This is a genomic window from Bradyrhizobium stylosanthis (assembly GCF_001641335.1).
Classification (GTDB): Bacteria; Pseudomonadota; Alphaproteobacteria; order Rhizobiales; family Xanthobacteraceae; genus Bradyrhizobium; species Bradyrhizobium stylosanthis.
This window is the reverse complement of the sequence record NZ_LVEM01000004.1, coordinates 851,156-907,523: the sequence shown is the minus strand read 5'-3', so window position 1 is coordinate 907,523 and position 56,368 is coordinate 851,156. Positions and strand designations below refer to the sequence as shown.

Sequence of the window (56,368 nt, the reverse complement as noted above, 5' to 3'; positions counted from 1 at the left end):
CGATCTATTTATCTTGAGAATAGACCGGCCCATGATCTCCCGAACAAGCCGCGCGCCCGGACCGGGCGCCCCCAGGGAGAAACAACGCCGATGAATGCCCAGGCGCCAGCCTTAAGGGATCCCCGCCTCAACCGCCCCGAGCCGTTTACGCCGCCGCTCGGCGACGGCGGCTTCTTCCAGCGCGACCGCTCCATCCATCCGCCGGCGCACGCGCCCGGCTACAAATCCTCCGTGCTGCGCTCCCCGCGCCAGTCGCTGCTCTCGATCGAGAACTCGGTCTCGGAGATTACGGGGCCGGTGTTCGGCCACAACGATCTCGGGCCGCTCGACAACGACCTGATCCGCAACTACGCCAAGGACGGCGATCCCGTCGGCGAGCGCATCATCGTCCACGGCCGTGTACTCGACGAGACCGGCCGCGGCGTGCCGAACACGCTGGTCGAGTTCTGGCAAGCCAATGCCGGCGGCCGCTACCGGCACAAGAAGGACACGTATCTCGCGCCGATCGATCCGAATTTCGGCGGATGCGGCCGCGCGCTGACGGATGACACCGGCTATTATTACTTCCGCACCGTGAAGCCGGGTCCTTATCCTTGGCGTAACTTCGTCAACAGCTGGCGTCCCGCCCACATCCATTTCTCGGTGTTCGGCTCGGGCTTCGCCCAGCGCCTGATCACCCAGATGTATTTCGAGGGCGATCCGCTGATCCCGGTCTGCCCGATCCTGACGACGATTCCGGACAAGGATGCGCTCGACCGCCTGGTCGCGCCGCTCGATCTCAACGCCTCGACGCCGTTCGACTCGCTCGCCTATCGCTTCGACATCGTCCTGCGCGGCCAGCGCTCCACCTATTTTGAAAATCGCACCGCGGGGAACTGAATTCCATGCCGCAGCCGCTCAACTATCTCAAGGAAACCGCCTCGCAGACCGCGGGCCCCTACGTCCATATCGGCCTGATCCCGGCCATGGCGGGCTTCGACATCTTCGAGAAGAATTTCTCCAACGTGCTGGTGGCGCCGAACACAAAGGGCGAGCGCATCACGCTGGAAGGCAAGGTGCTCGACGGCAGCGGCTCGCCGCTGCGCGACGTGCTGCTCGAAATCTGGCAGGCCAATGCAGCCGGCCGCTACAACCATCCGGCCGACCGCTCGGCCGGCGCGCTGGAGCAGGAGTTTCGCGGCTGGGGCCGCGGCGGCTCCGATTTCGACACCGGCCTCGTGACCTTCGAGACCATCAAGCCGGGTGCGATCATTGACAAGGCGGGCCGCAAATGCGCACCGCATATCAACGTCTGGATCGTCGCGCGCGGCATCAATATCGGTCTCAACACCCGGCTCTATTTCTCGGACGAGGAGGCCGCCAACGCCGCCGATCCCGTGCTTAATCTGGTCGAGCCACCGGTGCGTCGCAAGACGCTGATTGCCACGCGCAGCGAGCGCGGCGGCAAGGCCGTGTATTCCTTCACCATCAATTTGCAGGGCGCAGAGGAGACGGTGTTCTTCGACGTGTGACCGTCCGGCGGTGGTGCCGCAGGGTCACTCCACCCGGTCGTCCCGTTTGATCGCTCCCCGCGTGAGGAATTGCGGCGGCTGCCGCACCTCGCGCGATCCCGGGCGGTCGACCGGATCACGCCCTATTTTTGGTTTCAGCTCTAACAGATCGATGAAGACGTCCGCCTGCCGGCGCAGGTCGTCGGCGATCATCGGGGGCTGAGTGGAAAGTGTGGACACGACCGTCACGCAGACACCGCGGCGTTGCAGCGCCTCCACCAGCGAACGAAAATCCCCGTCGCCCGAGAACAGCACGATCTGATCGACACGATCGGCAAGCTCCATCGCATTCACGGCGAGCTCGACATCCATGCTGCCCTTCACCTTGCGGCGGCCGGTGGTGGCGTCAACGAACTCCTTGGTGAGCTTGGTGACGACGGTGTATCCGTTATAGTCGAGCCAATCGATCAATGGACGGATTGACGAGAACTCCTGATCCTCGATGAGGGTCGTGTAGTAGAAGGCGCGCAACAACGTGCCCCGGCTTTGAAACTCGCCGAGCAGACGCCGGTAATCGATGTCGAAGCCAAGCGCCTTCGAGGTGGCATAGAAATTGGAGCCATCGATAAAGAGCGCGATCTTCCCAATTGAAGACATTCTGCACAAATCCCAAGTTCGGCACGAAGCCAGGTCCCCGCAAAGATACGGTGTGTCGGCGGCAAGACACCAGGGCGCGCGGCTTGCTTAAAAAGCGGCGCAGGCGACTGGAGGGGAAGCCGCCTTGCGCCCAGGTCAGGGAGGTTCCATGCCACCGGCGCTGGGCGCCGAATGCAGCCACGTTAAGGCGCGCGCACTTCCTGCTCAACTGTACGGAGGTAAACGACGTCTATCCAAAGGATAGCGCCCCATATACGAAGGTAAGTAGGGCGCGCCGGCAACGTCCGATGGTCAGCCTTCACCGTCATGCAGCTGCGCGCGAAAGGCGCGCGGCGACAGTCCCGTAGCCGCGGCATAGACGCGGCTGAAATAGGCGGGATCCTCGAAGCCGAGCGCATAGGCGATCGTCGAGACCGGCAGGTTGGTGTAGACGAGGTTGCGCCGCGCCTCGCGGATCAGGCGGTTGAGGATCAGGTGCGAAGCGGTGTCGCCGGTCGCCGCGCGCGTCACCCGGTTGAGATGGGGCGGCGTGATCGACAGCGCGCCTGCGTAGTCCGCGACACTCCAGCGTTCCAGATGATGCTGCTCGAGCAGCGCTTCGAAGCGGCGAAACAGGCTGCTTTCCGCGGTGCCGTTGCCGCCGCTCTCGCCGGTGAGCGCGCGGGCGACCAGCCCGATCATGGCCGCCGACAGGGCGCGCAGCACATGCGCGCGGCCGAAATCGCGGGCGGCGTGCTCGGCGAAGATCTGCTTCATGGTGGCGCGGATCTGCGGCGTGCCGCGCACGACGGCCGACCGCGACAAGGCTCCGCGCAAGCCTTCTGCGGCGAGCAGTGCCTCGTCCAGGATTTCGGCGGCGATGGTCAGCACCCAGCCCTGGGTATCGGGCACGAAACGGAATCCGTGAACGTGGCCGACCGGCACATTGACGATCTGCATCGGCTTCAGCGGCACCACGCGCCCGTCGAGCGTCGCCTCGCCGCCGCCGCGCTCGATCAGCAGCACCTGGTGCAGTCGGGCATGACGGTGCACGGCCAGCGTCCAGTCGTGCAGCACCGAGCGCGACGCGATCGTCTCGCAATGCACGACGTCGGGCAGATCGCCGGATTCGCCGAACAGATTGTAGACCCGGATCGCCGGGGCGGGGGCTGTGGTCCTCATGTTCGAATAGTACAAGACATTGGCAAAACCCTCCATCGGTGCGCAGCACGAAATCTGCAAAAAAGTGCCGACGGGAGGACGCAAAAATGAAAGTTCAGGTCTGCATCATCGGCGGTGGGCCGTCCGGGCTGCTGTTGTCCCAGCTCCTTCATCTGAAGGGGATCGACACGATCGTGCTGGAGAAATACAGCCGCGACCACGTGCTCGCCCGAATCCGCGCCGGCGTGCTCGAGCACGGCTTTGCGAAGCTGATGCGCGAGGCGCAATGCGGCGAGCGGATGGACCGCGAGGGCGAGATCCACCGGGGATTCGAGATCGCTCATGACGGCGTGCTGTCGCAGATCGACCTGCACAAGCACTCCGGCGGCAATTCGGTGCTGGTCTACGGCCAGACCGAGCTGACGCGCGATCTCTACGAGGCGCGCGACCGCCTCGGCGGCAAGGTCGTGCATAATGCGCAGGACGTGACGCCGCATGATCTGACCTCGGACCGGCCCTACGTCACCTATCGCTCGAACGACGAGATCATCCGCGTCGATTGCGATTACATCGTCGGCGCCGACGGCTTCCACGGCGTCAGCCGCAGATCGATCCCGAAGGACGTGCTGCGCGAATACGAGAAGGTCTATCCCTTCGGCTGGCTCGGAGTGCTGTCGCGCACTAAGCCGGTGTCGCCCGAGCTGATCTATGCCAGGCACGAGCGCGGCTTTGCGCTGTGCTCCCTGCGCTCGCAGGTGCTCAGCCGCTACTACATCCAGGTGCCGCTCACCGACAAGGTGGAGGACTGGAGCGACGATGCGTTCTGGGCCGAGCTGAAGCGCCGCCTGCCGGAGGAGGTCGCCGGCCGGCTGATCACGGGTCCGTCGATCGAGAAGAGCATCGCGCCGCTGCGCAGCTTCGTCGCCGAGCCGATGAGCTATGGCCGCCTGTTCCTCGCCGGCGACGCCGCCCACATCGTGCCGCCGACCGGCGCGCGCGGGTTGAACAGCGCGGCGTCCGACATCTACTATCTCTACCACGCCATGCTCGCGCATTATCAGCGCGCCGATGATTCCGGCCTCGCGGGCTATTCGGCCAAGGCGCTGGCGCGGATCTGGAAGGCGCAACGCTTCTCATGGTGGATGACGATGATGCTGCATCGTTTCCCCGACCGGATCGACTATGAGGATCGGCTGCAGCAGACGGAGCTGGACTATCTGCTGTCCTCGGAGACGGCGCAGCGGTTGCTTGCGGAGAATTATGTGGGCTTGCCGTTTTAGGAGTGGGGTCGTCCCTTCTCCCCTTGTGGGAGAAGGTGGCGCGAAGCGCCGGATGAGGGGTATCTATCCACACGGATAGATGCGTATACGTCGAGGGATACCCCTCACCCGTCTCGCCGCTCCGCGGCGAGCCACCCTCTCCGACAAGGGGAGAGGGGAAGCAGCCCCAGGCTGGCTACTCTACTTCCCTTCCAGCGTATTGACCGGCGTCCAATCCGGCGGTGGCGCATTTGCGCTGAGGGCCTTGGCGCGCTTCGCAAACAGCGCCGATGCCGGATCGCTCTCCGCCATTCGCCCGAACGCATCAGCCGCCTTCGCAAATTCTTTCGCGCGCCAGCAGGCCAGCCCTTCCGCATACGCCGCGGCGACCTTCACCTGCTCGCCGCTCTCCGCGCCTCTCTCCGCCAGCGGCTCGAACACCTTGATTGCCTCGCCGCGGCCCATCACCCTGATCGCGTCGAGCTCGCGCCAGGCGAACATGTCTCGGGTCTGTGCGACCGTCGCTTCCGACGCCATGATCGCGGTGCCGTAATATTTGTTGGCGCCTTCGAGCCGCGAGGCGACGTTCACGGTGTCGCTCATCACGGTGTAGTTGAAGCGGCGACGCGAGCCGATATTGCCGACCACGGCTTCGCCGCTGTTGAGGCCGATGCGGTGCGAAAGGCCGCGGCCGGCGAAGGCGGGATGGCTGGCATTGAGCTCCGCCAGCTTCGCGTGGCATTTCAGCGCGGCGCGGACGGCGTTGCCAGCATGGGCTGGGTCGTCGGCAGGCGCGCCGAACATGGCGACGATGGAATCGCCGATATATTTGTCGACATAGCCGCCATGGCTTTCGATGATGTCGGTCATGGCGGAGAGATATTCGTTCATCAGCGTGACCAGCTCGCCCGGTGTCATCGTCTCCGCGATCGAGGAGAAGCCGCTGAGGTCGGAGAAAAACATGGTGACGTTGCGCATCTCGCCGCCAAGCGCCGGCATCTTGCCGGAGGCGACCATCGTCTCGATCACCTCGGGCGCGAGATAATAGGCAAAGCTCTTGCGCAGGAAACGCTCGTCGCGGTCGGCCAGCACGAAGCGGTAGCCGATCATCATCGCGAGGGCAGCGAGGCTTGCGAGCGCGGGCTCGGCGAGCGGCAGCGCCAGCGCATGCACGAACGCGCCGACGGCGATCGCCGTGTAAACGGCGGTGAGGCCGACCCAGGCGATCAGCGCGCCGGCAGGTGCGAGCATGCAGGCCGCGCAGGCGATGATCGCTGCCAGCGCAATCGTGAGAATACTCCGCAAGGGAAAGCCGAGCTCGGTCACGGCGTCGTGCTCGATCAGGTTTCTCACCACGGCTGCGTGCACGAACACGCCTGCGATGTCGCTCCGCGCCTTCTGCGCCGCGCCGGCCGGGGCGGGCAGGGCGCATCGTGGTGCCGGCGAGCCGTCATGTCCGCCGGACAGCCGCATCGAGGTGAGCTTGCGATCCTCGAAATTGAGGATGGTGCCGAGCAAGACGACCTTGCCGTCGAAAGCGCGGCGGAAGAAATCGCGGTCGCCCTTCTCGGTGCAGGCGCGCAGGTCGGCGAATGAATAGGCCAGGACGTCGCGGCCAAGGCCGCGAAAATTCAGCGTGAGGGTGTTGGGCACCGCGCTCGGAACGGCATAGCCAGACAATTCCATCCCACCGGATGGCCCGATCTCGGGTTTGGTGCCGAGCGCCCGCGCGGCGAGCTCGACCGCCATTGCCGGAACGGGCTTGCCGTCAATGGAGAAGCTCAGCGGCATCCGGCGGATCACGTCGTCGGCATCGGTATGGACGTTGAGGGCGCGGATGTTGTTCTTCACCGCCAGCTGCTGCGCGCGATAGGGCCTGTCCGGATGATCGTTGCTCAGGATCTCGCCGAGCACGAGCTTGCCGCCGTCGGAGAGTTGCCGCAGCGCGATGAGGTAGTCGCGGTCAAAGCCTCTCATGCGCGTGCCGAGCGGTGCCTCGCCAAAGGGGATCTCGGACTGCTCGATCGAGCTTGGAAAGATGACGTCGAAGCCGATCACCTTGGCGCCGCCCTCGCTGACGCTGCCGAGCACCCGGCCGATCTCGCGCGTCCAGGTTTGTGTCGGCGAGCCCTTGAACGGCGGGGTGTCGTAGGTCTCGCCGTCGATCGCCACCACGACGACCGGCGATGAAGCGGGATCGCGGCGGTCGCTCACGATCTTGCCGCGCAGCGCGGTGAGGATGTCGAGGGAGAGACCCTGCAGGCTCTGGAGCGGCGGCGACGTGGAGACCGCGCCCGCAAGGAGCGCGATCAGGATAGCCGCAACGATGTCCCGCCCGCCGATCCGCCGCATCGCCCCGTCGCTGGATAGCCTATTCGAGCCGCAGCAGGCGGCCGACGATCGGCGTCGGCGACGACGTGGCGCCCGCATCGATCTGGAAGGCGTAGCGCTTGGCGCCGAGGATGGCGAGGTAGCTGCCGCCCGGGGTCAGCGACTTTCCAGCCTTGGCGAAGTCATAGAACTTGCCGCCGATCATGGTTTCGGTCTTCAGCGGCACGGTGATCGTGGGCTCCTTGCCGTCGGTGCGCTCGATCACCAGCGTGCTGCCGCTCTTGGCTTGCACCAGCGGGGCGGTGCCGTACAGCGTCGGCAGCTTGGCCGGCGCGCCCTTGGCGTCCGATCGCATCGTGCGGAAGGTCGTCGCGGCACTCTGGTTGGCCTCGCGCTCCGACAGCTTGGCCGCATTGGTGTCGCAGGGCACTTTCTCGCGCTTGATCTCGCCGAGCTGCACGGTGCTCTGCTCGGCGCCGACCAGCACGACGCCTTCGCTGATGGTCTCGCGCTGGCAGGATTTCAGGTAGCTGAGCGTGATGCTCGCCTTGGGCCCGAGCTTGATGATCTTGCCCGGCGCCACATAGTCCATGAACGCGATGCCGTCGACCTTGCCTTGCACATCCTCGACGATCGCAGCCGGGGTCTCCGCAAAAGCGGGGGTCGCAACACAGAGCGCGCCGACAGCGGCGCCGATCAGGCTTTTCATGGGAATTCTCATCCAATTCGACCGATGTTTGGCCGGTCCCTGTCCTGGTTCGATGCTTAGCAGCAGGGCGCCCAGGCAAGTGTGACCAGAATCACTCTTTATTCTTGGTGCCACTCTAGCAGGAACAGGTTCAACCCGGCGACCGGAGAAAACAGAGCTGCGCCAAGCTGTTGGCGGGATGGCTAATGTCAGGCGGGGACGTCTTCGGCCGGGCGGCTTTCTGCCGCACACTCTATATAAGGTGTGTGCGGGACCTCCGCCTTCAGGAACGGCGTCGCCTGCTGCCCGGCGGCGATCCCCACGACCTCGTCCCAGCGCGACAGAAAGGCTTCGACGCAGGCCGGGTCGAACTGGCGTCCCTTGTTCTCGACCAGGTAGTTGCGCGCGACCTCGAGCGGCATCGGCTCCTTGTAGGGCCGACGGGTCGTTAGCGCGTCGAAGACGTCGGCGACCGCGACCACGCGTGCGGCAACCGGGATCTCATCCGTCCTGAGGCCGTTCGGATAGCCCGCCCCGTCCCAGCGCTCGTGATGGCCGGCGGCAATTTGCGCGCCGAGCTGGATCAGCTCGCAGCTGGAGTCTGCCAGGATGCGCTCGCCGATCGTGGCATGGGTGCGGATCACCGCCATCTCGTCATCGGTCAGCTTGCCGGGCTTGAGCAGGATGTTGTCGGGAATGGCGACCTTGCCGACGTCGTGCAGGGGAGCGGCGAGATAGATGTCGCGGCAGAGCCGGGCCGGCAGGCCGAGCTGCTCGGCGATGATGCGGCTGTAGCGGGCGACCCGGAGCGTGTGCTCGCCGGTGTCGTTGTCGCGGTACTCGACCGCGAGCGCGAGCCGCAGGATGATCTCCTCCTCGCGCTCGCCGAGCTTTCGTGTCGCGGCTGCGACCTCGCTCGCAAGATGCGCGGCGCGGTCGTTGAGCTTGCGCACGGCTGCACCAAGCTGAATCAAATTCCGCAGGCGCACCGTCATCTCGACGCTCTGTGGCGCCTTGGGCAGGAAATCGGTTGCACCAGCCTGCAGCGCTTCCATCTTCACGTCGTCCGTCTGCCGCGACGTGATCATCGCGATCGGGATGTCGACGCAGCCGGGAAGGGTTCTGAGCGTGCGGATGAAGCTGATGCCGTCCATGTGCGGCATCTCGTAGTCGACCAGCACGAGATCGAAGACGCGCTCGCGCGCGCAAGCCAGCGCCTCCACGGGATCGAGAAAGGTGGTGGCTTCGACCAGGCCTTCGGCCTCGATATGACGTTTCAGGAAGTTGAGGACTGAACGGCTGTCATCAACCAGAAGCGCTTGGGTCAGCATCGGCGGCCGGGCTCGTTCGGATGGCGAGGCATGACCTCAACAACTAGCCTTTGCGATTTAACGCGAAGCAAACGTTTCACCGCCGGCAAGCTGCCTCATGACTGCGCGCAACGCATGAGATTTGAGCGCGCCATGCACGTCTGCATGCATACGCGAAGTTCTTCGATTTGTGACCCGTAGTTGTACGGGGGACTCCATTAGGGGTTTGCACACTCTCCATACCGAATAGTCGTCGCGTGGGATTCGCGCCATGCGTGCAGCGAATCCCTGGAATTTCTGGGGGACGAATGTCGTCTGATGTCACTGAGCCGAAGTGGTCCCTACGGCTGCCTGCAGATTGCAGCATCGCTGCGATCCGCAGTGTCTATGACCTGATCCGCGAAGCTTTCGGCCGGCAGGACCGGCTCGAGATCGATTGCTCCAGCGTCGACAAGGCCGACGTCACCTCGATCCAGCTTCTGCTGTCGACCGCCAAGACGGGCGAGGCCCAGGGCCGCCCGGTGGTGCTCACTTCATTTTCCCAATCTTTGCGCAACACCCTTCGCCGCGCCGGCTTCGCCAGCGATGCGATGATCGATCAGCATTTCCCGCAAAAGAAAGATGGCACCTAATGGCCACGATTCTCACGGTCGACGATTCCCCCAGCATCCGGCAGATGATCAAGGTCGTGCTCGAGCCGGCCGGTCACAACGTGATCGAGGCCGGCGACGGCGCGCAAGGCCTCGCCAAGGCGCAGGCCGGCAAGCTCGATCTCGTCATCACCGACCTTAATATGCCCGTCATGAACGGCCTGGAGCTGATCCGGGCCCTGCGCAAGCTGCCGAGCGCGGTCGGCATGCCCATCGTGTTCCTCACCACCGAATCCAACGACACGGTGAAGCAGGAAGCCAAGAGCGCCGGCGCCACCGGCTGGATCACCAAGCCGTTCAAGCCCGAGCAGTTGCTCGCCGTCGTCGGCAAGCTGGTGCGCGCATGAACGCGATGGACCCGACCGAGGTCTTTCGCCAGGAAGCCAACGAGCTGTTCGAGGTCCTGGAAGGGGCCCTGCTCGACCTCGGCCAGCGTCCCGACGACCGCGAGCTGGTCGATTCCGCGTTCCGCGCCCTGCATACGATCAAGGGCTCGGGCGCGATGTTCGGCTTCGACAAGGTCGCCTCCTTCACCCATGAATTCGAGACCGCCTTCGACCGCGTCCGCAAGGGCGAGATCAAGCCGACCCAGGAGCTGATCTCGGTCGCGCTCGCCGCCAAGGATTATATCCGCGCGCTGATCGAGGATCCGCAATCGACCGACGACATCATCGGCGAGGCCATTCTCGACGATCTCAGGCGCTTCGTGTCGTCGGACCAGCCCGCAGCTCCCCTCGAGGCGATCGCGGAGGTGCCGCCGCCGGCGCCGGCCGACAGCAAGCAGGCCGGCTGGCATCTCTATCTCGAATTCGAATCCCACATCCTGCGCAACGGCTCGAACCCGCTCGACCTGCTTGAGGATCTCTGCAAGCTCGGCCCCTGCTTCGTCGTGCCCGTCACCGACGGCATCCCGTTCCTCGACGAGATGGAGCCGGAAGACTGCTATCTGAAGTGGGACGTCAAGCTGCACGCGGCCTGCGGCAAGGACGCGATCGACGACGTCTTCATGTTCGTCTCGGACGAGATGAAGTTGACGCTCTCGCCGCTGGAGCAGGTCGAAGCGCCTGCGCCGATGCCGCTGTTCCAGCTCCTCGACGAGGAGCCGGCGCCGGAGACCGAGATTCCTGCACCGGTGCTGGAGGCTGTTGCCGCGCCAGTCGCCGCGCAGCCCGTCGCGAAGGCAGAGTCGAAATCCGAGTCGAAGCCGGAGCCCAAGCACGAAGCCAAGCCCGAGCCGAAGCCCGAGGCCAAGCGCGACGAGCGCGGCATCGCCACCGTTCGCGTGCAGGCCGAGCGCCTCGACGAACTGATGGACCGGGTCGGCGAGCTCGTCATTGCCCAGGCGCGGCTGAGCCAGCTCGCCGCCTCGGGCTCCGATCTTTCGATCAAGATCATTGCCGAGGAGATCGAGCGTCTCGCGTCCTCCCTGCGCGACACCACGATGGGCGCCCGCATGGTGCCGATCGGCTCGCTGTTCGGCCGCTTCCGCCGCCTGGTGCATGATCTGTCGCGCGACCTGTCGAAGCCGGTCGAATTCGTCACCTCGGGCGAGGACACCGAGCTCGACAAGACCATGATCGAGTGCCTGGCGGATCCGCTGGTGCACCTGATCCGCAACGCCATCGACCACGGCATCGAGGATACCGCAACCCGTGCTGCCAACGGCAAGACCGAGCAGGGCCGGATCGAGCTCGCTGCCGTTCATTCGGGCGCCCAGGTGCTCGTCACCGTGAAGGACAATGGCGGCGGCCTCAACACCGCGCGCATCCGCGCCAAGGCGGAAGAGCAGGGCCTGATTGCCGCCGGCGCGGTGCTGAGCGATCACGAGATCCACCAGTTCCTGTTCCACCCGGGCTTCTCGACTGCGCAGACCATCTCGGCGCTGTCGGGCCGCGGCGTCGGCATGGACGTGGTCAAGCGCACCATCGAGAACATGCGCGGCTCGATCGACCTGACGACCAGGCCGGGCCAGGGCACCACGGTGACGCTGCGCCTGCCGCTGACCCTCGCGATCATCGAAGGCCTGCTGATCCGCGTCGGCGAAGGCCGCTACATCATTCCGCTGTCGGCAGTGGAGGAATGCGTCGAGCTGACGGCCGAGGACGAGCGCTCGCGCGGCCGCAACTTCCTCAACGTGCGCGGCAACCTCGTTCCGTTCCTGCGCCTGCGCCAGCTCCTGACGGCGTCGGGTTCGCCGGACAAGCACCAGAAGACGATCATCATCTCGACCGGCGAGACCCGCGTCGGTCTCGTCGCCGACCAGATCATCGGCAACCACCAGACCGTGATCAAGTCGCTCTCCAAGCTGCATTCCGACGTCACGATCTTCTCCGGCGCAACTATTCTCGGTGACGGCACGGCGGCGCTGATCCTCGACGTCGCCCAGCTCGTCACGCTGGCGCAGTCGAAGGTCGAGAAGCAGCACATCAGCGAGGCGGCGTGATGAACGAAGGGTTGGCCGGCGAGCAACAGACCGGCGCGATGCAGGTCGTGATGATCGGGCTCGGCGAGGAGAAGTTCGCGCTCGATGCGGGCCTCGTGCGCGAGATCATCGATCCCGTCCCCGTCACCAAGGTGGCGGGCGCGCGGGCCTTCGTTCCCAGCGTGATCAACGTGCGCGGCAACGTCATTCCGCTCGCGGACCTGCGCATCCGTTTCGGCATGCCGCAGCTCGACAACTCGGAAGACACGCGCATCGTCGTCATCGAGCTCCAACTCGACGGCGAGCCCGTTCTGGTCGGCGTCACCGCGGACAAGGTCTACGAGGTCACGGAGATATCGCAGACCGACGTACAGCAGACGCCGCGCGTCGGCATGCACTGGAAGCCGGAGTTCATTCGCTTCATCGCCAAATGGCGTGAGGAATTCGTCATCGTTCCCAACATGGAACGCATCCTGAATTGAAATGAGGTCTCGGGCGAGACTGGGGTAGGGGCTGGAAATGAGATTTACGGTCAAGGCAAAACTTGCCAGCGCGTTCGGCGTGGTCCTGCTGCTCTCGATGGCGGCGGGCGGTCTCGCTTATGTGAAGCTGAGCGAGATGATCGACACCGCCGACAGCCTGGTGTCGCGTGCGGGCCGGATGGACCGTGCGGCGGAAATCGAGAAGGGCATCCTGATCCAGGTTCGCGCCGAGAAGAATCTCATCATGGCTCCCGAGGGCGACGCGGATCGTTTCCTCGCCGAGATCGCCAAGCAGCGCGAAACGCTTCTCAAGCTGAAGGAAGAGATCCACGCGGCGGCTTCGTCCGAAGGCAAGAAGCTGATCGAGAACTTCGGCGCCGCCTATACGCGGATGAATGCGGTTCAGGATGAAGCGCTGAAGACCGCCCGGACCGACAAGGCGAAAGCCGCCGAGCGCTCGATGACCGAGGTTCGCAAGGCCGTCGGCGAGGCCATGGAAGCCGCCGGCGCGTACGTCGCCAACGTCAAGAAGAACATGGCCGACCAGGCCGCCCAGGCGCACGAGGACGGCAATCGCTCCCACATGTTGCTGGTGTCGGCCGTCGTGGCATCGCTCGCGATCGGCCTGATCGCCGCGATCTGGATTTCGATCAGCATCGCCCGTGGTCTCGGCCGCGCGGTCGGTCTCGCCGGTGCAGTGGCAAGCGGCGATCTCAGCCAGACGATCGACGTCTCGAGCAATGACGAGATCGGCGATCTCGTCAAATCGCTGAACATGATGGTGGACAAGCTTCGGCAGGTCGTCGAGGAGGCGCTCACCGCGGCCAGCAACGTCTCCGCCGGCAGCCAGGAGCTGTCCGCGAGTGCCGAGCAGCTGTCGCAGGGCGCGACCGAGCAGGCTTCGTCCGCCGAGGAAGCCTCCTCCTCGATGGAGGAGATGGCCTCGAACGTGAAGCAGAACGCCGACAACGCCAACCAGACCGAGAAGATCGCAGCGCGATCGGCCCAGGATGCCGAAGCGAGCGGCGTCGCCGTGGGCCGCGCCGTCCAGGCCATGCAGACCATCGCCGAGAAGATCACCATCGTGCAGGAGATCGCACGCCAGACCGACCTGCTGGCGCTCAACGCGGCGGTCGAGGCCGCGCGCGCCGGCGAGCACGGCAAGGGCTTTGCCGTGGTTGCCTCCGAGGTGCGCAAGCTCGCCGAGCGCAGCCAGGCGGCGGCGGCCGACATCGGCACGCTGTCGACCGAGACCGTGAAGGTCGCGCAGGAAGCCGGCGACATGCTCTCCAAGCTGGTCCCCGACATCAAGAAGACGGCCGAGCTGGTCCAGGAGATCACCGCCGCCTGCCGCGAGCAGGACGTCGGCTCGGCGCAGATCAACCAGGCGATCCAGCAGCTCGACAAGGTCGGCCAGCAGAACGCCAGCGCCTCCGAACAGGTGTCCTCGACCTCGGAGGAGCTCGCCTCGCAGGCCGAGCAGTTGCAGTCGACCATCTCGTTCTTCCGCATCGAACATACCGGCCGGCAAGAGCGCGCCGCGCCTGCGCCGATCGATCGTGCCGTCACCCAGCTGCGCGCCAAGGCCGCGCACATGGCGGCGGCGGATCGCGGCGCGAAAAAGCCCATGCCCGTCCGCAAGCCGGCACGCGCGATGAAGGTTGCCGGCGGCGGCGGTTTCGCCTTCGACATGCATGACGGCGAAGACGACCGCGACGCCGAGTTTCAACGCTGATCAAACGGTCCGGCTCGCGCCGGACCGTCCTCGTTTCCTAACCCCGAGACCTCTGGACTGCATCATGGCCGCAACCTCGCAATATCTGACGCTCGGGCTCGCCGGCGAGACGTTCGGCATCAGCATCCGCAACGTCCGCGAAATCCTCGACATGCGGCCGATCTCGCGGCTGCCGCATGCACCGAACTTCCTGCTCGGCATGATCGACGTGCGCGGAGCCGGCTATCCGATCGTCGATCTCCGGACCAAGCTCGGCCTACCCAGCGTGGCGGCGACCGAGGCGACGCGCATCATCATCCTCGACGTGCCGATGAAGGACCGCCTGGTCGGCGTCGGCTTCGTCGCCGATTGCGTGTTCGAGGTCACCGACATCGACGAGCAGGCGATCGAGCCCATCCCCGAGGTCGGCGGCAAATGGCAGTCCGACTATGCCGCCGGCATCGGCCGCAAGGGCGAGAAATTCGTCGTGATCTTCGATCTCGCCAAGCTGATGGCGAATGACGAGATCCCTGAGGGACGTAATACGGCCGCGGATTCATCCCGCGCTGCCTGAGTTTGCCTGTGCGTGATCAAGCGTAGCACCCCAATTCGAACCAACGAGACTGACATGAGATTCACCGTCAAAGCCAAGCTTGCCAGCGCATTCGGCGTCGTCATCCTGCTGTCCATGATCGCCGGCGCGGTCGGCTATTTGAAGCTGGCCGACATGGTCGCCACCACCGAGCTGCTGGTCAGCCGCGCGGGCCGGATGGAAAAGGCCGCCGAGCTGAAAGAGGGCATCCTGTTCCTCGTCCGCTCGGAGAAGAATTCGATCCTGGCGTCGTCCGACGCCGAGTGGGAGCAGTTCCGGGCCGATCTGATCAAGAACCGCGAAGCGGTCGCCAAGTCCAAGGACGAGATCTACGCCGCGGCCAGCGAAAGCGGCAAGAAGCTGATGGACAGCTTCAACGCCGCGTTCGCCAGGCTGAACGCCTATCAGGACGAGACCGTCAGGCTTGCGAAGGCCGACAAGCCTCAGGCGCTGGATCGCTCCATGCACGACGGCCGCAAGGTCGTTGCGGACGCGATCGAGGCGGCCGACGGCTACATCAAGAACGTCAAGAAGAACATGGCCGAGCAGGCCGAGCAGGCCAAGCAGGACGGCGCCCGCGCCGAACTCATCCTGATGAGCCTGGTCATCGCCTCGCTCCTGATCGCCGCGATCGCGGCAACCTGGATCGCGCTCAACATCAGCCGGGCGCTGGCGCAGGCCGTCGGCCTTGCCGATGCGGTGGCGATCGGCGATCTCAGTCACAAGATCGGGTCCTCCAGCAACGACGAGATCGGCGATCTCATCAAGTCGCTGAATGGGATGACGGTGAACCTCAATGCGACGGCGGCGCTCGCCAATCAAATCGCGCAGGGCGATCTCACGGTCGAGGCCAAGCCGCTGTCGGACAAGGACACGCTTGGCCTGGCGCTCGAGCGCATGGTGGAGAAGCTTCGCCAGATCGTGTCGGAAGCCCTGACCGCGGCGCAGAACGTCTCCGCTGGCAGCCAGGAGCTGTCCGCTAGTGCCGAGCAGCTCTCGCAGGGCGCGACCGAGCAGGCTTCGTCCGCCGAGGAAGCTTCCTCCTCGATGGAGGAGATGGCATCGAACGTGAAGCAGAACGCCGACAACGCCAACCAGACCGAGAAGATCGCCGCGCAGTCGGCCAAGGACGCCGAGGCCAGCGGCGCCGCGGTCGGCCGCGCCGTCAACGCGATGCAGACCATCGCCGAGAAGATCACCATCGTGCAGGAGATCGCACGCCAGACCGACCTGCTCGCGCTCAACGCGGCGGTCGAGGCCGCGCGGGCCGGCGAGCATGGCAAGGGCTTTGCGGTGGTCGCCTCCGAGGTACGCAAGCTCGCGGAGCGGAGCCAGGCGGCCGCGGCCGAAATCGGCACGCTCTCGGCCGACACCGTGAAGGTGGCGCAGGAGGCGGGCAGCATGCTCTCCAAGCTCGTCCCCGACATCAAGCGGACCGCCGAGCTCGTCGAGGAGATCACGGCGGCCTGCCGCGAGCAGGACGTCGGTTCGGCGCAGATCAACCAGGCAATCCAGCAGCTCGACAAGGTCGGCCAGCAGAACGCCAGCGCCTCCGAGCAGGTGTCCTCGACCTCGGAAGAGCTCGCCTCGCAGGCCGAGCAGCTGCAGTCGACCATCGCCTATTTCCGTATCGAGCAGGGCAAGAGCCAGGCCGCGCCGATCGACCGCGCTGTGACCCAGTTGCGCGCGAAGGCGGCGACCATGGCGGCGGCCGAGCGCCCGGCCAAGAAGCCGATGGCAAAGCCTGCGCGCGCCGTGAAGGCTGCCGGTGGCGGCGGCTTCGCCTTCGACATGAACGACGGCGAGGACGACCGCGACGCCGACTTCCAGCGCTGAGCCTCTTAAGAGACCGGCCCCCCTTTGGGGGCCGGTCTGCCTTCAGTCATTGCGTAAACGTGTAGGATTGCAGATGGCCCGTATGGCCCGACATTCAGTGCAGCCGGCCATGGACCGGGGCGCGCAGCCATGATGCCCGCCATGCAGGATACGGCCGTGCATCTGTCGGACCGCCACTTCCGGACCATCGCCGAACTGATCGAGGGCCAGGTCGGCATCAAGCTGCCGCAGGGCAAGCGGCTGATGCTGGAGGGGCGGTTGCACAAGCGCGTGCGCGCGTTGAATTTCTCCGACCTCAACGAATATGTCGACAACCTGTTCGAGGCCGACCATTTCGACACCGAGCTCACCCATCTGATCGATGTGGTGACGACCAACAAGACCGACTTCTTCCGCGAACCCCAGCACTTCACCTTCATGCGGGAGGTCGCCGTCCCCGCCTTGCTCAAATCGCATGGCCGCCGGAGCGCGAACCTGAAGGTCTGGAGCTCGGCGAGCTCCACCGGCATGGAAGCCTATACCACCGCGATGGTGCTGGACGACATGACGCGGAGCGGCTCGCGGTTTCAATACCGTATTCTCGGGACCGACATCTCGACCGCGGTGCTGCGCCTCGCCAAGACCGCGATCTACACCCGCGACGTGCTGTCGCCGGTGCCCGAGAACTTCGTGAAGCGATATTTCCTGTCGTCGCGGGACAAGTTGCGCGGCGAGGTGCGGGTGGTGCCGGAGCTGCGGCGCATGACGCATTTCATGCGGATGAACCTCATGGATGCGTCCTATCCCGTCGATCGCGACGTCGACATCATCTTCTGCCGCAACGTCCTGATCTATTTCGAGCGGGAGACGCAGCGCAAGGTGATCGAGCAATTGTGCAACCATTTGCGGCCGGGCGGCTATCTGCTGGTCGGACATTCGGAATCGATGATTCACAGTGCAGTGCCGGGCTTGAAGCAAGTTCAGCCAACCATTTTCCAGGTCTAGCCGGAGCGCAACCACAATGCCGAGGGAGAAAGTTCGCGTGCTGATCGTGGACGATTCGGCGTCGGTGCGCCAAATCCTTCAGACGATCCTCTGCGAAGATCCCGATATCGAGGTGATGGCGACGGCCTCCGATCCCTTCGTCGCGGCCAAGCGCCTCGAGAAGGAACTGCCCGACGTCATCATCCTCGATCTCGAAATGCCGCGCATGGACGGCATGACCTTCCTGCGCAAGATCATGGCGCAGCGTCCGATTCCGGTGATCATCTGCTCCTCGCTGACCGAGGAGGGCTCCCACGTGATGTTCGAGGCGTTCGAGGCGGGCGCGGTCGACATCGTGCCGAAGCCGAAGATCGACACGCGCCAGGCCCTGTTCGAATGCTCCACGCGACTGCGCGAGGCGGTCAAATCGGCGGCGCGTGCGCGGGTCCGCCCGCGCGCGGAACGTCGCGTGATCGAGAGGAAGCTGACGGCCGACGCCATCATCCCGCCGCCGGTGCAGGGCAAGGTCCGGCCGACCACGGAACGCATCGTCTGCATCGGCGCCTCGACAGGCGGCACCGAAGCGTTGAACGACGTCCTGGAAATGCTGCCGGCGCATTGTCCGCCCATCGTCATCGTCCAGCACATGCCGGCGGGTTTCACCGCGGCGTTTGCCAGGCGCCTCGACAGTGTCTGCCAGATCCGGGTCAAGGAGGCCGAGGACGGCGAGCCAGTGCTGCCGGGCTGCGCCTATATCGCGCCGGGCGCCCGTCACATGCTGCTGCAGCGCATCGGCCTGCGCTATCAGATCGCGATCAAGGACGGCCCGCCAGTGTCGCGGCATCGCCCGTCCGTCGACGTGCTGTTCCGCTCGGCGGCGCAGCATGCCGGCGCCAATGCGCTCGGCGTCATCATGACCGGCATGGGCGATGACGGCGCGCGCGGCATGCTGGAGATGCGCAAGCTCGGTGCCTCGACACGGGCGCAGGACGAAGAGAGCTGCGTGGTGTTCGGCATGCCCAAGGAAGCCATCGCCCATGGCGGCGTCGAGAAGGTCGTGTCGCTGCACAATATTCCGCGCGAGATCATGCTCTGGTACCAGGCCGGGCATACCGTGATGGCAGGTTGAGCGCGATGTCCGCCCTTCCACCCAACACGCTCACCGAGGCGATCGCGGCGATCGAGGACGTCTCCTCGCGCATCGAGGACGTTTTCGCGCGGGTCGGTCAAGAGCTTGGCCGCGGCCACATCATCTTTGGGGAATTGAACCAGGGCCTCGCGACGCTCTCCGGGGAGCTTTCGGGCGCCGAGATCGAGGGCGCCGCGACCGCATTGCAGGAGATCGCCGCGCGGCTCGGTGAGCTGGCGCAGGCGCTGCCGGCCGAGAGCGCCTTGCTCGCGACGATCGGCACGAGCACGGCCGAGGCTTCCTCGCTGCTCAAGCCGCTGTTCAAGCATATCCAGATGATCACCATCATCGCGCGCAGTGCGCGGATCGAGGCGGCCTCGCTCGACGGCGATCGCGAGGGCTTTCTCGCCTTCACCCAGGAAGCCTACGATCTCGGCAAGGCCGTGCAGCGCTCGCTCGAGGAGTGCGGGAGAGATCAGCAGCGCCTGTCGGACGCCGTCGCCACGGCCTCCAGCCGGCAGAAGGAATTCGAGAGCCGTTACCGCAATCAGCTGGTCTCGGAGAGCGCCGAGCTCGGCGCGGCCTATAGCGGGCTGCGCGAGCAGCGCAGCAAGAGCAGCCATCTCGCCGACCTCGCAAGCACCAGCACCAAAAAGATCGCCGAGGCGGTCGGCAGCGCGATCATCTCGCTTCAGGCCGGCGACAGCACGCGCCAGCGTCTCGAGCATGTCTGTCATGGCCTCGCCCTTGCGTCGGGATCGGCCCCGAGCCTCGTGCCCGAGCCGGTCGCCAGCGATGACGGCGCGCGTGCCATTTGTCAGTTGCAGGCGGCCCTGCTCAGGGACGCCCAGCGCGAGTTCGGCGGCGACATCAGTCAGATCGTCCGGTCACTGACGGCGATCCTGAATGACGCAGGCAGCGTTGTCGGCCATGGCCGCACGCTGTTCGGCGGTGAGGAGGGCGGCTCGTCGTCGTTCCTGGCGCGCATCAAGCAGACGCTGGCACATGCCTCGACGTTGATCTCGACCTGCGAGGGTGCGGGCCGTTCCGTGGACGAGGCGCTTGCGATCGTCGAGGACACGTTGACGAAGTTTCGCCAGGCGATCGCGGGGCTTGCCGAGGCCACCGTCGACATCACGCTGATCGGCATGAATGCCGGCCTCAAGGCGAGCCATCTCGGCAGCCGCGGCAGCGCCTTCGTTGTGATCGCCAACGAGCTCAAGGCGACCGCCGACCAGGTCTCGGCGGGCGCCGGCCGGCTGCGGCCGGTGCTCGACGGCATCGAGCGCTCGGCAAAGGAGCTGAAGGAGCTGCGCGTGCAGGGCGATCCCACGCAGCTCGCGGAGCTTGAGCCGCAGATCCTCCAGGCGCTGCGCGAGGTCGAGGCCGGCAACGAACGGCTCGGCAAGCTGATGAGCCGGCTCGTCGACGAAGGCGCCGAATTCGAAGGCCTGATGAATTCGGCAGAAGGCCTGATGACCAGGCTCGGCGAAGGCTCCGCAACCCTGCCCGCGGTTGCCGCGCGCCTCGAAACTGCGAGCGCGGGCGCACAGCGGCCGCAGCCGCAAGCGCAGGACGAGGCCATGCTCGATGCGCTGTTTGCGCGTTACACGATGGAGCGTGAGCGGGACGTCCATCGTGAATTCCTGCAGACACTCGGGCTCGCATCGATCGCCACCACGCGGCGCGTCGAGGCGGTCGAGGCCGCGGATGACGGCATCGAACTGTTTTGACGCCGCGCCGGCGTCGCCTCGCGCGCCGGCGGCAATTCGACAGATTGGGTTTTCAGGGCGTTAACCTTGCCGTGAGCGTCGGCGCTTTGGTCATTGTCGCGCCCCAGAGTTGGTTGCAAATACCTCGTCAATTTCGCGGCGAGAAATTCCGTATGTTGAGAGACGGCAAATATGCTGCCTGGTTCAGGACCCCGCGTGGTCAGGGCACCGGCCAGGTGGACCTCACCGACGGTCGGATTTCGGGCAGCGACAGCTTCTTCACCTATGGCGGCTCGTATCGCGTCGATGAGAAGCACTTCTCGGCGGTCTTGACCGTGAACCGCCACTCCGATGGCCCGGCGAACGTGTTCGGGCCGGACGAGGTCGAGGTTGCTCTCTCCGGCGTGTGCAACGGTCTGGTGGCGACCTGCTCGGGAACGGCCCGGGAAGCACCGGACGTGAAGTTCGAGGCGACGCTGATCTACAGCCAGGAAGATGCGCCGGCCTCCGACGCCCGCGGCGCGGTCGTGAGGCTCAATGCCGACAAATTGCCGAAGGGCCTCGACAGCCGTAGCCGGCCGCGCCCTTCCTTCACGCCGACCAAGACTCCCCTGTCCTGAGGCGCCGGCGCCTTAGCTTTGCATTGACGCTGTTGCCGCGAAAACATCGTGAGACTGCACTGCAGCAACCCTGCTTTCAGAGCTGGCCTCTAGGTTGAGGCCATAACAAAAGGCGGACAGGGACATGCCTCAGATCTGGATGACATATGACGAACTCGCGACACTCAACGGCTGCACCGCTGCGGAAGCACGGCAGCAGGCGCTGCAGCTGTCGCTCGACCGCCGCAAGAGCCGCGACGGGAACACCCGCGTCAAGCTGACCCCCGCATTGATGGGCCGGTTCTTCGAGACCATTCGAGACACCGATTCCGCGCTGGATGATGCGGTCGCGGCGCTTCGCGAAACCCATCGGCAGATGTCGGGCATTCTCGCGGCCGAACAGGAGAGCCTCAGGCGCGGGGTGGCGTAAGTCCGCCGTTTGGCCAACAGCCGTATCTTTTCGAATCAGGCATAATCGCCCAGCCGGAATTTGACGTGATCCCCGGTGTTCTACACCGGATCCGGGACGTCACGGCTGGGAGGAATGCCATGAAGAAGGCCCTGTACCTTGCGGGCGCGATTGTCTTTGCGCTCCCGCTTGGCCTCGCGACAGCCGCCACCGCCGAAGTGATCAAATTGCAGGCGGAGCTTAGGGGCAGCAATGAAGTGCCGCCCAACGCCAGCGCCGGTTCTGGCAAGGCGGAGGCGGCGTTCGATACCGCGACGAAGGTTCTGACGTACACAGTCACCTATTCCGGCCTCAGCGGCCCTGCGCTGGGCGCGCATTTCCATGGGCCGAGCGAGCCCGGCAAGAATGCCGGCATCGCACTCCCGTTCAAGTCGGCGCAAAGCCCGATCCAGGGCACGGCGACTCTCACCGAGACGCAGGCGACGGATCTTCTGGAAGGCAAATGGTACGCGAACATCCATACGGGAGCCAATCCCGGCGGGGAGCTGCGCGGCCAGATGACGAAGTAGGCGGGCGATCCGACCCGCGGCAGGCTGGCCGAAGTCGGGCCGGCGATGCGCTCAGGCCACCAGAACAGCGTCGTCGACCGGAGCTGTGGCTACCGTCGCGGCACGCGAGGCCAGCAGCGCGTTGAACCTGGCGAAGGGCAGGGGCGCTGCGACGAGATAACCCTGGCCTTCCTCGACACCGCAGGAGATCAGGGCGCGAACCTGCTCCTCGGTCTCGATTCCCTCGGCGACCACCGTCATCTGGAAATCCCTGGCGAGCGCCACCAGCATCTCCACGATCGTCGTGGTCGACGCGTCCACCGTGATGGTGTCGACGAAGAACTTGTCGATCTTGATGGTGTTGGCGCCCAGCTCCTTCAGCCGTGAAAGCCCGCTGTGGCCGACGCCGACGTCGTCGATGGCGACGCGGAAACCGTAATCGCGCAGCTCGCGCACCACGGCCGCGGCGCGCCCGAGATCGTCGAGCTCGTCGCGCTCGGTCACCTCGACCATGACCTGCCGTGCCGAGACCTTTGCCGCGGTGACGACGCTGCGCAGGGTCTCGACAAAGCCGGCACTCAGGAGGTGCTTTGGCACGACGTTGAACGACAGCTTGAATTCCTTGTCGGACCTGAGATGCGGATGGAGGTCGGCCAGCGCGCGGCCGAGAATCTGCCAGGTCATGGCCTCGATGCGTCCGCTGGACTCCGCCAGCGGAATGAAGTTCATCGGCGGAACGATCGAGCCGTCCTCGCGCAGCCAGCGTGCGAGAATCTCGCAGCCCTTGATCCGGCCGGTTCCGAGATCGAAGATCGGTTGGAAAAACGGCATGAACTCGCCGCGCGCCAGGCCGCGATCGAGATCGGCGACGGGTCCCTCCATGCGGCGGCTGCGCGACAGCAGGATGCCGAACAGAAGGCCCAGCGCAAGGGCGACGGCCATCGCGGGCCAGTAGGCCTCGTTGTTCCAGGTCGAGAGCGCCGTCCTGTCGATGCGGATGACCGTGCGCAGAGGATAACGCGTCGAGCTCTTGGCGAACTCGACTGGATGGGGCATGGGCTTGCCGGCGTCGAGGATGAATTCGCCGAGCTGTGCGCCGTTGTTGAGCGCCAGCACCACCTCGCTATGTGCCCGCAGCTCGGCCGGCATGATGTCGAACAGGCTGGCATTGACGCCGAGGATGGCGACCAGCGCCTTGTTCCTGCCGATGTCCCTGAGCACGCCGAGCGCGTCGCCCCCGAACTGCTCGACACGGAACAGCATCAGCCTGGAATCGCGAGAGGCGAGCATGTCGTCGCGCTCGACCCAGCCCTTGTCGAACTCGAGCGTCTCGGAATAGGCCGAGCAGATCACCGAGCCGTCCGAATTGACGAGGCGGACGTCCTTCACCGCGGAACGCTGATACACGTGGAGGCGGATGGCCTGGAGCGAGGCCGGATCGCAGGTGGCGAGCCCGCGGCCCGCGAGTTCGTCGAGGCTCGCTGCGGCGAAGTCGACTGCGAATTCGGACCGGCGCAGCACGACCTCAGTCAGCTCGTCGAGATGGTGCGCCTGCTGGTCCTGGATGAAGCGCGTCGTGGCGATGTGACCGGCAAGGGCGAATGCGGCCATGCTCGCAAACACGAGCGCCGCCATCGCGAATTTCGGCCGTGCCGACGTCATCCCGGCCTTACCGGTTAAGAAAGGATGACCCGAAGCCTAACTGGGGAGGCGCTAAGATAAGGTTTAGACCAGAATGCTCCGGTTGCGTGGACCAGGGTTTACAGCCGGTCGGGGGCCGGTTCCCACGGTCCCTCCCGCGCTCGCGCATCGGCGCGGCCCTAGACGTGGCGATGCAGTCGGGATTTCACATGGATGACACCGAGTCGGCTCGCGCCGGTATCGCGTAGCTGCCACCTCTCGGGTCTCGTGACCCATAGCCGAACGATCACGAACAGAATGTTGATTCCGAACCAGACTGAGATCGCGATCAGGAAAGAGCTTGTCATGACTCTGCTTCCCGCATTCCTGTCGCAGACAATGCTGGGCGTGGGCGCGGGTTCCGCGCTTTGCGGAAAGGGCAGGCGATCGTCCTGCACATATTCTGGTCATCGATGAAACGAGGCCGCCGGATCAAACGGTCGATGCATTCCCATTCCGCGAAGAATCAGCAATCGAAGCGGAAGGCACTCGTCGCCGCCAGTCCGGCGAGGACGGCGCGGCTTCTTGCGAAGAGCAAGCGCATTGATGCGACTCGCTCGAAAGCCCGTGCCGGTCTCGTCTTTGCTTGACTTGCCGCTTCGTTATCCAGCGCGCGCTATTCCATGGCCAAGGTTTAGTCTTGGCTGACGTTCAATTTCCACTATATTGCGAACAGTTTTTTACGTGTTTCCGAATAGCGCGTGTGAGCGATGATACCTCGGGGAAGCCGGCACTATCCGATTCTAGATCTCTATCGCGCCATCGCATCTTTCGCCGTAGTGCTCTACCATATTGCCGGATCGCTCGAGATCGCCGGCATGGCGAGCCACGCCTATGTTGCCGTTGACTTCTTCTTCCTTCTGAGCGGCTTCGTCATCGATCGTGCCTACGGCGCGCGGCTGGAAGATCCGTCGTACAGGCTTGAATTCCTGTTGGTGCGTTTCGTCCGCCTTTGGCCGATGATCGTCCTGGGCACCCTTGTCGGCGCATTTGTTGCGACGGGCAGCCTCCTGAGGGGGCATGCGCTGGACCTGAGCAACATGGCCCTGGTGCTGGCGTTCGGTCTGCTCCTTTTGCCCTTTGGCCGAATGCCCCTGACGGCTTCCATCTTTCCATTCGATGGGCCGCTCTGGTCGCTCTTCTATGAAGTGGTGGCAAATGCCGCATACGGCTTCGCGTTCCGGTGGCTGCGCCTACCGGTACTCTCAATCCTCGTGGTTCTCTGCGGGGGCGGTCTGGTGGTGATATCGCTCCAACAGGGCGATCTCGAACTGGGGGCGAGAACCGGAGAAATCTCCGCTGGTTTCCTCCGTGTCGGCTTCTCGTTCTTCGCCGGCGTCCTCATGTCGCGGATCGGAACGGCGCCGACCGTCAGCGGGAGGACGGCCATCATCTCGGTCGCGGTCTTGATCGCGGTGCTGTTCGTACCCCTGCCCCTGCACCCGATCTATGATATTGCATGTGTTCTTGTCGTATTCCCGCTTTTGATATGGAGGAGCGCCGCGACGACCGTGCCGCCGGGCTGGAGACAGGCCTGCAGCTTCGTCGGCGAGCTTTCCTATCCGCTGTACGCGGTGCACTACCCAATCACGCGCGTCTTCTTCTATTTTCAGGACAAGCTCGCCCTCGGCAAGACTGCGCTCGCCTTTTCGATCGTGCTGGAGGTGATCACCTGCCTCGGCGCGGCTTATGCCGCGACGAAATTCGTCGATCAGCCGGCGCGTGATTGGCTCGGCTCCTGGATCGAGCGCGTGCGTTCGCCGCGTACGGTTCCCGTGACCGGCAGCACCTGGGTCGCGCAGGTGCTTCCTGCTACGACGGCGGCGGCCTCGGCAGGAAAGCCAGAATTGTCTGGGCGAGAATAACGCCGACGGCGCCGCCGGCGGCCTTTTGGAGCACATCGATGAAGCGGGGATCGCGGTCGGGCGTCAGCGCCTGGAAGACCTCGAGCGCGACCGCGACGGTAATCACGAAAGCGCAGGCCAGCCTGATGCGGCCCGGCAACAGGAAGGCTAGCAGAAAGCCCAGCAGCCCGTAGGCGCTGAACCGTTCGATCACCACGACCCAATAGGCTTCAGCGTGTCCGATGAGCGCCGGTCTGCCAGCGAGCTTGACGAGCGTGGCGTAGACGATCAGCACAAGGCAGATGACTGCAGCTGCAATGAGATGATTCTGGCGCATCGCAGCATCATAGTCGCCCGGCCCGGGCAATGCTTCCGAAAGCCGTGAATATCGTTAAGGATCGGAAGAAAGGTTCGCGTGCTTGAACCGCTGTTCAAAATGGCATCATGGCTTTTGGGCTTGTCGAAGGCTGCGCAGCGACGGCGCTCGTAGACCCGAAACCTGCATCGAGGCAACCGTGCCGTTGCGCCGGCATGGGCAGGATCGTCCTCGGCGCCCTCAGCCCTTCTTCGTCGCCTTCGATTTCAGTGACAGGCCGAGCCGCAGAGCCATGCGCTTGATTGCGTCGGGCGATCGCCCGAGCTGTCTCGCCGCCTCTTCCAGCGAAGCCGACGACTTTGCCAACTCCATGAGCCGGCGGTCTTCCTTGAACGACCAGGGCTTGCGCGCCATAACCGAAATATTCCTCTCACTGCAATAAAGACAAAGCCGCCAAGCGGACCATGTGCGCTCGACGGCCTTGCTTGGGTGGGGCCGGGCCTTGGGGGAAGCCCGGTGCGTAAATGGATAAGCGATGGGAGAGACTTCGCAACAAGCAACGAGAATTAAGCTAACTGCTCAACCTTACCGGCATGAATCGACGCGTGTCGCTCCGTATAACCACGGGCATTTCCGACGGCAGAGGCCGATCCGCGCAGCCTCGATCTCGATCAAGGTTCATCTGCCGCCACGTCCAGCCTCGAAGTTCGATCTCGAACGTCCATTGGACGACGGGTACGCCGGCGCCAGCTGGATCCGCTCGGGATTCCGCGGCGCATCTTCGATACGCACCTCACGTCTGCGAGCGATGGCGGCAAGGACGGTTTGCTCCTCGCCGCCATGACCGTCGGCTCCGCGCAAAATTCGGATTAGCTGCCGCGCGCGCCACGCGACAAACCGGTAGCCGTCGACGCGAGCGAATCACGATCGAGCCCACGACCGTCATAATCACAACAATGCAGCTTGTGATGGAGCAGTTGCAAAGTGAGCACACTACACCGGTCTCGACGAGCAGCATTGCGTTGAACTCAGCGTGTCGTCACGAGATCGTCCAATTCACCCGGCTATGATCGCGCAAACAACAACGGACCTTCCAGAAAACCAAGATGCTTCAGAAAGCGCGAGCGGCGTTCCCTCTCACCAGGCTGAGAGAACGGGCATTTGAAGGCGTGTTTTTCGGCGTCGCGCTGATCGCGATGGCAGGGTGGGTCTATTTCATCACGCTGTTGCTGGTGAGATTCTTTCTCTGGTTCTTCGGCTAACGCAGTCGAAGCGATCACTTCGCATGCATTGTGATGCCGAAAAAACATCCCGGCATGGCGACAAAATCAGCGACGCCCATCATGATGTCGACACAACTCGAAGCTGAGAATGCTGCGTCACGAAGACAGCGCGCTGGGCAAGTGGAAGAAGTCAGAATGATTGTAGCTGCGATCCTGCTCTCGATTCTCGCCGGCTTTGGCGGAGGCTATGCGACGCGCGCCTGGCGATCGCGCCGGCGCAGGGTGCGTCATCCGCTCTATCAGCCTTATGATCCGGCCTTGTCCCCGCAGAGTGCGTCGCCGGCGCGAGGATGGCGAGCATTCTGAGGAAATACAACCATTGACGCGATCGATGGTGTGGCTGGTTGTCATTCCGCGTCCGAACATGCGGAATCGTCAGCCTCCGCCACCGCCGTCTCGGCATGATTGGAGGCTGCGATGACCAGGCCTACGAACAACGCGCACCGGCGATATTTCGTCGATGGCACGGGCCGGCGCGTTCTGATCGGTCTGACCTCGGAGGAAACATTCGAATTCGAGCGGCTTGACAGCAAGTTGGTTCTCGATCCGGAGGACGGCCAGGACGAGCTCCGCGGCCGTGACATCTGGCACGCTGCCGGTGAGCAGCGCTGGCTGGAGCTCTACGAGAAGCATGAGGGCGCCTGGAAGACATGGAAGGTGCAACACGCACCGACCAATCCATAGTCCGATCACGGAGCCGCGTGCGGCGCTTGATCCCTTCGCGCATTCGAACGAGCAAATGGCCTTGCAGGCCTGTCAAGCCGAGCAGTCAGCAGTCATCCTGGTTGGGTGGCGCTGGAAAAAGCTTCGCAACGCCATCCACGCCCACCCGGCGTTCCTCGGCAACGAGGACGCGCCGCGCGATGACGCGCCGAAATCTCCATTCAGGTCCGTCAAATTGATCAGCGGCCCAGATCTGCGGCTTCGGACGTCCGTCGAGGCCGCGGATCCACACGAAATAGTATTCGTCCATTCCTGCGCCGCCTTCGGATCATGGGCGGAGAACCCGCCCATGTCCTGCATGTCCGCTCGGCCCTTCGCAAAGGGACGTCGATGCGGTCAGCCGAGGCCGATGCGCTTCTGCTGATAGCCGCGACCGAGAATGTTCTCCCACCAGATCCGATTGTCGACGAACCATTTGACCGTCTTGGCGAGGCCGCTCTCGAAATTCTCGTCCGCGCGCCATCCGAGCTGGTTCTCGAGCTTGGAGGCATCGATCGCGTAACGGCGATCGTGGCCCGGGCGATCGGGGACGAAAGCAATCAGCTCCCGCCGAGAACCGGACCCGGACGGCGAGATTTCGTCGAGCAGATCGCAGATGCCTTCCACGACGTGGAGGTTGCTGCGCTCATTTCGGCCGCCGACATTGTAGGTTTCGCCGACCACGCCCCGCTCTAGCACCAGCGCAAGCGCCTTGGCATGATCCTCGACGTAGAGCCAGTCTCGAATGTTCTGCCCGTCGCCATAAACCGGCAACGCTTCCTCGGCGAGCCCCTTGATGATCATGTGGGGAATGAGCTTCTCGGGGAAGTGATAGGGCCCGTAATTGTTCGAGCAGTTCGTGATCATCGTCGGCAGTTCGTAGGTCTCGCGCCAGGCGCGGACCAGATGATCGGACGAGGCCTTGCTCGCCGAGTAGGGCGAGTTCGGTGCATAAGCGGTTGTTTCCGTGAAGTAACCGTCCTTGCCGAGCGAGCCGAACACCTCGTCGGTCGAGATGTGAAGGAAGCGGAATCGCGAACGGCGATCCGGGGACAGGCCTTTCCAGTACCGCAGGGCTTCCTGCAGCAGCGTGAACGTACCCACGATGTTGGTCTGGATGAATTCGCCGGGACCGTCGATCGAGCGATCGACGTGGCTTTCGGCCGCCAGATTCATCACCGCGACGGGCTGGTACCGTTCGAACAGCTTCCGCAGCGATTGTCCTTCGCAGATACACTGCTTCTCGAACGCATAGCGCGGATTGCCGGCGGCATTCGGGATCGACTCGAGATTCGCCGCGTAAGTGAGCTTGTCGATGTTGACGACGCGCGCATTCGTATCGCGGAGAAGATGCCGGACGACTGCCGAGCCGATGAAACCTGCACCGCCGGTGACGAAGATCGTGGAGCCTTCAAAACGCATGTGTCGCCTTGCCTCAGTTCAGACCGTGAGCGGCGAAGGAGCGCGCCACCGATTGCAGATATTGGCCGTAGCTGCTCTTGGCGGTCTTCTCGGCAACCTTCGTGAAGGCGTCCAGGGAAATGTAGCCGCGCCGAAGTGCGATTTCTTCCGGGCAAGCGATGCGCAGTCCCTGTCGCTGTTCCAGGATCTGCACGAAGTGACTGGCTTCGACCAGGGAGGCATGCGTTCCGGTGTCGAGCCAGGCAAATCCGCGCCCGAGCACCTCGACGAACAGGTCGCCGCTGTCGAGATATGCGTTGTTCACGTCGGTGATCTCGATCTCTCCGCGCGCGGAAGGCTTGATCTTCGCGGCGATGTCGACCACGCGATTGTCGTAGAAATAGAGACCGGTCACGGCAACATTCGACTTCGGCTGCACGGGCTTCTCTTCGATCGAGCGCGCGCGTCCGTCGGGGCCGAATTCGACCACGCCATATTGCTCGGGTGTGTTGACGACGTAGCCGAAGATCGTGGCGCCGCTCGGGCGTGCCGCAGCCTTGGCGAGCAGTTCCGGAAGTCCGTGTCCGTAGAAGATATTGTCTCCGAGGACAAGTGCGACCGAATCTTGTCCTACGAACTCGCGTCCGACAATGAAGGCGTCAGCGAGGCCGCGCGGAGTTTCCTGCGACGCATACGAAAATTTGAGGCCGATATCCGTTCCGTCGCCAAGCAGACGCTGAAACAGCGGCTTGTCCTGCGGCGTGGAGATGATGAGGATGTCGCGGATTCCAGCAAGCATCAGAGCTGACAGCGGATAATAGATCATCGGCTTGTCAAAAACCGGAAGCAGTTGTTTCGACACCACAGTCGTGACGGGATAAAGGCGCGAACCTGTTCCGCCAGCGAGTATTATTCCCTTCATCGGTCCTCTCTGGTTTGCGAGCGCGAAAATATCAGATAGAGTGCGCTGCACAAGATTATTGTCGATGCTGAAGCTGAAGCCTTGCGAATGAACGTTCTCACGACACATCTACCCGAAGTTCTGATCGTCGAGCCGAAGCTGTTCGGCGATCAACGCGGCTTCTTCCTGGAGTCCTATCAATTCGAGCGATACGCGCAGAACGGCATTACGCGCCCGTTCGTGCAGGACAATCTCTCGCGCTCGCGTTTCGGGGTGCTGCGTGGCTTGCATCTGCAAAATCCCGTGACGCAGGGCAAGCTTGTCACGGTGCTGCGTGGTCGTGTTCTGGATGTTGCAGTTGATGTCCGTGTGGGCAGCCCAAACTTTGGGCGGCATGTTGCCGTTGAACTGAGCGAAGACAATCGCAGGCAATTGTGGGTTCCTCGTGGCTTCGCTCACGGTTTTGCCGTTCTCTCCGAGACGGCCGATTTCTTCTACAAATGCGACGAACTCTACAGTCCGAAGGATGAAATCTCCGTGCGCTGGAACGATCCGGCGATCGGCATCGACTGGGGTGTCGCAGAACCGTCACTTTCGCCCAAGGATGCCGATGCGCCGCTGCTGGCGGACGTGAAGGGGCTCCCCCGCTACGGCGAGGTCTGACATGAAAATTCTTCTGACTGGCGCCGGCGGGCAAGTCGGCGGCGCGCTGCGGCGATTGCTTCAGGATCGCGCGAACATCGTCGCGCCGACGCGCGAGACGTTTGACCTGTCGCAACCGGCGAGCCTCGCTGAAAAGCTGGACTCGATCGGGCCGGATCTGATCATCAATCCCGCGGCTTACACGGCCGTCGATCGCGCCGAAGACGAGCGCGAGACGGCGTTTCGGGTCAACGCGGAATCACCTGGAGTCATGGCCCAATGGGCCGCGCGCCGCCGCGTCCCGCTGGTGCACTTCTCGACTGATTATGTTTTCGACGGCTCGGGCGAGCGTCCGTGGCGCGAGGACAGCGCTCCGCGTCCGCTTTCTGTGTATGGCGAGAGCAAGCTTGCCGGCGATCTCGCGATTGCCGGGGCAGATGGACCTCATCTCATCGCGCGCACATCGTGGGTCTATGCCGCGACGGGCGCGAATTTTCTCAAGACGATCGTGCGGCTGGCGGGAGAACGGGAAGAACTGCGGATTGTCGCCGATCAGATTGGCGCGCCTACAACTGCGGATGCGATCGCTCGCGCGATGGTTGCGGTGCTGCAGCCGGCAGACGAGGATGTTGCCCCAATGTTCGAAAAGCGGGGCGGGGTCGTCAATCTTGTCTGCGCCGGCGAGACAAGCTGGCACGGCTTTGCGAGCGCGATCGTCTCCGGGCTGAAGGCGCGCGGAACGCAATTCGCCGTGAAGCAGATCGTTCCAATCGCTTCGTGCGAATTTCCGGTCAAGGCGAAGCGCCCCTCCAATTCCCGCCTGGACCTGACGCGTCTGCGGGAGCAGTTCGATATTGCGATGCCGACCTGGCAGCAGGCGCTCGATCGCGAGTTGGACGCTCTGAAGGCAACAATGTGATGGCCTCTGTCTCCGCGCCGTCCCTCGAACGGGGCGGATGATCCGGGGACTTCAGTGTTTGTTAACCATCTCGGAGCCATTTTCTGGTTTGGCGCTTCAACCCGGAAATGCACGCATGTTCCAGCTCTTCCTGCGGGCCCGCACCCATAACTTCCTGAAAGATCGCTTCGCCGGAGAGCAGACGTTCCGGGCGCGCTCGCCCGAGCGGGACGCGGAAACCGATCGCACCCGCATCGAAGCCATCATGAGCGCGATCGAGGACGCTCTCCACGCAGCGGAGCGGGAGCAGTCGGGCCTGAACCGCCGGGTGGAAGACGTGCTGGCACGCGCGGCCGTGACCTTCGGCAACGGCGACGACGAATATCTCGAGCGCGAGGCGCTGGACAACCATCACCAGGATTTGTTCGACAAGGAAATCCTGAACGGCCAGCGCCGGCTCAAGGAGCTCGGCGCCTCCATCGCTCATTTCAAGTTCCTGAAGGCGGCAATGCTGAGCCGGTTTCCGGAATACAAGCCTCCGGCAAGCTCCACCAACTAGGATCCAGCGGGCGCGGCCCGCTAGATCGCGAGCATGCTGTTGCCCTGGATGGACAGCAGCGTCAGATTCCCGGTCGCATAGGCGCCGGTATCGATGTTGGCGCGGTTCTCCAGCAGCTCGGCCTGCCGCACCGGCGTGTGGCCGTGCACGACGTATTTGCCGAAGCGCCGCTTGCTCTGGAGAAATTCGTCCCTGATCCACAGCAAATCGGACTCGCGCTGTTCGGAGAGCGGGATGCCCGGGCGCACCCCGGCATGGACGAAGAAGAAATCGCCGCATGTGAAGGTCGGCCGCAGCTGGCGCAGGAACGCGATGTGCTCCGGCGGCATGACGGATGTGAGCTCGCGCACCAGGTCGGCCTGCTCGTCCTTGCTGAGGCCGGGCGCGGCCGACACGCCGTAGGACATCATGGTCTGGATGCCGCCGAACTGAAACCATTCGGTGGCGCGCGCGGGGTCCTCCAGCACCGAGGTGAAATAGGCCTCGTGATTGCCCTTCAGAAACACGGTGTTACGGCGGCGGCTGCGCTGGATCAGGAGGTCGAGGGTGTGGCGCGAGTCCGGTCCGCGATCGATGTAGTCGCCGAGGAACACCTCGATGGCGCGATAAGGCCGGCTGTTGGCCATGTCCGCATCGATCACGGCGAACATCTGCTCGAGCAGATGCGCGCATCCGTGGATGTCGGCGATCGCATAGATGCGCACGCCGTTCGGGAGCTTCGGCCGTGGCGAATTTTTGGGCGCAGTCGTGACCATGGGGTGCAACTCTTTCAGAGAGCTTCGCCCCGGATGTCAATATGGTATCGACGAAAACGAAAGACCACTTGCCGCTTTTTCCCGGCTTCTGGCCGGCGGAGATTGATCGGTGCTCGTGGAAACGCCAATCCCCGGCGTGTCGAGGCCCCGCTAGCCGAAGCCGCGGCTGTCGAACGACGGCGCGGCCTTCTCGCGATAGGCGGCTGTTCGTGCGCGCACCAGAGCGGCGCCACAAAAATAGCCAAGCTGGAGCACCGTTGCGAAAACGAGAATCGCGGCAACGACGTAGGCCGAATCATGTCCGTGCCACAGCAGGCCCGAGCCAAGGATCGCTGCACCGAACACGATGGCGGGCGGAAGAATGAAGATTCGGAATCGGCCTCCCAGCAACGATCCGATCAACAAGCTGAAAACGGCAACCGTACTCACGACACAACTCCCACGAATTGGTCGCGAGTGTTAATGGCCGCGCGCTAATAACGGCTTAAGCGGCATGGTTGAACAGTCGTTCAAATGCGCGCGTCGCGCTGCGCGCATATGACGCGATTTGTCGATAATCGTGGCGAGTTGCCCGCATAATTGTCACGTGTGTGACAGTCGTTTGTGCATTCCATCGTTGCGGTGCTGCGATGCATAAAAATCGATTTGATTTTTCCATTGCACTGCCGCAATGTCGCTTTGTTTAGTTAAGATATACTTCGGCGCGCGTTTAAAATTTGGATCGATTTGCTCGCAGTATCGACTGCGAGTGCGTGACGAGGCAGCGAGGTTCGGATGGCTGTAGCAACTTACGGTTCGGAAAACTACTATTCGGTTATATCGAATCGGCGCGGTGCCCTTCAAAGACCTCTCCAGATTGCGCTCATCGCCGGTGACTTCGCTGCGGTGCTGTTCAGCTACTTCGTCGCGAGCGGCCTCTATCGCGTGCTCGTGGCCGAGCAGGATTCATCCGTCGGCGCCGGGCTCGTCGTCGGCGCGGTGTTCGTCACCATCGCTTACTTCCAGGGCGTCTACGACCACCATCGCCTGCTCAGCACCGTCTGGCAGCTGCGCAAGACGCTGGCCATCTGGCTGATCTCGCTGACCATCCTGGCGGTCGAGGCGTTCCTGCTGAAATCCTCCGCCGAGCTGTCGCGCGGCACCACGCTGTTGTTCGCTGCGACCGGCGTCATGGCCCTCGGCGGGCTTCGTGTGTTCTGGCGCCTCGCCCTCACGTCGAGCTACGCCAAGGGCCGTCTCGTCGACCGCAAGGTCGTGCTGCTGAGCCTCAAGCCGCTCGACTTCACCTCGACCCGCTTCAAGGATCTGCGCAAGCACGGCTTCAACGTCGTGCGGCATTTCGTGCTCGAGCCCTCCGAAGATGGTGCGGGTTGGGAGCGCGAGATCCGCGACATCATTCGCCAGGCCCGGACCGCGGACGTGGAAGAATATCTCCTGGTCATCGACTGGGACGAGATGCCTCTTCTCCAGAAGCTGAGCCAGCACCTGCGTGTCGTGCCTCAGCCGATCCGCCTTCTGCCCGATTTCCCGATCGCCGATCTGGTCTCGCGTCCGTTCCAGCCCGTCAGCGGCACGGTCGCGATCGAGATCCAGCGTGCGCCGCTCAGCGTGTTCGAGCAGGCGCAGAAGCGCTGCCTCGACATCGGACTGGCCTCGTTCGCGCTGTTGCTGCTGGCGCCGCTGCTGGTGACGGCGGCGATCATGATCAAGCTGGATTCGAAGGGCAAGATCATCTTCAAGCAGTCGCGCCGCGGCTTCAACGGCAAGCAGTTCGAGATCTGGAAGTTCCGCTCGATGACGGTGGCCGAGAACGGCCATGTCGTCACGCAGGCGACCAAGAGCGATGCGCGCGTGACCCGTGTCGGCCGCGTGCTGCGGCGGACCAGCATCGACGAGCTCCCGCAGCTCTGGAACGTTCTGCGCGGCGAGATGTCCCTGGTCGGACCGCGCCCGCACGCGCTCGCGCATGACAACTATTACGATCCGATGATCAGCAATTACGTCTACCGCCACCACATGAAGCCGGGCCTGACGGGTTGGGCCCAGGTCAATGGATTCCGCGGTGAGACGCCGACGATCGATCTGATGGAAAAGCGCGTCGAGTATGATGTCTGGTACGTCAGCAACTGGAGCATCTGGCTCGACATCAAGATCATCTTCAAGACGGCCCTGGCCCTGGTCCATCAGGAAGCCTACTGACGGCCCGCTGCAGGTCGCTGGTCAGCCGCTGGTGAAGGCCAGCTGCTGAGAGCTGATATTCCTCAACGCTCGCCGAAGTGTCGTCCTGCCGCGTCTTGCCGGCGTCGCCTGCAACGCGGCTGGCGCCTGCATCGCGCTTCGTCATCTTCATGTAGAAACCATTCTCCCCGAAGTGCTGAGCTTGGCTGGGCACCTCCGGGGAAAAGCTGCCGACCTCGGATCAGCGATCCAATGTGGCCTTCACCTCGAAGGGAGCTGTCGTCGGCAGGTTGATGACGACGGGGGTGGGCCCCAGCCGTATCGTGTTCGACTTCGTCCCTTGCTGGCATAGTGGCGCGAATTCCGCTTCTGTGCCGCCCGGAAGTTCAAGCGTCGCCGACGAGTTGTCTTGCGCGGTCCAGGCAATCAGCTGCTTCCCTGCCGATGTCGTCGTCTCGATGACGAAGAGCCCGGGGGAGGGTTGCTCGAGCCTCATCGGGCCCGCGGCCTTGATGACGCGAATGGCCTCGCGGGTTGCGCATGCCGCGGGCTTTGGCGCGTAGGCGTAGTCGTACAGGCCGAAATTGTCTTCGAGAGCGGCGGGATCCTGACCTTGATCCTTCATCTGGTAGACCCAGGCGCCTTTCATCCAGGGCGTGGCCGCCGTCCACAGCAGGAATTGTGCGATATTGTTCGCGGCCGTTTGCGTGGAGATGGGGCACATCTTCGACGTCGTCGGCCAACCGACCTCCGTGACGTAGACGGGGAGGTTCGATCCGGCCGCGTCCAGCAACTTCCGCAAGGCGCTGACCTGACGTATCGCAGCCTCGGCAGTGCGGTTGGACACCTCGCGCTCGCAATGATTGTAGATGTGAACGGACAAGCCGCTCGCACCTTCCAGCGCTCCGGACCGGACGAGCGCCATGGTCCATTTCCAGTCCGGGTCCATTCCGACCGCACCGACCAGCACCTGTGCCTGAGGCGCTACGCTGCGTATCTTGGCAACCGCTTCCTTCGCGAGCGCGGAGTAATTGGCCGCCGCGCGCGGATCGCTCGGATCGCCTTCACCGACCAGGAAAGGGCGCCCCAGCACGGCGTTCATATTCCATTCGTTCCAGATCTCGTAGATCGGGTTACGCTTGGCGGTGGCCACAACGGCTTTCGCCGCAAAGTCGGCGAAACTCTTTCGGCCGACATCGGTCAGCGGAGGCTGACCATCGGGAACGAGCGGATTTGGGTGACCCAGGATGAGCAATGGCTTTGCCTGGGTCTGGTCGAGAAAAGAGAACAGCTTGGCTGGCTCGCGGGCAACTGGCGTTGACCCGCCGCCGGGCAGCGGCGCGGCCTGAAACAGGCTCCAGGCAAGATCGTCCCTGACTGAATCGAAGGCATCGGAACGCAACACCTGCGCAGACTTTTGAGGAGAATAGCCATATTCTCCCCCTATCCCGAAGTGCACGCCAAGACCGATGATCGGCCGCTCGGCCCGCTCGGGCAACGGCTGCTTGCCAACCCAGAAGGATGTCGTTTGATTGGCAGCATAGATTTTGCTGAAGAGCAGACCTGCTGCGATGAATGCAACCGCCAACCCAATTTTCGCAGCTCGGACCATCTTCGCCTCTATTGTGTCAGGTAACGAACGTACATGCGGATTCTCTTCGTCTCAGCCTTCTTTCCCCCCTTTGTCCAAGGTGGAGCCGAAATTTCCGCGCGCAATCTGGCGGCGTGGCTCCATGCGAACGGCCATGAGATCGCAGTCCTGAGCACAGCGCCGACGCCCGCGGACGAGGTGAGGGGGGCGATCGTTGACGATCTCAAGGTCTGGCGCTTTCATATGCCTCGGCCGTACACCGTGTTTGAAGCGGCTCAGAAAGGCGGTTTACAGAAATCCGTCTGGCATCTTCAAGACCATTTTGATCCGCGTAACGAACGGATCATGCGTCAGGTGCTCGACGAATTTAGCCCCGATCTGGTCAGTATCCACGTCCTGCAGGGCCTCGGCTGGAATGCCCTTCGCGTGATCGGTGCGAGGAACATCCCGGTCGTCATCACGCTGCACGATCTGAGCCTCGCCTGCGTGAGGATGGCGATGTTTAGGAACGGCCGGGAATGCGAAAGCCTCTGCGCGCCATGCGCGTTTTCGTCCAGGGCGAAACTCGCCTTCCTCCGCTCCGTTCCACGGCTGGGCTTTGTGTCGCCTTCGCTCGCCATTCTTCGCCGTTTGTCGGCGCTTCAGCCGCTTCAGCGATGGGCCCAGGCCCATATCCTCAATCCCAACAAATCGCCGACGCCGACGGTCGAGAGAAGCCTGTCCGGGATCATCCGTTTCCTGTATGTCGGACGTCTGCATGAATCCAAAGGATTGTACGTTCTGCTCGAGGCCATCGAGCCGCTGGCGGCCCGGCACGAGTTCAAGCTGACGCTGGTGGGAACCGGCCCCAGCGAAGACGATCTCAAGCGGCGCTTTGGCCATCATCGCTGGCTCGAATTCACCGGGCATGTTTCGGTCCAGGACGTCACCAACCGGATGATGCAGAGCGACCTTCTTCTCGTGCCCTCCGTATGGTTCGAAAATTCGCCCGGCGTGATCATCGAGGCTCTCGGGCGCGGCCTTCCCGTCATGGGAAGCAACGCGGGCGGAATACCGGAGCTCGTGACACACGAGAAAAACGGTGTCCTTGTGGAGGCCGGCGATGTAAGAGCCTGGAGCGCGGCGATAGAGGGAATCCTCGATCATCCGGAGCGTCTCGACGCGTACAAGGACAGCGCCGACGCAGCCATGCAGGAATTCGATCAGGATACTCTGGGGCGGCGCGTTGTTGCCTTCTACGAAAAAGTGAGGACGCAACCGGCATGAACTCCCACTCGACTGAGCAGCCGGTGGCCGGCGCAACAAGCAGGTACAGCCAGGACGACTACGCGGTCGACAATCCGGACTGGCACGAGGACGACGCGCCGTGGAAGGCTGCGCATATCCGGACGATCCTGGAGCGTAACAACATCCAGTGGAGCACGCTTGCCGACATCGGCTGCGGGACGGGTGCGATCGTCGGAATCCTCTCCAAGAACTACCCGCAATCGCGGATGGAAGGATTTGAGGTCTCGCCCTATGCCCACGACCTCTCGCGCAAACGGGCGTCCGACAACCTGAGCTTCAGCATGGAGAATGCTTTCCAAAGCGGGAAGCAGTTCGACGTGACCATGGCGATCGACGTTGTGGAGCACGTCGAAAATCCCTTCGAATTCCTCAGGGCGATGCAGACGATGTCGCGCTGGCAGGTCACCCACATTCCGCTCGACATGAATGCTCTCGCAGTCGGGCGCGGCTGGGTGTTGCCCGAAGCCCGTCGCGCACTGGGGCATATCCATTATTTCTCGCGGGACAGCGCGCTGTCGATGGTCGCGGAGGCGGGCCTGGAGACGATCGACAGCTTCTATACGGCCTGGGCCATCGACCAGTCGTACAAGACCTGGAAGAAGCGGCTGGCCGCATGGCCGCGGCGATTGGCGTTTCGTGCCGCTCCCGACGCCACGGTTCGGCTCGTGGGCGGATGGTCCCTCATGGTCCTCAGCCGTTCGAAGCCGGCCTAAGCCCGCGAAGTCGTTGAAGCATGGCTGATGTCTTCCTGAATGGCCGGTTCCTCTCGCAGTCCCTGAGCGGTGTTCAGCGGTTTGCGGCGGAAATCGTCAAGGCCATCGATCAATTGATCGATCGGCAGCAACTGCCTGCCCGGCTGAGCGACGCACGCTGGACCCTGCTGGTGCCTTCGAATGCCGAGGAGCGTCTTGCGCTGAAGCACGTCCGCGTCGAAAGCGTCGGAACGCGAACGGGACATGCCTGGGACCAGATCGATCTCGCAATGGCAGCGCGTAAGGGCACGCTCATCAGCCTCGCCAATTCCGGGCCCGTGCTCCATCGCCGGCATCACATCGTCATCCATGATGCGCAGGTGTTTCGCCATCCCGAGTTCTTCAGCCGCAGCTATGCGACCTTCCATCGCGGCCTTGGATGGCTTTATTCAAGGACCGCGAACCTCATCACGGTCTCGAAGTTCTCCCGGAGCGAACTCTCGGCTGTGCTCGGTGTCGCGCCCGATGCCATCACGGTCTGCTCGAACAGCGCGGAACATCTAGCGGGAGTCCAACCGGACCCTTCGATCCTCGAGCGGTTCGAGCTCGGTCAGGGCAAGTATTTCCTGGCGATCGGGTCGACGAAAAAGAACAAGAACATCCGCCTCGCAACCGACGCGATCAAGTCGATCCCGGCATCCCATCGGCTCGTGATCGTCGGTGGGCAGGATGAACGCGTCTTCCGGCACTCGGGGCCGATCGCCGATGAGCGCGTGGTGCGTGTCGGGCAGATCTCCGATGAGGCGATCGCCGCACTGTACCAGCACGCGGCGGCATTGATCTTTCCGAGCTTCTACGAGGGTTTTGGCGTGCCTCCGCTCGAGGCGATGCTGTTCGGCTGCCCGGTGATCGCCTCGGATATCGCCGTGCTGCGCGAAATCTGCGGTGACGCGGCCGAATTTTGCAGTCCGACCGATCCAGGCCAATTGTCGCGCCTGATGCTCGATCGGATCGAGAAGGGGCCGCTGTCTGCGGCCGAGCAGCAACGTCAGGCCGGGCGGCTGGCACAATATACCTGGACGTCGTCGGCGCTCGCGCTGCTGAACTCGATATAGCCGCGTCTCATGCCACGGGCAGGCGGGGCAACCCGACGCAGCAACCGCGATCTGAAGCTCGCCAGGAACGTGGCGGCGTCGATCAGTCAGACGAGGGTGCCGGAGCGCGTCCCTGATAGTTCGATGCGGCCGTCGCGGTCCTCGTAGGGGCAAACAGGTTCTGCATCGAGCGGGCATTCAGCAGGGGGGCTTCGATCAGGCGATGGAAAGCGAAGGCCGCCAGCTGGCAGATGACCAGGATCGCCACAAAATACACGGCGTGCGGTATCGCGACCGACTGGTCGATCTTGACCGCGACCTTCACGAGCAGCGAGATCAGCGGATAATGGATGAGATAGAGCGCATATGACGCCGCGCCTGCCTCCTCCAGCGGGGCAATTCGCCGGTTCAGGTATGGCATCGAGCACGCGCCGTAGATGATCCCAGCCGCGCCAAGCCCGAACAGCAGGAGCTCGGCCTTTGCGGGGATCTGCTTGGAGATCCCGAAGTAGAACGTGACGGCGAAGACGATCAGGCCGGCGAAGAGGAAAAACGGACCGCCGGCGGAATATTTGCGAACGTAGAGCCACGCAATGCCGGCCCCTGCGAGGAAAAGCAGGTGGTTGTTGTTGAAGATGAAATCGATCAACCAGCCTTTGCCGTCGATCAGCGCGAGAGGCAGGCCAACAAGGCCCCAGGCGATCAGAAGGCCGAAGCCAATTCGTCGATTCCACAGGAAGACGGCGAACATCGCGTAGAAGAGAATTTCGTGACGAAGCGTCCACTCCGTCGCCAGGATGACCTCTTCCTTCACCGGCAGGATCAGGAGCGACAGGATGACGTCGCTGCCATCAGGCACTCTCGTGGAGAAACCGAGAAACGACAGGATGATCAGGGGAACGAGCACGATCCAGAGCGACGGATAGAGGCGGCGGAAGCGTTTGGCCACGAACCGGGCGATGGCGCTGCCGTTACCCTCGGGATCGCGATGATGCGCCAGGTAGATGACGAAGCCGCTCAGGACGAAAAACAGCTGAACGCCCGAATGGCCCGCCTTGAACAACGGAAACGTGGCGGTGCCGAAATATTTCGGCATCAGCATGGTCACCTCGCAGTGATAGCCCACGACGAGCAGCGCCGCGATGCCACGGATCCAGTTCAACTGCAGCAGTTGTCCTTGCCGTGGCGCCTGGGTTGTTCTCGGAAGTTCGGGCTTCATGAAAAATGACTTCCTTCGTCAAGTCGCAGCGTGAGGAGGCCGATGCCTGGAGCTCAGCCCGTGCGCTTGCTGATCCTGTCCACGCCAGGGGGCCGGAACAGCGGCACGGCAAAGCGCGACTTGAACAGAAGGAGGCTGCGAATATGCGTCCTTCCTGCGAATGTGAGAGGACCGGCAGCGCTCGACCGCTGATGGTCGTGGACCAGCTTGGCTCCGGGGATGCCCTTGATCCTGTGTCCCGCCCGCCAGAGACGAGCGCAGAGATCGACATCCTCCATGTACAGGAAATAGCTCTCGTCCATTCCCTGGATCTGCTCATAGGCCGTGCGCCGGACGACGAAGCCCGTGCCCATCACCCATTCCGCATCGAACGGCTTGCCGGTCTCCCAGGCGTCCTTCATCAGGTGCTTGTCGGTGCGCCCGGGCACCATGGCTCCGATCCAGTCCACGCGCCTGGCAAGGACGTCGAACACCGAGTAGAAGCGCCGGGCCGAGTATTGCCGGCTTCCGTCGGGGTTGACGAGGTCGAGCCCGACCAGGGCGGTTTCCGGGCTCTGCTCCATGAAGTCGACGACCGGAGCAACGCTGTTGAACTCGAAATAGGTGTCGGGATTCAGGATGAGAAGATAATCGGCGGTGGTGTTCGCCACGCCCAGATTCACGCCGGCGCCGAAGCCGCCATTGTGGTCTGAGACAACAGTCCGAATGTTGGGCAGGGCCTTGCGGACTTCGTCGATCGAGTTGTCTCCGGAGCAGTTGTCAACGACCAGCACGCCGTCCGGATCCACCACGCCATGCTCCAGCATCGACTTGACGCAGCGAATGGTCAGTCGAGCGGTTCTGAAATTGACGATGACCGCCTGGACCTTGCCAGAGCTGCTCACCGGGCGGGATTCCTGCAGAGTTGAAGGCTCGGTCATGCAAACACGCGCTCGCTATGACAAGCCGCGTCCATGGCGGGATTGCCGCCTCCATGTGACGTCACAACTGCTGCTGATCCTTGGCATGGGTTCCGATGTTCCTGGATGTGCTCGGCGGCTCTTGTCGATCTTGATGCGGTCATACCATAACTTTCCGACTGACCCCCGTCGCAAACTCAGCCGGAGAGCCTCTATTTTCAGCGAGAGTCTGCACGACTAACATGCACTAACCCAGATTCTGAAGAAGCGACTGCGCAACCCTGTGAGGTGCGAACGCATCTCGGACTTCGGCGACGGTCTCTGTGGACAGACGTTCGCCGGAATTCAAACAAGCGGTCATCTGTTCCGCCCACGCGTCGACATTGGTTGGATCGGCGACGTATTCCGCCTTGCCCAGGGTTGCTTCGGGAAGCGATGTCACGCCGCTGACCAGCGTCGGCACCCCGAAGCCCATCGCCTCCGCCGCCGGCATGCCGAAGCCCTCGTAGAGAGAGGGCAAGACGAAGAGCCGAGCGTTTCGGTAGAGTTCGCCGAGATCCGCATCCGACAAGATACCCGTCATCACGATGCGAGCCGCGGTCTTCTCACTCGCATTCTCGCGTATCAGGCGCGTCTTCTCGTCCGAGGCCTTGCCGGCGAGATACAGTTCGATCTCGGGATTCGATTGGGCCACCCGGTCGAACGCCTTGATGAGGACGCCCAGGTTCTTGTGCGGGAAGGGATGGCTGACGGTGAGGACGTAAGGCCGGCCCGCAAGCTTGCGGGTTGCCTCGCTGATCTCGCCCTGCTCGAGCCGGGCCCATTCGATGGCGTTGTAGATGACCTTGCACTTGTCGGCCGCCGCGTCGCCGAAATGCTGGCGAACATATTCCTTCTCGGAATTGGAGATCAGGAACACGAGGTCTGCCGTCTGGAACATCCGCGGGAGATAAAAGTCGAGCCAGGCCTTCCTCTTGCTGGAATGGTACTGCGGCAGCACCTTGTACTGAATGTCGTGGAGGATCACGGCCGATTTCGCCCGGCTGCCGGGGCGCCGCGGCGGAAGGAAATAGTTCGGATAGACCGCCCAGCCATTCCCCGACCTTCGCCATTCGAACAGGAGTTCCTCGGCGAAGCGGCTGTTCTTGCCGGGAAGCGGGTATTGCCGCTGCTGCGCGATCCCCGGGCTCTTCGCCATCCATCGCAGGAATTCGGGCGACAGGCGATCCGGATCGGAAAACGCGAGCGTCAACGCGGCCTTCGCCTTGTCGAGCCCGTGAATGAGGTTGTAGATCGCCGATTCAGTGCCGCCGATCTTGTGATGATGTATCGCAAACAGCGGAATGGTGAGTTCACTGGGCATTGCTTCGCTTGACTTTGATCGTGCCAACAATGAGCTGAGGTCTCTTTCGAGGGCGGTTTCGCGACGGCATCAGTTCAGCACCCGAATGGTGACCGGTGCGGACGCATCCAGGTCGTAGACGATCGGATTTGGTCCCACGTCGCCCTGAGGGCCCGCGGCCGGCGTGGTCTCGTCGCACATCCGCCGTCCAGATGCCTCAGTCAGGCCGGTCAGGGCGTATCGTGCCTTTACGGTCGCGCCCGACGACCAGAGAACGACGCTTTGCCGCGCGCCGCGTCGTGCCCTGAAAACGAACACGTCCGGGAGCGGTTCCTGGATGTCGACGTGATCGGCCCCGCGAACCAGGTCCGTTGCTTCACGTACGAAACAGGCGGCCGGCTTCGGCTCGTCGTTGAACGTATATAGCCCGAAATTGTTCTCCCGGTCCGTCGGACTGGGGCCGATGTTCTTCAATTCATGCACCCAGATGCCCTTGATCCACGGGATGGCGGCGCTCTGCATAATGAACTGCGCGAAATTGTTGCCGGCAACGAGGGGCGGGATCCCACACGGTTCATTGGAGGTCGGCCAGCTGAACTCGGTGACGTAGATCGGCGTGACGGCCCCGCCACGATCCTGCATCAGTTCCTGCTGCAAACGCTTGACCCGGCCGATCAGTTCGGTGGCGGTCCTGTTTTGCGGCTTCAGGCAATGATTGTAGAGATGAACGGACAGGCCATCGGCGCCGTTCAGGACGCCGTCGCGGACAATGGCCCTCGTCCATTTCCAATCGATGTCGTCTCCGACCGCTCCGACGATCACCTGAGCATGTGGGTTGGCGCTCTTGAGGGCGCGAACTCCGGAATTTGCAACGCGGACATAGTTGACCGCCGATCGGGGATCGCTGTCCGGCCCTTCGCCCACCAGCCTCGGCAGGCGCGTGCCCGTGCCGATGTCGATATTCCACTCGTTCCAGATCTCGTAGATCGGATCGAATGGCCGTGTCACCTCGACGACTTTCTTGAGATAGGCATCGAATACGCCGAGCGCGTCATCGGAGATCGGCGGAACGCCTCCCGGTACGGACGAGTTCGCGGCGCCGACATTGAGGACGGGCTTCAATTTCGTTTGCGGCATGAAATTCATCAGCCGCTGCGACTTGACGAGAACCGGCCCTTGCGGCGGAAAGCTGAAGGACTGCCAGGGCAGGTAGTCGCGATACGATGCAGCCCCGATCTGCGCCAGCTCGTGCAGCGCCGTGGTTGCGGAATCGTAGCCGAGCGTGCGAACGAGGCCGAAATGGATGTTTGATCCGATCAGCAGCGTGCCTGCCGGATTGGCGCGAGCGACCGGCGCCAGAGTGACGGTCTTCTCCGCGGCCACGGCGCGATCGGCACCGGCCATCGTGATGCCGCACAACAGGCCCCATGCGACGCCACGACGCAGCACCGCAGAGACCGGCGCGCCGCGGCGTGCCGGATGCGACGCCGTAGCCTCATGGGCTGGCTTGCCGGTCAAAATTCTCATCAGCCTCATTGGCTCGCATGCCCGCGGAAGTTGCGAATCTCGTCGATGAACTTCAGGTATTTTGCGCCCAGATAGTCCTGATCGAATTCGCCGGCGCGCCCCATCGCGTTGGCCTGGTAGCGGCGAAGCGTATCGCGGTCCGACAAGACCTTTTCGAGGCCGTCGCGCCAGGCCTGGACGTCTCCCGGGGGCAGCAGCAGTCCCGTTTCATCGTGCTCGACCAGCTCGGGGATTCCGCCGAAATTGCTGCCGATCACGGGAACGCCGACGCCGAGGGCCTGAATGACGACGCCCGGCGAGTTCTCCAGCCAGATCGAGGGAATGCAAAGCACGTCGCTCGTCGCGATGTGATTGATGGCCTCCTGCAGCGGAACGTGGCCCGTGAAGCTGATCCACGGATGATGGCCAAACCTCTTGCGCAAGGCGGGCTCATGTCCGCCGCCGCCGACGATCGTGAAGGTGAACGGCCAGCGATCCACCAGCCCCTCGGCGGCTTCCAGCAGGCAATCAATTCCCTTGGCCTCGTGCAGCCGTCCGGCGTAGACGAAGCGGACCGCTTCGGACTCGACGCGCTGGACCGTCGGCGTCGGGTACTTGTTCGCGTTGAGAATGTGAGCGGTCGGAAATTGCTTGAGCGGCTGAAACTCGGCATTCCGCTCCAGATTGGCGCGCGACGGCGAGCAGAAGCCGATTCGGCGCATCGACAGAATGCCGCGCCGCTTCACGCCCGCCGACAGCTTGCAGACGCCGCACTGCGTTTCGCAGGTCTTGCCGTCGACGAACATCGTGAGCCGCAGGCACGACAGCGCCAGGTCCGGCATCACGTACATCATCGGCAGATCGCGCTTGGCGAACTCCTGCAGGACGTTGTGTCCGATGCCGGTCAGATAGTGCACATTGCAGAACTCGGGTTTGAATTCGTCGAGCACGCGGCCGACGATGCGCCCATTTCTCGGGTCGAGGTGGTCTTGCAGATGCCACAACGGCTTCAAATAGGTCTCGTCGACGCGCCCCTGTTTGTAGATCGGGTAGGGGCGCGGCATGTAGATGCTCCAGATTCTCATGCCGTCGACCAGCTCGCCGAACTTCTCCTCTTCGCGCGACTTTGCAGCCGTGAGTACGCCGATTTCATGTCCCTGCTTCAGGAGCCAGGACGAGAGGTTGAAAGCAGAGATTTCAGCACCACCGAGCACATTCGGAGGAAACATGGCCGAGACGACCAGAATGCGCATACGTTCAAGCTCCAGAAGATCAGCGGATCCGGGTTCGTTTAGCTGCAGACCCAGCGCCTTTTTATGACGTGCCCGGGCCATCTTGCAGTATCCGGGCCACGTGCTTGGTTCGCCGCTCAGTCACAGTGAAATGAGGCAGCAGAGCGACGCACAACCAGGAGTACTGGAAGCGAACGCGGCGCTGCATGATTGCAGCGCCGCGTTCCCCGTATCACCAGTTTGTGTCTGTTATCGCGTCAGCGTCTGAACGTTAACGGCCGTGTCCGTTCCGGCGAGCATGAGCGAGAAGAACTTGATCAGCTCTGTGCTCGGCGATTCCGACACCACGATTGTGTCGTGATCCCGGATCTGGAAGGAGTCGGCGAAGAACATTCCGTCCGGCTTGCTCCAGTCGAAGTTGTAGACCGTCGGAACCAGTTCGCCGGGGAAGCGTTGCACGTCGATTCCGGCGGACTTGAGCAGATTGCGCGGCTCGAGTCGAAGAACGTAGACCGAGGGCGAATTGGCGCGCGCGCCGTCGAGGCCGCCGGCCTTCGCGATCGCTTCAGCCAGCGTCATCCGGTCGTTTTCGAACGTGAACCTGCGATTGTTGGTGCCGCCGATCGAGCCCGGCGAGGGCGTCGATCCGAAGACCATGAACACGCGCGGTTCCCGTGACAGATAGACGACGTCGCCCGGCGCGAGGAACGCATCCTCTTCAGGATGACGCACGATCGAGCTCATCGTCTCGGTATACGTCTTGCTGCCGCGCTTGATCTTGACCTTGGTTTCCCACGACGGATATTTCGGGCCGCCGGCGCGCGCGATAGCGCCCATCACGCGAATTCCGCCCGGATCGACCGGGAATCGGAGCGGCGCATTGACCTCGCCGAGCACGCTGATCTGGTTGCCGCGCTGTTCGACGACGGAAACGACCGCCTGCGGATCGATCGCGCGGTTCCTGATCCGCTCGCGAACGATGTCGGCCACCGCACGGGCGGTCAGGCCTGCAGCCTTGATCGTGCCGGCATAGGGCACGGTGATGTTGCCGGACTGATCGACCTGCTGGCGAGGGATGTCAACGAAGTTGCCGGGCCGGACGCTGGCCTCGCGCGGAATGAAGAGGCCGCCCGACTGGGCTTCGAACACGGTGACGGTGACGATATCGCCGACGCCGATGGTGATGTCCTTGTAGTCACCACCCGGCAGATTGCGGAAATTGCCGCTGACATGATCGCTGATCGAATTCGCCGACTTCAGGATATTCGGATCGACCGCGAGCAGCGCGTAAGGCACCGGCGGGCTGGGCGCGACCGTCAGCGCCGCATTGGTGACGACTGAAGCCCCGTTCGGCGCATCTTGTGGCGTAAACCCCGCGCAGCCGGCCAGGCAAATGGCAGAGATCGCAAGCGTGGGAGAAAATCTGAAAATCGATGCCAACAAAACGCGCGTCCTATCTCACTCTTAGCCTGCTTGAAGTTCTTAGCAGTCGCACCAATTGAGACCAAGTCTGGATGAGGTAGCAACGGACCATTGAAAGTCACTGTTGCATTCGGGCCACTTCGTTGCGCTAGAAGACAAACTTGGCCAGATGTTTCGGCGATGTCGTGATCACCGCTGCGTAAACTTTAAGCAGCTCGTGGTGCGTCTTGTCGATGCTGAACACCGACACAAAACGTTCGTAACCAGCTTCTCCCAGCGCGCGCAAGTTAACGCCAGATGCGCGCCGCAGTCCTGCCACAAGTGCCTTCGTTCCGGCGGGATCGCAGATCAAGCCGGTCACTCCGTCCTCGACGATTTCAGGCAGTGCGCCCGCGCGAAATGCCAGAATCGGTTTGTGCGCGCGCATTGCTTCCAGTGCGACGAAGCCGAAGGCTTCCCAGCGCGACGGAATCACGCAGAGGTCCGCCTGGTCGAGCTGGGCCTCGATGTCCGTGCGCGCGAGCCAGCCCAGAAGGGTGACATTCGAAGGCATGTTGTGGTTGCCTTCCTCGCTGACGACTGCGGATCCGATCATGCGGACGTCAATCGAGGTCTCGAGCTGCTGCGCAGCTTCGATCAGGAAGTCGTACCCTTTTTGACGATCGAGGCGCCCGATAAATAGCACCTTCAGCTTCGACGTGCTCCAACCGGCGTCATCGTGGCTGATATTTGGGCGTTCGTTTCGCATTCCGCTCAGGACGAGGCTGAGCTGGCTTTCCGGGATGCCGGCGTCGCGGGCGGCGGCGTACTCGTTCTGCGAGATGCAGATGATTCTGTCGGTGACCTTGGCGAGCAACCGCTCCGCCAGCTTGGCGACGGCGTTGCTGAAGCGCGAGGTTTCGCGGGAAAAGGCCCAGCCATGCGCGCAGTAAACGATGGCAGGGCGTTTGCGCATGAAAACGAACGCCGTCCGCACGATCAGGCCCGCGAGCGTGGAGTGAACGTGCACGATATCCGGCTTGGTGATCTGCACCTGCCGCATGGTCTCGAGCGCGAGCCTCAGCAGGCTGGGCAAATTCCGGCCCGAGCGGTCAAAGGCGACGATATTGGAATCTGCAATCCCGATCAGGTCGGCCCGATGGTCCGACGGCACGATATAGCACACGTTCTCCTTGCCGAAAGTCTGGCATTGAAGCGCGTGCAATTCGGTAAAATAGGTCGCGATCCCACCGCGGATAGTCTCGGCAACGTGGATGATCTTCAGCCGAGGGGAATCAGACGTCATTCGGAAATTGACTTGATGGAGACATATGCAACCCACACAACAAACACCCGGTCTTCAACGATATTCCTGCTTCCACCCCGGGCAAGCCCAGTGCGGGCCGAGCATCCTTCGCTGACAGACTTAACCAAAACGAGCTTTGTGGCAATTCAGCGCCCCCGCTGAATTTTGCAGGATGCGGCTTCCTGGTCCACCCTTTGCTGATCTCTGGATCGTATACGTAGGCACCAACTCGGCCTCGAATGGTCACGCCATTCGACCCGCCGTTCACCGGTCATTCTCTATATTTCCGTTCGTATGATTGCAACGCGAATATAACGGCACTTCGCGCGCTTGCCGGCGCGCGAAATGACAGAAGAGCGACAAGTGCCGGATCGAGAGGCAGTCTCGCGCGATCCGTGCAGCCTACACGAGCAGGAAATTGTCGTGCGTAAGACTGGTCGAATTGACATGCGCGAGCAGAATCGAAGCGCCGTCGCCCAGATGGACGATCGCGTCTGCTCCCGCCTGTGTGATGTTCAGATGAGCGAAGTCGGGTGCGAACGATTTGGACAGCTGGATGACGTCGTGGTTCGCAGCGGCGCCCGCGTGGAAGCCGGAGATCTGATCGTTGCCGCCGTTGAAGACGAACGTCGTCGAAGCCGCCGCCGTGAACAAGTCGTCGCCGCTGCCGCCCTTCAGCGTGACGCCGGCTGCATTCGCCGTCTCGACATGCGTGCCGTCGGTCTTGAGCAGATCGGTCTTCTGCAGGACGCCCGAGGCGTTGTAGGTCTTGTCCTGCACGCCGGACGACAGGAACGTATAGACGTCCTTCACGCCGCTGCTCTGGGTGACGACCTTGGACGCGAGCTGGCCGGCGTCGTCGTAGTAGGTCGCGGTCGTGCTGCCGTCCGCGCCCGCCTTGAAGGTGTAGTCGAGCGAGCCGTCGGCATGGGTGCGCGTCGCCGACGTCAGCTTGCCGGCGGGGTCGACGTGCTGAACGATGTCGACGTATGACTGGCCGACGACGCCATAGGCATAATTGTCCTGGCTGTTGTCGGCGTGCAGCACGTACATCTTGGCTTTCACGCCGTCCGTGAAGAGGGACGTCGAGGTCGGTCCATCCGCGATCTTGACGATCTCCTGCGTGATCGACCCGGCGGCGTTGAACAATTCGTGGACCAACGATCCATTCGTATGGTGAACCGTCTGGGCGATCTTCGTGCCGTGCTCGTCGTACTGCGTGCCGGTCTTCGTGCCCTGTGAGTCGATGACCTCGGTGGATTCGAGGGTGCCATCGGCATGCGTGCGGACGATCGACGTCAATTGACCAGATGCGTCGACGTGCTGGACGATGTTCTCGTAAGGCAGGCCTTTGATGTCGAACGCGTAGTTGTCCTGACTGTGATCGGCGTTCGTGACGTACATCTTCGTCTTGAGGCCGTCGCTGAAGAACGTCGTCGTTCTGACGCCGCCCGCGGCGGCCACGGTTTCGCTGACGAGCGCGCCGGCCGGGTCGAAATTGTCGGTGGTCTTGATGCCGTCAGCAATCGTGACCTTCTGCGCGTAGCTGCCGTCGGCATGCAGCCGCTCGAACAGCACAAGGTGACCCGCCGCGTCGAACCCGCTGTGCTCGGTCACATAGGCCTTTTGCTTGATGTTCAGCGCGTAGATGTCCCTGGTCCCGTCGGGATGCGAGATCGCCTCGGCGATCTTCACGCCCCTGGCATCGAAGCTGGTCGATGTCGTCGTGCCGTCGGCGCTGCGCGTCTCGGTGTAATCAAGGGTTCCGTCCGCGTGGGTCCTGACGACGGATGTGACAACGCCGCTGGCGTCGACGTGCACAACCTCCGCCACATAGCTCTTTCCCTTGATGTTGTAGAAGAAATTGTCGTTCGAATGGTCAGTATGGGTGACGAACATGGCTGTCTTGACACCCGCATTGAAGAGCGTGGTGCTCGACGAGCCGTCGGCGTTCGTCTTGGTTTCCGACACGAGTGCGCCGGACGAATTGTAATGCTCGTCGGTCGTGCTTCCGTCGGCGGCGATATAGGTCTTCCCGGTCACGGCGCCCGACGCGGATTTGTGTGTCACCTCGGTGACATAGGGTTGACCCGTGATTCCATAGACGAAGATGTCCTTCGACTTGTCGGTATGGGTGACGGTCGTCGTCGTCTTGATCCCCTTTTCATAGGACGATTCAGCGGTCGATCCGTCGGCGTAGGTCACGAGATCGTAGACCGGGAGGCCGGATTGATAGGCTATCTGCTCGGTCGACGTGAGCTTGCCGGTCGAATCGTAATTCTCGGTGAGGCTCCAGGTGGACGCCGAGGTGGTCACCGCGAATGAATAGCCGCCCTTGATCGTCGAAAGCACGCCGCCATAATGCGAGATCATGTAATCCATGGTCTCTTTCGTCGACACGGCGAGAACGTGGGTGTCGGTCAGCGTGATGGATTTGACGGTTCCGGCGGCGTTGAGATCGGACAGGTCGGCCACGATTTCGGCTGCGGTGCCGGTGATGTCGGTCACGGGAGGCGGCGGCGCCGAGGGCGCGGGGGCGTCGATCTCGATGATGAGCGGATGGTCGCTCACCGGGACGGTGAAATCCTGGACGTTGCTGTAGGTCGCGATCGGCTTCCCGCTCTTGAGCGGATCATAGACCGTGACGGTTTTGTGTACGCTGTTCAGGTGGACCTTGGCCTGCTTTGTCGGGTTCGCAATCTCGACGTCCTTGGCGTCGTTCCAGAGCTGCGGTTCGGCCCAAACCACCAGCTCATAGGCTCCATTGCTCTTGCCGAGGACCATGCTGTTGCCCGTCGCGGGCAGATTGTCGATCGTATAGCCGAGCGCCTTGGTGGGCGTGCGGCCGCCGTCGCCATCGTCGGCGAGGAGTGTCGTCAGATTGTGGATCGCAGTCGCGGCCAGCTTCGGTGTGCCGTCCGTATTGAAAAGGCCGAACTTGCCTTCAGGGTCGGAGCTGCTGCCGTGGTCGAGCAACTGGTACAGATACGTCGTGGTGACGCCGTTCCTGAAGGCATCGACGAGTGAATTCAGGATGGACTTGGCCTGCACCAATTGGTCGACGCCGAGGCCATTGTAGCTCGCCAGCGTGGTGTAGCCCGTCTCGGTGATGACGGAAGGGTTGTTGCGTGAGCTGGTGGCCGCGAGGTCGACGGCGAACTTGATGCCGTAGTTCTCGGGTGTGGTTGTCGCCACGTAAGCGTGGGCGTTGGAAAAATCGGAATAGTTCGAGAGGTCGCCGAGCTTGGCGTAGCCCTTCTCGTCGTTCAGTCCCAGCGTCAGGTTGTAGACGGCGACGTTGCCGAGATGTGCATCGGCCTTGACGGCCGTGTAGAGGGCCTTCTGAAACTCGGCGGCAGCATGGAGGGAGGAGCTGCCGTTGTAGCTAAAGGCCTGGATATTAGCCTCGTTGAGACCTTCGATCGCGATGACGCTGTTGGGATATGTTGCCTTGAAGCTGCCGAGGGAAGCGAGGAATTGAGCAATTCCTGCCGAACCCGAAGCCGGCAGATTGGACGTCACGACGAAGTCGAACTTCACGCCGGCTGCGGCAAGCGCATCGACCACGGGGATTGCGGACGGGTCCGTCGGCAGCGAATCCCGGACGGTCGTGACGCCGAGATAGCGCAGGCCGTCGATGATCAGGCTCGAGTTGGCGTAGGTTCCGTACGAGGATGCCGCCGAGTAGGCCGCGTGCGCATTGACTGCGATTGAACCGACGAATGCATGAGCGGAGAGGACGGCGGAAGATGTACTGGTCGTCGTCATGATGCGATTCCAAGTTGAAGGCTTTCACTCACCTCTCTCACGCAACTTGGAAGTTTTCATGTTTGAAGAGATTGGAAATTCGTTTTGTCGCACTGTTTCGATGAGCGCGATGATCGCGTGAGCGTCGCAGCGGCAAACGTGTGCGCGACGGTTCCGCAACGCGCGCATCTGCACGTTCGCACGCCACCGTCATGGAACCCGCGCCTCTTACGTACAAACGACGATGTCGGTTGCGATGAAAAAGCCGGCAGATGCTTCGTTCCTGCTCAGCCGCGCCGCATCGACTTGTGAATCGATCACGCAATTCAGGCCGCGCGTTGTTCAAGTGTTGTTGGCCCGATGTTCATTGCGTGTTTCATGTCGCCGTTGTCGTGACGGCGCAGGATCGTCTGCATGCTTGCGTCTTGCTCGCACAACGGCGAAGCATTGAAGGACTTCTGCACGACAATGGATGCTTGGAAAGCGTGTGGAACTTGCTACATCATTGTTCCGAGGCCGGTGGCAACATCGGCACGAACCGTCCAGCAGGGTGATGAATGAGCATGTGGAGACAGGATCTCAAGCGAAACGCCGCGCGCAACGGTCTGAAGGGCGCGTTGATCGCTTACGTCACGTCACCCGGCTTCGCCCTCATGTCACGCGCGAGGCTCGCGTTCTGGCTGAACGCCCGGGGCAAGGTTGGCAGGCTGTTTTCGCGGTTGGTCTGGCGGTCCACCGTCAGGAATTACGGATGCTACATTGCCCCAACCGCACGGCTCGGAGCCGGCCTATGTCTGCCGCACCCGGTCGGTGTCGTGATCGGCGAAGGCAGTGTGATCGGAACCGACGTCACGATCTACCAGGGCGTCACGCTCGGCCGGGCCTCGCATGAGGTCGACGCCTACCCGTCGATCGGCGATGGTGCGGTGATCTACGCCGGCGCGACCTTGCTGGGGCCAATCAGGATCGGACGCAACGCCGTCGTCGCGGCGCATTCGGTGGTGCTGTCAGACGTGCCGGACTTTGCCACGGTCGTGGGCGCGCCTGCGCGCATCGTCCGCACGTCGAGACCGGACGACGCGCTGCCGGCCGCGGACGTCGGTCGGGCGGCGTCGTCGCGCTAGGCTGCTTCCGGCGCCAGGCCTTGCAACGCGTCCTCGGACTTCGGTGAAACGTCGGAGCGCGGCAGGATCTTGGCGGGAGCGCCGACCGCTATGGAATTGGGCGGCACGTCCTTGAGCACGACCGCATTCGCGCCGATCATGGAATTGCTGCCGATGGTAATGCTGCCGAGGACGACGCATCCGGCCATCAGGGAAGCCCCATCCTCGATCCGCGGCCTGCCCCGGTCGGAGTGATCCTTTCGGCCGATCGTGATGTGCTGCAGCAGCGTCACGCGCTTTCCGATATCGCTGGCGCCGACGACGATTCCATAGGGATGCGGGATATAAAGACCGCCGTCGACATTCGCCGCGAGGGCGATTTCCGAGCCGAACAGCAGGCACGAAAACCACCAGACGATGCGGCGCAGAATCCTGCCGACGAGCGGGACGCGGAAGAGTGCCTCCTGGATGCGCCAGGCAAAGACGAACTGAAAGCCCGGCGTCAACAACAGCATGCGTATAACGAAGGCCGGGGTGACCGGGGTGTGCTCGCGCGAGGCGTAGTGGGCAAGATCCTCTTTGATCTTGTCGACGATCTTGGTCTTCTGGGTCATCAATGTGAGCTCCGCAACGCCGCCTTGGCGCTGGCTAGATCCAAATGGCCTCGCTGGTCGGCAAGGCGGTCTTCGTTTCCACTCATGCGCCACCGTCGGAGGAGTGCGACGCACCGGCCGAGCGAAACGCTCCTGCCAGGAACCAGGCGCGCATGAGCAGCAGGATAATCGCGGTCAGGAAAATTGCAATTCCCGCGCCCGTAAGGCCGTAGGCGACAATGCCGACGCAGGTCATCGCGGTCGAAAGACAGACCCCGATGGTGTTGATGGCAGCGTAGGACGCGTCCTTTTTCGTGCTGAGGAGACCGACATTGCCGAGGTCGGAGCACGAACGCAGCACGGCCGCCGCAAGCAGCAGCAGGAACAGGCCCCGATGCTCGCTCAGCCCTTCCATGGCCATGTAGCGCAGCGCCACCTCGCTTGCCGCGAAAATGGCCACGGCCGCGCCGGTGGAAATCGAGACGACCTTGATGAATTCCACGCGAAGGGCTTCGCGCCATGCCTCGCGATTGCCGCTTGCATAGGTCGCCACGAGAACGGGAAGGGCGGTTTGAACGACCGCGGTCGATACCAGCGTCTGCAGCGAATTGCTCAGCGACCAGAAGAACGTGTAGATGCCCGTCGCCGACAGTCCGAGGAAAAAGCTCACGATGTAGCGGTCGAGATACATGAGTCCGACGAGGCTGACGTCGCTCACATAGATGTGCCAGGATTTCTTGAGACGGTTGGTGATCCAGTCGAAATCGACGTCCCGCGAGAGCACGCTGCCGAGCTTCCACTTTCGGGCCACGATGCCGAGCACGACAAGGGCAAAGACGTTCGAGACGATCCAGGCGCACAGCACCGTCTCGATCGAGCGGAATTGCGGAAATAGCAGGCCGAGGCCGATGACAAAGGGAATCCAGGCAGCGGAGCGAAGCAGAACCAGCACATTGGCGACGATCGCCTTGTCGAGGCCGATCAGCGGCAGATGCAGGTCGAGCCCGATTGTTTCGAGCCACACCAGGACGGCGATCAGCGCGTAGAGGGTTGTGATCGACCGGTGCAGGTAGAACGACAGCACTACCGCCAGGACCGTAGCCAGGCTCAGCGAAACGATTGTGACAAACAGGCGATTCCTGACCCGGATCGCCGCTTCAGCCGGCGACAATCCGACGACCTCGCGCGCCACGAAATAATTCAGGCCCCATCCGATCACCGCCGGCGCAAGGCCGGTCACGCCGACCGTCAACCCATAGACACCGGCCGCGTCGTAGCCGAGATATTTGATGACGTAGAAGGACAGCAGGAATCGAAGCCCGAGCGTCGCCAGTCGAATGAGCACATTCGCGAAGGCAACCAGCTTCTGGGGGACTTGCATTGTCAGGGCACCGATCATCCGTGATGGCGCAGGGCAAGCACATCATCCGAGCGGTGTCAAAGGCGAAGCGTCATCGCGCGGAATAGTGTTTGCTCGTTATGCGCGAAAACGTTCGATCGTTTCGTTGCTCCGCCGAAGTTTTAGCCGCTGTGCCTCATCGCAGGCAGGCACGTTGTCAGAACCGATTGCGCAAGAGCGCTTTCGGGTCAGGTCCCGGCACGCGGTGGCCGGGATAGAGAGGCGTGATTCAGAGCGGCCGGAGGGTTGATATCGCGCGCGGCCGGAATGCAGGGAGGCATCCCGGATGCGACGCGCGTGTCGGCTTGTCGTTTACCTGTGTCGTGAGGCGATCGGCTGGCTGGCTTCCATCGCGATCGCGCAGATCGAGAGTCGGCAGGGCTGGCGCGGTGGGAGGCCATGCGCCGTCCGTCGAAAGTCCAACTGGACGGCCGGGTTTCAGCCCGTACGGTTCCCTCCTGACGCATCGGCGCAAGGCTGGTCGTCGCAGGCGAAGGCCGATCGTGCCGTTCATTCGATCTTAGCCTTCGCGGCGCGATTGCCGGATTCCGGGCAAATGGTCAACGCACCTTTTACCGTTCCGGGCCTAGGCTGGTCAAAAGGCGTGAAAATAGAAGATCCGGGTTAACCAAGGGGAGGGAGGAATGAAGGCGAAACTCACGCGCGATAGCGCGAGGGCGCTTGTCGACGCGGGCTACATGCCTCTGGCGCATTACATCGAGATGTTCGGTGAAGACGCTCCGCCAGAGACGATCTCGCCCAGCATCGTGCCGAAAAAGCGGCGTACCGCACCAGCCAAGAAGCTTGCCGTCGAGGCAGCCCAGGTGAAGCATCCCTCACGCCGTCGCCCCTGACGATCAAGACCTG

52 protein-coding genes are annotated in these 56,368 nt (G+C 63.0%); 28 read left to right on the top strand and 24 right to left on the bottom strand.

Annotated elements, in window-relative coordinates; all coding sequences use genetic code 11:
- Window positions 1-90 precede the first annotated feature (90 nt).
- Window positions 91-879 (top strand): protocatechuate 3,4-dioxygenase subunit beta, encoded by a 789-nt coding sequence (gene pcaH, locus A7X65_RS30650; RefSeq protein WP_063692309.1) that lies wholly within the window; start codon window positions 91-93, stop codon window positions 877-879.
- Window positions 880-884: 5 nt separating this feature from the next.
- A complete protein-coding gene (gene pcaG / locus A7X65_RS30645) occupies window positions 885-1,511 on the top strand; it encodes a protocatechuate 3,4-dioxygenase subunit alpha (protein WP_063692308.1) in 627 nt (208 codons plus the stop codon).
- Between the two features lie 24 nt (window positions 1,512-1,535).
- Here pcaG and A7X65_RS30640 read toward each other — a convergent pair whose 3' ends face one another.
- Both A7X65_RS30640 and A7X65_RS30635 read right to left on the bottom strand, forming a co-directional pair.
- Entirely contained in the window at window positions 1,536-2,147 is a 612-nt protein-coding gene (locus A7X65_RS30640) for a LabA-like NYN domain-containing protein (protein ID WP_063692307.1), read from the bottom strand.
- 291 nt (window positions 2,148-2,438) lie between these two features.
- On the bottom strand, window positions 2,439-3,344 hold the full coding sequence (locus A7X65_RS30635; protein WP_063692306.1) for a helix-turn-helix domain-containing protein: 906 nt from the start codon (window positions 3,342-3,344) through the stop codon (window positions 2,439-2,441).
- A 50-nt stretch (window positions 3,345-3,394) separates the two neighbouring features.
- On the opposite strand from A7X65_RS30635, the gene pobA reads away from it, so the two are divergent.
- On the top strand, window positions 3,395-4,567 hold the full coding sequence (pobA, locus tag A7X65_RS30630) for a 4-hydroxybenzoate 3-monooxygenase (RefSeq protein WP_063692305.1): 1,173 nt from the start codon (window positions 3,395-3,397) through the stop codon (window positions 4,565-4,567).
- Between the two features lie 180 nt (window positions 4,568-4,747).
- On the opposite strand, the gene A7X65_RS30625 is transcribed toward pobA, so the two are convergent.
- The 3 genes from A7X65_RS30625 to A7X65_RS30615 all read right to left on the bottom strand — a co-directional run bounded on the left by A7X65_RS30625 (window position 4,748) and on the right by A7X65_RS30615 (window position 8,896).
- Entirely contained in the window at window positions 4,748-6,898 is a 2,151-nt protein-coding gene (locus tag A7X65_RS30625) for an adenylate/guanylate cyclase domain-containing protein (protein WP_063692303.1), read from the bottom strand.
- Window positions 6,899-6,917: 19 nt separating this feature from the next.
- Window positions 6,918-7,586, bottom strand: coding sequence for a hypothetical protein (locus tag A7X65_RS30620; protein WP_063692301.1), 669 nt, complete (start codon window positions 7,584-7,586; stop codon window positions 6,918-6,920).
- A gap of 188 nt (window positions 7,587-7,774) precedes the next feature.
- On the bottom strand, window positions 7,775-8,896 hold the full coding sequence (locus A7X65_RS30615) for an HD domain-containing phosphohydrolase (RefSeq protein ID WP_063692299.1): 1,122 nt from the start codon (window positions 8,894-8,896) through the stop codon (window positions 7,775-7,777).
- A gap of 287 nt (window positions 8,897-9,183) precedes the next feature.
- Between A7X65_RS30615 and A7X65_RS30610 the strand changes: the two genes are divergently transcribed.
- From A7X65_RS30610 to A7X65_RS30550, 13 genes are all read left to right on the top strand, one after another.
- The gene (locus tag A7X65_RS30610; protein WP_063692297.1) at window positions 9,184-9,507 is read left to right on the top strand and encodes an STAS domain-containing protein; all 324 of its coding nucleotides are present in this window, start codon (window positions 9,184-9,186) and stop codon (window positions 9,505-9,507) included.
- Window positions 9,507-9,872: a response regulator gene (locus tag A7X65_RS30605; RefSeq protein WP_008142319.1), complete on the top strand. Its 366-nt coding sequence runs from the start codon at window positions 9,507-9,509 to the stop codon at window positions 9,870-9,872. Before A7X65_RS30610 ends, A7X65_RS30605 begins: the two co-directional genes overlap by 1 nt.
- The gene (locus A7X65_RS30600) at window positions 9,869-11,968 is read left to right on the top strand and encodes a chemotaxis protein CheA (RefSeq protein WP_063692295.1); all 2,100 of its coding nucleotides are present in this window, start codon (window positions 9,869-9,871) and stop codon (window positions 11,966-11,968) included. The genes A7X65_RS30605 and A7X65_RS30600 overlap by 4 nt, the downstream gene beginning before the upstream one ends.
- Entirely contained in the window at window positions 11,968-12,429 is a 462-nt protein-coding gene (locus A7X65_RS30595; protein WP_167358305.1) for a chemotaxis protein CheW, read from the top strand. Before A7X65_RS30600 ends, A7X65_RS30595 begins: the two co-directional genes overlap by 1 nt.
- Before the next feature lie 37 nt (window positions 12,430-12,466).
- A complete protein-coding gene (locus A7X65_RS30590; protein ID WP_063692290.1) occupies window positions 12,467-14,164 on the top strand; it encodes a methyl-accepting chemotaxis protein in 1,698 nt (565 codons plus the stop codon).
- 64 nt (window positions 14,165-14,228) lie between these two features.
- Complete coding sequence (locus A7X65_RS30585) at window positions 14,229-14,717, top strand: chemotaxis protein CheW (RefSeq protein WP_063692289.1); 489 nt, start codon at window positions 14,229-14,231, stop codon at window positions 14,715-14,717.
- 54 nt (window positions 14,718-14,771) lie between these two features.
- Window positions 14,772-16,571: a methyl-accepting chemotaxis protein gene (locus tag A7X65_RS30580; protein WP_063692287.1), complete on the top strand. Its 1,800-nt coding sequence runs from the start codon at window positions 14,772-14,774 to the stop codon at window positions 16,569-16,571.
- A 129-nt stretch (window positions 16,572-16,700) separates the two neighbouring features.
- Window positions 16,701-17,555 (top strand): CheR family methyltransferase, encoded by an 855-nt coding sequence (locus A7X65_RS30575; RefSeq protein ID WP_063692285.1) that lies wholly within the window; start codon window positions 16,701-16,703, stop codon window positions 17,553-17,555.
- Window positions 17,556-17,571: 16 nt separating this feature from the next.
- Complete coding sequence (locus tag A7X65_RS30570; protein WP_063692284.1) at window positions 17,572-18,663, top strand: protein-glutamate methylesterase/protein-glutamine glutaminase; 1,092 nt, start codon at window positions 17,572-17,574, stop codon at window positions 18,661-18,663.
- Window positions 18,664-18,668: 5 nt separating this feature from the next.
- Entirely contained in the window at window positions 18,669-20,396 is a 1,728-nt protein-coding gene (locus A7X65_RS30565; RefSeq protein WP_063692283.1) for a hypothetical protein, read from the top strand.
- A gap of 152 nt (window positions 20,397-20,548) precedes the next feature.
- Window positions 20,549-20,995 (top strand): hypothetical protein, encoded by a 447-nt coding sequence (locus tag A7X65_RS30560; RefSeq protein WP_063692282.1) that lies wholly within the window; start codon window positions 20,549-20,551, stop codon window positions 20,993-20,995.
- A 124-nt stretch (window positions 20,996-21,119) separates the two neighbouring features.
- Window positions 21,120-21,404: a hypothetical protein gene (locus A7X65_RS30555; protein WP_063692281.1), complete on the top strand. Its 285-nt coding sequence runs from the start codon at window positions 21,120-21,122 to the stop codon at window positions 21,402-21,404.
- A gap of 119 nt (window positions 21,405-21,523) precedes the next feature.
- A complete protein-coding gene (locus A7X65_RS30550; protein WP_063692279.1) occupies window positions 21,524-21,952 on the top strand; it encodes a CHRD domain-containing protein in 429 nt (142 codons plus the stop codon).
- 51 nt (window positions 21,953-22,003) lie between these two features.
- Here the strand turns inward: A7X65_RS30550 and A7X65_RS30545 are convergent, their stop codons facing one another.
- Window positions 22,004-23,593, bottom strand: coding sequence for an EAL domain-containing protein (locus A7X65_RS30545; protein ID WP_063692278.1), 1,590 nt, complete (start codon window positions 23,591-23,593; stop codon window positions 22,004-22,006).
- A 728-nt stretch (window positions 23,594-24,321) separates the two neighbouring features.
- Between A7X65_RS30545 and A7X65_RS30540 the strand changes: the two genes are divergently transcribed.
- Window positions 24,322-25,476 (top strand): acyltransferase family protein, encoded by a 1,155-nt coding sequence (locus A7X65_RS30540; protein ID WP_082885114.1) that lies wholly within the window; start codon window positions 24,322-24,324, stop codon window positions 25,474-25,476.
- Here A7X65_RS30540 and A7X65_RS30535 read toward each other — a convergent pair.
- Together A7X65_RS30535 and A7X65_RS42850 are read right to left on the bottom strand one after the other, a co-directional pair.
- Window positions 25,424-25,792, bottom strand: a complete 369-nt coding sequence (locus A7X65_RS30535; protein ID WP_063692274.1) for a VanZ family protein — start codon at window positions 25,790-25,792, stop codon at window positions 25,424-25,426. The genes A7X65_RS30540 and A7X65_RS30535 overlap by 53 nt on opposite strands.
- Before the next feature lie 219 nt (window positions 25,793-26,011).
- Window positions 26,012-26,185, bottom strand: a complete 174-nt coding sequence (locus A7X65_RS42850; RefSeq protein WP_167358304.1) for a hypothetical protein — start codon at window positions 26,183-26,185, stop codon at window positions 26,012-26,014.
- 692 nt (window positions 26,186-26,877) lie between these two features.
- Between A7X65_RS42850 and A7X65_RS42845 the strand changes: the two genes are divergently transcribed.
- Window positions 26,878-27,033, top strand: coding sequence for a hypothetical protein (locus tag A7X65_RS42845; protein ID WP_167358303.1), 156 nt, complete (start codon window positions 26,878-26,880; stop codon window positions 27,031-27,033).
- Window positions 27,034-27,471: 438 nt separating this feature from the next.
- The gene (locus A7X65_RS30530) at window positions 27,472-27,738 is read left to right on the top strand and encodes a hypothetical protein (RefSeq protein ID WP_063692627.1); all 267 of its coding nucleotides are present in this window, start codon (window positions 27,472-27,474) and stop codon (window positions 27,736-27,738) included.
- Between the two features lie 85 nt (window positions 27,739-27,823).
- Here A7X65_RS30530 and A7X65_RS30525 read toward each other — a convergent pair whose 3' ends face one another.
- The 3 genes from A7X65_RS30525 to rfbA form a co-directional block, all read right to left on the bottom strand.
- Window positions 27,824-28,027, bottom strand: coding sequence for a hypothetical protein (locus A7X65_RS30525; RefSeq protein ID WP_063692272.1), 204 nt, complete (start codon window positions 28,025-28,027; stop codon window positions 27,824-27,826).
- Between the two features lie 86 nt (window positions 28,028-28,113).
- The gene (rfbB, locus tag A7X65_RS30520; protein ID WP_063692270.1) at window positions 28,114-29,178 is read right to left on the bottom strand and encodes a dTDP-glucose 4,6-dehydratase; all 1,065 of its coding nucleotides are present in this window, start codon (window positions 29,176-29,178) and stop codon (window positions 28,114-28,116) included.
- A gap of 13 nt (window positions 29,179-29,191) precedes the next feature.
- A complete protein-coding gene (rfbA, locus tag A7X65_RS30515) occupies window positions 29,192-30,079 on the bottom strand; it encodes a glucose-1-phosphate thymidylyltransferase RfbA (RefSeq protein ID WP_063692268.1) in 888 nt (295 codons plus the stop codon).
- Window positions 30,080-30,166: 87 nt separating this feature from the next.
- Between rfbA and rfbC the strand changes: the two genes are divergently transcribed.
- The 3 genes from rfbC (at window position 30,167) to A7X65_RS30500 (ending at window position 32,157) form a co-directional block, all read left to right on the top strand.
- A complete protein-coding gene (rfbC, locus tag A7X65_RS30510; protein WP_063692267.1) occupies window positions 30,167-30,721 on the top strand; it encodes a dTDP-4-dehydrorhamnose 3,5-epimerase in 555 nt (184 codons plus the stop codon).
- 1 nt (window position 30,722) lies between these two features.
- Window positions 30,723-31,619 (top strand): dTDP-4-dehydrorhamnose reductase, encoded by an 897-nt coding sequence (gene rfbD, locus A7X65_RS30505; RefSeq protein ID WP_063692265.1) that lies wholly within the window; start codon window positions 30,723-30,725, stop codon window positions 31,617-31,619.
- Window positions 31,620-31,734: 115 nt separating this feature from the next.
- Window positions 31,735-32,157, top strand: coding sequence for a hypothetical protein (locus A7X65_RS30500; RefSeq protein ID WP_063692263.1), 423 nt, complete (start codon window positions 31,735-31,737; stop codon window positions 32,155-32,157).
- Window positions 32,158-32,177: 20 nt separating this feature from the next.
- Here the strand turns inward: A7X65_RS30500 and A7X65_RS30495 are convergent, their stop codons facing one another.
- Window positions 32,178-32,912 (bottom strand): metallophosphoesterase family protein, encoded by a 735-nt coding sequence (locus A7X65_RS30495; protein ID WP_063692261.1) that lies wholly within the window; start codon window positions 32,910-32,912, stop codon window positions 32,178-32,180.
- A gap of 150 nt (window positions 32,913-33,062) precedes the next feature.
- Complete coding sequence (locus A7X65_RS30490) at window positions 33,063-33,341, bottom strand: hypothetical protein (protein WP_063692260.1); 279 nt, start codon at window positions 33,339-33,341, stop codon at window positions 33,063-33,065.
- A gap of 345 nt (window positions 33,342-33,686) precedes the next feature.
- On the opposite strand from A7X65_RS30490, the gene A7X65_RS30485 reads away from it, so the two are divergent.
- Window positions 33,687-35,111 carry an undecaprenyl-phosphate glucose phosphotransferase gene (locus tag A7X65_RS30485; protein ID WP_063692259.1) on the top strand — a complete coding sequence of 475 codons (1,425 nt, stop codon included), beginning with the start codon at window positions 33,687-33,689 and terminating at the stop codon, window positions 35,109-35,111.
- A 220-nt stretch (window positions 35,112-35,331) separates the two neighbouring features.
- On the opposite strand, the gene A7X65_RS30480 is transcribed toward A7X65_RS30485, so the two are convergent.
- Window positions 35,332-36,678, bottom strand: a complete 1,347-nt coding sequence (locus A7X65_RS30480) for a cellulase family glycosylhydrolase (RefSeq protein WP_063692258.1) — start codon at window positions 36,676-36,678, stop codon at window positions 35,332-35,334.
- 57 nt (window positions 36,679-36,735) lie between these two features.
- Between A7X65_RS30480 and A7X65_RS30475 the strand changes: the two genes are divergently transcribed.
- Genes A7X65_RS30475 through A7X65_RS30465 form a run of 3 tightly spaced genes read left to right on the top strand, consistent with a single transcriptional unit; the run spans window position 36,736 to window position 39,775 of the window.
- Window positions 36,736-37,947 (top strand): glycosyltransferase family 4 protein, encoded by a 1,212-nt coding sequence (locus A7X65_RS30475; RefSeq protein WP_063692257.1) that lies wholly within the window; start codon window positions 36,736-36,738, stop codon window positions 37,945-37,947.
- A complete protein-coding gene (locus tag A7X65_RS30470) occupies window positions 37,944-38,681 on the top strand; it encodes a class I SAM-dependent methyltransferase (RefSeq protein ID WP_063692255.1) in 738 nt (245 codons plus the stop codon). Before A7X65_RS30475 ends, A7X65_RS30470 begins: the two co-directional genes overlap by 4 nt.
- 20 nt (window positions 38,682-38,701) lie before the next feature.
- Window positions 38,702-39,775 carry a glycosyltransferase family 4 protein gene (locus A7X65_RS30465; RefSeq protein WP_063692253.1) on the top strand — a complete coding sequence of 358 codons (1,074 nt, stop codon included), beginning with the start codon at window positions 38,702-38,704 and terminating at the stop codon, window positions 39,773-39,775.
- 82 nt (window positions 39,776-39,857) lie between these two features.
- On the opposite strand, the gene A7X65_RS30460 is transcribed toward A7X65_RS30465, so the two are convergent.
- The 8 genes from A7X65_RS30460 to A7X65_RS30425 form a co-directional block, all read right to left on the bottom strand.
- Complete coding sequence (locus A7X65_RS30460; RefSeq protein WP_063692251.1) at window positions 39,858-40,916, bottom strand: acyltransferase family protein; 1,059 nt, start codon at window positions 40,914-40,916, stop codon at window positions 39,858-39,860.
- A gap of 110 nt (window positions 40,917-41,026) precedes the next feature.
- Window positions 41,027-41,893 carry a glycosyltransferase family 2 protein gene (locus A7X65_RS30455; RefSeq protein ID WP_210249449.1) on the bottom strand — a complete coding sequence of 289 codons (867 nt, stop codon included), beginning with the start codon at window positions 41,891-41,893 and terminating at the stop codon, window positions 41,027-41,029.
- A 226-nt stretch (window positions 41,894-42,119) separates the two neighbouring features.
- Window positions 42,120-43,235 carry a glycosyltransferase family 4 protein gene (locus A7X65_RS30450; protein WP_063692247.1) on the bottom strand — a complete coding sequence of 372 codons (1,116 nt, stop codon included), beginning with the start codon at window positions 43,233-43,235 and terminating at the stop codon, window positions 42,120-42,122.
- A gap of 69 nt (window positions 43,236-43,304) precedes the next feature.
- Window positions 43,305-44,741, bottom strand: a complete 1,437-nt coding sequence (locus A7X65_RS30445) for a hypothetical protein (protein ID WP_156528228.1) — start codon at window positions 44,739-44,741, stop codon at window positions 43,305-43,307.
- A 5-nt stretch (window positions 44,742-44,746) separates the two neighbouring features.
- Window positions 44,747-45,973: a glycosyltransferase gene (locus A7X65_RS30440; protein WP_063692243.1), complete on the bottom strand. Its 1,227-nt coding sequence runs from the start codon at window positions 45,971-45,973 to the stop codon at window positions 44,747-44,749.
- Between the two features lie 228 nt (window positions 45,974-46,201).
- A complete protein-coding gene (locus A7X65_RS30435) occupies window positions 46,202-47,392 on the bottom strand; it encodes a polysaccharide biosynthesis/export family protein (protein WP_245323944.1) in 1,191 nt (396 codons plus the stop codon).
- Window positions 47,393-47,522: 130 nt separating this feature from the next.
- Complete coding sequence (locus A7X65_RS30430) at window positions 47,523-48,659, bottom strand: glycosyltransferase (protein WP_245323941.1); 1,137 nt, start codon at window positions 48,657-48,659, stop codon at window positions 47,523-47,525.
- Between the two features lie 402 nt (window positions 48,660-49,061).
- Window positions 49,062-52,427 (bottom strand): RHS repeat domain-containing protein, encoded by a 3,366-nt coding sequence (locus A7X65_RS30425; protein WP_063692239.1) that lies wholly within the window; start codon window positions 52,425-52,427, stop codon window positions 49,062-49,064.
- Between the two features lie 536 nt (window positions 52,428-52,963).
- On the opposite strand from A7X65_RS30425, the gene A7X65_RS30420 reads away from it, so the two are divergent.
- Window positions 52,964-53,530: a serine O-acetyltransferase gene (locus A7X65_RS30420; protein WP_063692237.1), complete on the top strand. Its 567-nt coding sequence runs from the start codon at window positions 52,964-52,966 to the stop codon at window positions 53,528-53,530.
- Here the strand turns inward: A7X65_RS30420 and epsC are convergent.
- Together epsC and A7X65_RS30410 are read right to left on the bottom strand one after the other, a co-directional pair.
- A complete protein-coding gene (gene epsC, locus A7X65_RS30415) occupies window positions 53,527-54,123 on the bottom strand; it encodes a serine O-acetyltransferase EpsC (protein ID WP_063692235.1) in 597 nt (198 codons plus the stop codon). The two genes, A7X65_RS30420 and epsC, sit on opposite strands and share 4 nt — an antisense overlap.
- Window positions 54,124-54,205: 82 nt before the next feature.
- On the bottom strand, window positions 54,206-55,483 hold the full coding sequence (locus tag A7X65_RS30410; protein ID WP_167358302.1) for a lipopolysaccharide biosynthesis protein: 1,278 nt from the start codon (window positions 55,481-55,483) through the stop codon (window positions 54,206-54,208).
- A gap of 662 nt (window positions 55,484-56,145) precedes the next feature.
- Here A7X65_RS30410 and A7X65_RS30405 point away from each other — a divergent pair.
- The gene (locus A7X65_RS30405) at window positions 56,146-56,355 is read left to right on the top strand and encodes a hypothetical protein (RefSeq protein ID WP_063692231.1); all 210 of its coding nucleotides are present in this window, start codon (window positions 56,146-56,148) and stop codon (window positions 56,353-56,355) included.
- Window positions 56,356-56,368 lie beyond the last annotated feature (13 nt).

Excerpts from the sequence above, each read along its gene's own strand:
- A7X65_RS30525 (WP_063692272.1), bottom strand. The coding sequence starts at position 28,027 with ATGGACGAATACTATTTCGTGTGGATCCGCGGCCTCGACGGACGTCCG.
- A7X65_RS30585 (WP_063692289.1), top strand. The coding sequence starts at position 14,229 with ATGGCCGCAACCTCGCAATATCTGACGCTCGGGCTCGCCGGCGAGACG.
- A7X65_RS42850 (WP_167358304.1), bottom strand. The coding sequence starts at position 26,185 with ATGGCGCGCAAGCCCTGGTCGTTCAAGGAAGACCGCCGGCTCATGGAG.
- A7X65_RS30600 (WP_063692295.1), top strand. The coding sequence starts at position 9,869 with ATGAACGCGATGGACCCGACCGAGGTCTTTCGCCAGGAAGCCAACGAG.
- pcaG (WP_063692308.1), top strand. The coding sequence starts at position 885 with ATGCCGCAGCCGCTCAACTATCTCAAGGAAACCGCCTCGCAGACCGCG.
- A7X65_RS42845 (WP_167358303.1), top strand. The coding sequence starts at position 26,878 with ATGCTTCAGAAAGCGCGAGCGGCGTTCCCTCTCACCAGGCTGAGAGAA.
- rfbB (WP_063692270.1), bottom strand. The coding sequence starts at position 29,178 with ATGCGTTTTGAAGGCTCCACGATCTTCGTCACCGGCGGTGCAGGTTTC.
- A7X65_RS30560 (WP_063692282.1), top strand. The coding sequence starts at position 20,549 with ATGTTGAGAGACGGCAAATATGCTGCCTGGTTCAGGACCCCGCGTGGT.
- A7X65_RS30465 (WP_063692253.1), top strand. The coding sequence starts at position 38,702 with ATGGCTGATGTCTTCCTGAATGGCCGGTTCCTCTCGCAGTCCCTGAGC.
- pobA (WP_063692305.1), top strand. The coding sequence starts at position 3,395 with ATGAAAGTTCAGGTCTGCATCATCGGCGGTGGGCCGTCCGGGCTGCTG.
- A7X65_RS30615 (WP_063692299.1), bottom strand. The coding sequence starts at position 8,896 with ATGCTGACCCAAGCGCTTCTGGTTGATGACAGCCGTTCAGTCCTCAAC.
- A7X65_RS30445 (WP_156528228.1), bottom strand. The coding sequence starts at position 44,741 with ATGAGAATTTTGACCGGCAAGCCAGCCCATGAGGCTACGGCGTCGCAT.
- A7X65_RS30590 (WP_063692290.1), top strand. The coding sequence starts at position 12,467 with ATGAGATTTACGGTCAAGGCAAAACTTGCCAGCGCGTTCGGCGTGGTC.
- A7X65_RS30550 (WP_063692279.1), top strand. The coding sequence starts at position 21,524 with ATGAAGAAGGCCCTGTACCTTGCGGGCGCGATTGTCTTTGCGCTCCCG.
- A7X65_RS30425 (WP_063692239.1), bottom strand. The coding sequence starts at position 52,427 with ATGACGACGACCAGTACATCTTCCGCCGTCCTCTCCGCTCATGCATTC.
- A7X65_RS30440 (WP_063692243.1), bottom strand. The coding sequence starts at position 45,973 with ATGCGCATTCTGGTCGTCTCGGCCATGTTTCCTCCGAATGTGCTCGGT.
- A7X65_RS30610 (WP_063692297.1), top strand. The coding sequence starts at position 9,184 with ATGTCGTCTGATGTCACTGAGCCGAAGTGGTCCCTACGGCTGCCTGCA.
- A7X65_RS30470 (WP_063692255.1), top strand. The coding sequence starts at position 37,944 with ATGAACTCCCACTCGACTGAGCAGCCGGTGGCCGGCGCAACAAGCAGG.
- A7X65_RS30565 (WP_063692283.1), top strand. The coding sequence starts at position 18,669 with ATGTCCGCCCTTCCACCCAACACGCTCACCGAGGCGATCGCGGCGATC.
- A7X65_RS30570 (WP_063692284.1), top strand. The coding sequence starts at position 17,572 with ATGCCGAGGGAGAAAGTTCGCGTGCTGATCGTGGACGATTCGGCGTCG.
- A7X65_RS30485 (WP_063692259.1), top strand. The coding sequence starts at position 33,687 with ATGGCTGTAGCAACTTACGGTTCGGAAAACTACTATTCGGTTATATCG.
- A7X65_RS30620 (WP_063692301.1), bottom strand. The coding sequence starts at position 7,586 with ATGAAAAGCCTGATCGGCGCCGCTGTCGGCGCGCTCTGTGTTGCGACC.
- rfbD (WP_063692265.1), top strand. The coding sequence starts at position 30,723 with ATGAAAATTCTTCTGACTGGCGCCGGCGGGCAAGTCGGCGGCGCGCTG.
- A7X65_RS30535 (WP_063692274.1), bottom strand. The coding sequence starts at position 25,792 with ATGCGCCAGAATCATCTCATTGCAGCTGCAGTCATCTGCCTTGTGCTG.
- A7X65_RS30605 (WP_008142319.1), top strand. The coding sequence starts at position 9,507 with ATGGCCACGATTCTCACGGTCGACGATTCCCCCAGCATCCGGCAGATG.
- A7X65_RS30545 (WP_063692278.1), bottom strand. The coding sequence starts at position 23,593 with ATGACGTCGGCACGGCCGAAATTCGCGATGGCGGCGCTCGTGTTTGCG.
- A7X65_RS30475 (WP_063692257.1), top strand. The coding sequence starts at position 36,736 with ATGCGGATTCTCTTCGTCTCAGCCTTCTTTCCCCCCTTTGTCCAAGGT.
- A7X65_RS30420 (WP_063692237.1), top strand. The coding sequence starts at position 52,964 with ATGAGCATGTGGAGACAGGATCTCAAGCGAAACGCCGCGCGCAACGGT.
- A7X65_RS30530 (WP_063692627.1), top strand. The coding sequence starts at position 27,472 with ATGACCAGGCCTACGAACAACGCGCACCGGCGATATTTCGTCGATGGC.
- A7X65_RS30580 (WP_063692287.1), top strand. The coding sequence starts at position 14,772 with ATGAGATTCACCGTCAAAGCCAAGCTTGCCAGCGCATTCGGCGTCGTC.
- A7X65_RS30555 (WP_063692281.1), top strand. The coding sequence starts at position 21,120 with ATGCCTCAGATCTGGATGACATATGACGAACTCGCGACACTCAACGGC.
- A7X65_RS30540 (WP_082885114.1), top strand. The coding sequence starts at position 24,322 with ATGATACCTCGGGGAAGCCGGCACTATCCGATTCTAGATCTCTATCGC.
- A7X65_RS30430 (WP_245323941.1), bottom strand. The coding sequence starts at position 48,659 with ATGACGTCTGATTCCCCTCGGCTGAAGATCATCCACGTTGCCGAGACT.
- A7X65_RS30410 (WP_167358302.1), bottom strand. The coding sequence starts at position 55,483 with ATGCAAGTCCCCCAGAAGCTGGTTGCCTTCGCGAATGTGCTCATTCGA.
- A7X65_RS30635 (WP_063692306.1), bottom strand. The coding sequence starts at position 3,344 with ATGGAGGGTTTTGCCAATGTCTTGTACTATTCGAACATGAGGACCACA.
- A7X65_RS30625 (WP_063692303.1), bottom strand. The coding sequence starts at position 6,898 with ATGCGGCGGATCGGCGGGCGGGACATCGTTGCGGCTATCCTGATCGCG.
- rfbC (WP_063692267.1), top strand. The coding sequence starts at position 30,167 with ATGAACGTTCTCACGACACATCTACCCGAAGTTCTGATCGTCGAGCCG.
- A7X65_RS30455 (WP_210249449.1), bottom strand. The coding sequence starts at position 41,893 with ATGACCGAGCCTTCAACTCTGCAGGAATCCCGCCCGGTGAGCAGCTCT.
- A7X65_RS30640 (WP_063692307.1), bottom strand. The coding sequence starts at position 2,147 with ATGTCTTCAATTGGGAAGATCGCGCTCTTTATCGATGGCTCCAATTTC.
- A7X65_RS30500 (WP_063692263.1), top strand. The coding sequence starts at position 31,735 with ATGTTCCAGCTCTTCCTGCGGGCCCGCACCCATAACTTCCTGAAAGAT.
- pcaH (WP_063692309.1), top strand. The coding sequence starts at position 91 with ATGAATGCCCAGGCGCCAGCCTTAAGGGATCCCCGCCTCAACCGCCCC.
- epsC (WP_063692235.1), bottom strand. The coding sequence starts at position 54,123 with ATGACCCAGAAGACCAAGATCGTCGACAAGATCAAAGAGGATCTTGCC.
- A7X65_RS30595 (WP_167358305.1), top strand. The coding sequence starts at position 11,968 with ATGAACGAAGGGTTGGCCGGCGAGCAACAGACCGGCGCGATGCAGGTC.
- A7X65_RS30450 (WP_063692247.1), bottom strand. The coding sequence starts at position 43,235 with ATGCCCAGTGAACTCACCATTCCGCTGTTTGCGATACATCATCACAAG.
- A7X65_RS30495 (WP_063692261.1), bottom strand. The coding sequence starts at position 32,912 with ATGGTCACGACTGCGCCCAAAAATTCGCCACGGCCGAAGCTCCCGAAC.
- A7X65_RS30575 (WP_063692285.1), top strand. The coding sequence starts at position 16,701 with ATGATGCCCGCCATGCAGGATACGGCCGTGCATCTGTCGGACCGCCAC.
- A7X65_RS30405 (WP_063692231.1), top strand. The coding sequence starts at position 56,146 with ATGAAGGCGAAACTCACGCGCGATAGCGCGAGGGCGCTTGTCGACGCG.
- rfbA (WP_063692268.1), bottom strand. The coding sequence starts at position 30,079 with ATGAAGGGAATAATACTCGCTGGCGGAACAGGTTCGCGCCTTTATCCC.